This window comes from Companilactobacillus sp. FL22-1 (assembly GCF_043951805.1).
GTDB lineage: Bacteria > Bacillota > Bacilli > Lactobacillales > Lactobacillaceae > Companilactobacillus.
Map to the genome: position 1 here is coordinate 57672 of NZ_JBINJY010000004.1, position 57671 is coordinate 115342.

Here is a 57671-nt window from a genome sequence, read left to right on the forward strand (position 1 = left end):
GAAAATTAATGATTCAAAAATTTTTCGTTTCATATGGTATTTATTATACTTATCTTCATTTTCTTTAAATAAAGATTTGCTAGCTTAAGTGTTGATTAATTAACGGAATATCATATCTCAAAAAATCGATAAGTCTTACAACTCCACCCTTCGTGATGTCATTGGAATTAAAAATAAAAGAACCATACCAATTAAGGTATGACTCTTAGAAGTAGGTATCACCAACACGATTTGACTTAGAACCTTAAGTAATTGTAAAGCCCAAGGCTATTTATAAATTATTCAAATTCATGCTATATTTGTGATGTAACCATCGGTATTTAAACATTAAATATTTTTAATTGGAAAGCAAAAATTAAGTCTTAAAAAAACTGAATTCTTAAATCTCCCACACCAGTAGAGATCCACTTATAACTACCGGCCCGAGACAATTTGATTAGTTGAGTGTAATCAGCATTAAATTCAGCACTCAAATTCATCTTTTTATTACTTAAAACAAATAGGTTTATGCCATTAACCGTCTTAGCTGCTACTATTTGAGGAGCCATACCTTTATTAAGAGCTAAAGTGGCTTTCATTAGTACATCCAATATATCAGGATCATTGCTTCCCACTTTAACATTGTTATACATTGAATCTATTAGCCGAAACACTTCGTCTTTTGTATTATCTGTCATATAACCGCTCCCTCGGTTTTGATAGGATAGTCCTACTTTAAATTCGTTTATAGGTATTTGAGTTTACTAAACAAATTGTACATTGTATAAATAATTGTTAAAAGTCACTTTAAAAATAAATCATAACATTTAAAAGCATAAATAAAATAATTAATTTATTTTATAAATAAACTATAATAAAGTTAGAATTAATGATCTGAAGTGCACCCTCTGTATTGGAGACAATACCGAGGGTGTTTTTCTGTGGCTAAATATTCAAAAGAATTAAACCTTCAGGCAATTGAAATGTATAAATCTTGCATGGGCAGTACTACAATCTTCGCTCAACTCAAAATAGAGGTAATAACTTGGTTAGTAAAAAATAATACTTCGTTACCATAGACTGATAAGCACTTTAAAATTTCAAATGATGGAACAATTTGACAATGGAAGCTTAAATTTGATGTCAATGGTTCATCTAGTCCAGCTGACCGGAGAAGGCGAGCCCTAACGATGACTGACAATAAAAAGAAACCAACCAAAGACGCCAAGCTCAAACATGTCAGTTACGGTTTTAAAAATCTTGACCATTTTCTTAAGAGAATAAGACTTATTTGTACATAAAAAAGCATCCTGCGAGAGGATGCCTTTCATACAAAAACTATTCAATACGATTTGACAAGGAGCCGGTTTAACTTGAAACCGAAAAACGGAGTCCTTAGACGGCCGTTATCTGATGACGACCATTTTCTTTTGAATGATACAGATTTTTATCAACTCGTTTATAAAATTCATCGGTGCTTTTATCCTTATTATGCAAACTTGAAACACCGATAGAAACGGTAATTCTAATCTTTTTATCGTCATTTTCAATACTCATATTATTTAAAGTATCAAAAATTTCAGTCACAAGTGGTTTTGTCGAATTCAAATCATAACCCGGAAAAACAACGTTAAATTCCTCACCACCGGTTCGATACAATTTCACATTTGAATCATTCTCGTTTATGACTGTTTGAACGGCGGCAGCGGTTTTTTTCAGCACTTGATCACCTGCCAAGTGACCGTAAGAATCATTGACTTGTTTAAAATGATCGATATCAAACATCATCATCGATAAGTCTAAATTATTTTCTAAACTATGGTTAAATAGAATCTTTATATCAGAATTATATGCTGCATAGTTCTTTGACTTAGTTAAAGCATCGTGATTGGCAAAGTCCAACAAGTGACCCTTCAGCTTACTTTCACGGACTAACATGCGCACATAGCTATATAACAAGACTTCAAAGATAATTAAATAGCCCCACTCTTGTATGTAAACTATCGGTGAAAGGTGGAATTTTACGGCAACAAAGAACCACATTATGGCTCCACTAACGATACCAATTCCCATATAACTAATAAAAGAATCTGCATGAGCTGGCAAACGCTTGATAAAATTAAAAGCCCAATATGTCAAGATGAGACTGATCGCGTGACACCAAGATTCCCAATAACCAAAAGAACCATTAAAAAGCATATACACTAAGACAATCGGCAAAAATAAATAGATTGGAATTCTAATATTCAAAAAATAAGCACAGAATATTAAAGCAATAATGATGAAATTCATAAATTCCCAAGAGAACTTTTCTCCTACCAACGTCGATTGCATACTGAAGATAAAGATCAGCATATAAATAACTCCGAACCACGATCGCAAGGTTTCATCTTTGAAGTCAACTTGTTTTTCACGCAAGATGGTTTTCAGCCAATCAAAAACAACTTGATAAAGTGTAAAGACTCCTAGGATAAAAAAGATACTTGTAATTATTGGTGCTACTCGCCAAACACTCCAGGTCATCGACTTTGCCCCTTTCACTGTGAAGTATTCAAGATAATTACTCGTAGGCAAAGCTTACTCTTTTTATTATTATATACAATTAAAATAATAAATTACTTTTTTATAAAATTGTGAGTAAATAAATTATCATTGGAAACGAGAAATATTCCTTCTCATTTATTTTAACAAAATATTTTCTATTATATTAGAAGTAATCTATTAATTGTGGCTTATTTTTCACAAATATTTCATTCAGTTCAGCAAGCTTTTTCTGATCACCTGACACTGCCCCAGACTCAAACAGTGAATTCAGACTCCGATAGCCAAACATTGCCTTAGTCAAATTCTGAATCGTTAGCTCTAGTTGAGGGGTATGGTCGTCAGCAATTTTCAATTTAACAATGCCATCTTCAATCGCCAAACACCAAGTGTGGTTATTCCAAGCCAAAGTATCGTTGACCTTAAGATAAGTTTTAGCTAAGGTTGTTTTTTGAACAGGATAGCGTTGCAAGAAATCTGACAAATCAACTATTCGAGCCATCATATATGGTTGCACTTCTACTTTAGCTAAACCTGGTTCTTCTAATAAGTCAGCTTTTAAGTTGGGATCGGCGGATTCATAAACAAACTTTCGAAAAATAGATTGATGGCTAACGATAAAGCGACTCAATAACTTTCGGCTCAAATCAGTTAAGTTCTTCCATTCATGAATATAGAAAGTTTCCCCTTCGCTATAGTAGATCAAATAGCCAATTATCTCATCGTGATCATCAAAAGCTGTAGCAATTTGATAATCTTGATGTTTATCCAGCATGTGATCCCACCACCATTGCGGACGGATTACTCCCCCGAGTTCATTATCGCTCTGATAAATCGCCCTGATTTTTGGATTCATGTCCTTAATCTTGTCACGCATTACATAGCCGGCAGTTGAGTTCTTGATGCGAGGTAAATTGTAATTGTCCAGTGAAATAACTGTATGATCAAAAACTTGTTCGTAACCAAAGCGACGATAATAACGATAAGAAAATGGGGCCAGATATGACAATGTCACCTGATTCTCATGCATATCATTTAACGCCGCATTCAACAACGAACTAGCACCTCCGTGACCACCAAATTCTGGCGCACTCATCACATCCCCAATGCCATTCATCTTGTAATCGACGCCATGAAAGTTAACTTCAAATGGAATACTGAATAGTCCACTGCCAAGTTTTTGACGATTCATCAGGCCATACACTAAAGAGTGGTCAAAGCGTTCTTTGAAGACCTGCTTACGGTGGAGTGAATCTTCACGGTTAAAGGAATACAAGTACAGATTATAAAAAACATCGAATTTATCTTCGGAAAGTAAATATTTATTCATATTTTGCTCCTTATAAAAAAATACTATTCAATTGAGAATAGTATTTCTTTATTTTATTCTGCTAATTTGAAACTACTCCATGGTTCCAGATAATTCAACAAGAATGCCTCTTTCTCATCCAAATGTCCGACCACGTTACGACGTCCATCATTCTTGATATCACGAAGTGCAATTTGCGTTTCGCCTTTATATTGACCGTAATTCTCATTCACAATAATGATATCGCCACGTTTGATATCGTTGGTATCATGAGCTGGGAAATCGCCATCTTTATAAACGACTCGTGTCATCGTACTACGAAGCAAGTAATCAGAAGCATCGCCACGATAAATATGAGTAGTTTTTAAAATAACTTCTTTTTCTAGATCAGTTGTATCAGCCGAGAAATTAACTTTCAAGGTTGGATAAGGAGCAAAGAAAGCTTCTGCAGCTTCTTTTAACTCTTCATCGGAAGCGTAAGTATTGCCAATCAAAATATCATCAACGGCATCGCTCATCAACAAGTGTTTTACTTGAGTAGCAATTGGAAGATCACGATCATCTTCTAGTGTTGGTAGTCCATCTTGAACTGGCCAAGGACCAAAAGTTGCTTGATGTGAACTGACAAAAGCGGCTGAATGAATATTGCGTTGCTTGAAGAAGTTCGACCACTTGATAAAGAAGTCTTCACCGAGACCAGTGAAACGTTGTGGATAAAAGTTATGACAACCGAGTAAATTATCGGTATTGGGATGATAAGAAATAATATTGTCCAAGTAATGAGTACCTGAACTCATATTGATCTCAATTTTCAAACCATAAGGATTATGAGTCATTTTAGCTTCTTCCATACCAGAAAAGCCCTCATCTAATCTGATACCATAAGCTCCCAGTTCGTGGAAAAATGATAAATCATCATAACTAATATCCAATTCTTTAAATAAACGAGGATTCATATCAACAATTGTCACGAAACCTAATTGGTTTCCATAAGCAATTGTTTCTTTGAAACGACGAATCGTTTTGTCTTGATCTTCACCCAATTCCAGCAATGAAGCAAAGATCCGCGAATAACCTAGTTTATGTGCTGTCTCAAGATACTTCTTATCCTCAGCAAAAGTTGAATGTTCTGGATATAATGACAATCCCAGTCTTCTCAAAACACGACCTCCAAAAAGTTTTATTTAGCAGTTTCTGTTTGACCTAATTCTTCAGCCAACTTGTCTTTATCCATTGACTTGAAGAAGTAGAAGTAAATTAATGTATCAAGAACAATGTTGATAATTTGCAATACCGCACCTGAAATATGACCAGTTGCAATAAATCCTGACAAGATTGGTGGAGTTGTCCAAGGAATATAAACACCCATTGGTCTTGCCACTAAATTAGTAGCCATAGCGATATATGTTGTTAGTACGTTTACAAGTGGTGTCAAAATAAATGGAACTGCCATCTTGTAGTTCATAACAATAGGTAATCCAAAGACGATTGGTTCATTGATGTTGAACAGTGCAGGACCGGCAACCAATTTACCTAAAGTCTTAAGTTCCTTACTCTTTGCGGCAAAGGCTAGAAGCATTGCCAAACCGATTGTAGCACCGGAACCACCCATGTGGACGAAGTTATCGAAGAATGAAGTTGTAACGATGTTTGGTAAAGCTTTACCAGCTGTAAAGGCAGCGTGGTTTTGGTTCAAAGCTGTTAACCAGATAGGCATCATAACACCTGAAACAACGTTGGCTCCGTGAATACCGAATAACCATAGGAATGAAACCAGGAATTCAGCAACTAAGGCACCTGGTAAGGTATTGCTCAAGTGACCTAATGGATCAGCCAAGAAGAAGGAAATGATATTTGGAATACTTTGCATTGGTGTTGCTTCAACACCTAAACGAATTACCCAAACAAGAAGTAAAATAATTAAACCTGGGAACAAAGCAGCAAATGAGTTACTTACTGCTGGTGGAACTGTGTCTGGCATCTTAATAGTCCAATTCTTGTGAACCATCCAAACATAGAAGTCAGTAATAAATAGACCGACAATAATAGCTGTAAATAGGCCAGCTGAATCAAATTGTGTCAATGGAATCCACAAAGCTCCAGCTTTATCTGTCTTCAATGGAATCGTTAGGACAAAAGCACCTAATGAAACAATTGCAGCAGAGATAGGATCAACCTTATAACTCTTTGCCAAGTTATAAGAAATACCGATAACCGCGATCAGACCCATAATATGGAATGAGGCGTTAGTTGGATATTGTAATACCGTAGCCCAATTCTTACCAAAGATACTAGCCATAAAATCTAGATAGGCTTGAATTGGGAATTGTGCGATGATCATGAAGATTGAACCAATGATAATCATTGGAACAGCTAAAGTCATACCATCACGTAATGCAATCAAATGACGTGAAGAAGCAAGTTTGCCCGCAATAGGAATAAGTTTATCTTGGACGAAACTGCCGGATTTCTTTTCAGCCATATGCAAAACCCCCTCAAATAAAATTTGTTACATAGCAGAAACACCAATCTGCTTACAAATTCAATTGTAACCCTTTTCATTATTTTGTATATGCTTTTAAAAGTAAAATAATAAGTTTTAAACTAAAAAACATGTTACTAATCCGTAACATGTTCCGTGAAGTGATTTTCGCTATGGTCTACCATCTTATGGTAAGCACAATTTGAGATTTGTTCCAGCGTGTAAACAATTGGAACTTGAGTTGTCACATTGATATGCCCTTTACGATTCTGTGGTGTGTCATAAGAGATTGAAAAGTCAGTGATCTGATTTAAAACTGAATATGAATTAGCTGTTAAGGCAATCGTCTGCGCCCCATTCTTCCGATAATACCGGGCTTGAGCTAAGACTTCATCGGTTTCACCAGAGACAGAAACGAGGATCAATAAAGTCTTAGAGAAGTCACGATTGGAAAATGGTTCCGGTTGAAATGGATCAATGATGGGCAAGGAGTACACACCATAGCTGGATAAAATACTGGCGCCATATTGAGCGATCCGACCGCTGTTACCTACTCCAAAAAACAACACTAAGTCAGAGGCATTGATCATATCGGCTGCTTGATTGATTTTATTATCAAACGGTTCTTCATCTGCCACCAGCTGAAAAAAGTTCTTAATCGGTTCCATACTAGGATCTTGTTGTGATTTAGTAGGTTGCTTCAGGCTTTGTTTCAAGGCAAACTTGAATTCAGAAAAGCCGCTATAATCCATCTTTTTAAGAAACCTCAAAATTGTCGTAGTCGAAACATGAGCGGCATCTGCCATCTCACGAATCGTCATATTTTGAACTTCTTTAGTATGCCCGATGATATATTTATAGACGATCAACTCTAAACGATTCAATTCATGAACCTTCTGATAGGGAAACATAATCTCTTTCCTCCTTTCAAATTGGTCTATGTCATTTTTAGTAAAGATAATTATATTATACATGTAACAAATTACATTTGCATTGAAACAAAGAAGCTGAGACAAACAATTTGGTTTTGTCTCAGCTTCTTTTAGTTGATTCAGTCTAGTTGTGATCCATTGGAACGGATTACCTTCTGATACCAGTAGAATGAATCCTTCTTTGAGCGCGCTAACGTACCATTGCCGTCATCATCTTTATCAACATAAATGAAGCCGTAACGTTTGGACATTTGACCAGTTCCAGCTGAAACTAGGTCAATACAACCCCAAGGCGTGTAGCCTAACAGATCAACACCATCTTCGTTAACAGCTTTTATCATCTGTTCAATATGAGCTCTGAGATAGTCGATCCGATAGTCATCATGAATACTACCATCAGCTTCAACTTTATCATAAGCTCCGAACCCATTTTCAACAATCATTACTGGCTTGTGATAGTGTTCTGTCAACCAATTCATCGAATAACGTAAGCCAATTGGGTCAACTGGCCAACCCCAGTCGTTATATTTCAGATTAGGATTTTTGACTGTTTCACGATCACCAATGAATTTGAAATCAGGATTATCATCGCTATATTTAACCGTCATCGAATTATAGTAACTAAAACCGATATAATCAACGGTTCCTTCACGCAAAACTACTCGATCTTCTGCGGTAATATCTGGTCTGAAATTATGTGCTTTGAAATAAGCTTCCATTCCAACTGGATATTCGCCTAATGCTTGGACATCAGCCCACCAGTAACGTCTCTGCATGGCCTTTTCAGCCAAAAGGATATCTTTTGGATCTGAAGATGCTGGATAAACTGGAGTAAAGTTAACCATATTGCCAATTTCAAAATTAGGATTGATTTTATGACCAATCTTAACAGCCAAGGCACTAGCAACGACTTCATAATGTGAAGCTTGATACATCAATGCTTCACGTTCTTCTTCAGTCTCATTGCCATCAAATAATAAACCAGAATCAGTTGCGACCATAAAGTCATTGGTAAAAGTAGTTTGATTATTGATTTCGTTAAAAGTCATCCAATACTTAACTTTATCCTTGTAACGTTTAAAGCAAACTGTGGCAAATTTAACAAAGAAGTCGATCACTTTTCGATTTCTCCAGCCACCATAAGCTTCTGCCAAATGATATGGCATTTCAAAATGCGACAAGGTTATTACTGGTTCGATACCATACTTCAAACACTCGTCAAACAAATCATCATAAAACTTTAAACCAGCTTCATTTGGCTGTTCTTCATCCCCATTAGGGAAAATTCTCGTCCAAGCAATAGAAGTTCTAAAACACTTGAAGCCCATTTCCGCAAACAATTTAATATCGCCTTTATATTGGTGATAAAAGTCAATTGCTGTATGGTTGGGATAATTTTTCCCTGGAATAATACCTTTTGTTATCTCACGTGGTTTTTGGTATGCACCCGCAGTCATAATATCTGAGACGCTGACTCCTTTTCCATCAACGTCAAAAGCTCCCTCAAGCTGATTAGCCGCTACGGCACCTCCCCACAAGAAATCTTTTCTTAAACCACTTTTTGTCGTTTCAGTCATATAAAAATTCCTCTCCTTTTATATGTCTTATTCGTCGATATCCTCTCCATTTGAGGCGATTACTTTTTGATACCAATTGAAAGAATCTTTCTTATAACGTTTGAGACTACCGTGACCCTCATCATCTTGGTCAACGTAAATCATCCCATAACGTTTCTTCATTTCACCGGTACTTGCTGAAATCAAATCAATATGACCCCAAGGCGTGTAACCGATCAAATCAACGCCATCTTCTTTGACAGCTTTTTCCATTTGTAAAATATGATCGTGGAAATATGAAATCCGATATGAATCGTGGATCGTACCGTCATCTTCCAGCTTGTCATAGGCACCAAAACCATTCTCAACAATAAAGAGTGGCTTGTGCCAACGAGTTGTCATCCAATTCATGGCGTAACGTAGACCAACGGGATCAATTTGCCAACCCCAGTCAGATTTTTCAACATGCGGATTGGAAACTAAATCTTCGGCTTCATCATAGTCAAAGTGAGTCTCACCTGCATGTGCTTTAGTCGTAAATGACATGTAATAACTAAAGCCAACATAGTCAACAGTTCCCGCCTTAATTGCTGCCAAATCAGCGGCAGTAATATCGAGATCATACCCTTTCCGAGCCCAATACTTCTCGATCCATTCTGGATAAAAGCCTAAGGCTTGAACGTCGCCAAAGTAATAGCGATATTGCATGGCCCGTTCTGCTTTCATAATATCTTCTGGCTTAGAAGTCAAAGGATAAACGGGACACATCGCAATCATTGAGCCAACTTGGAGCTTAGGATTGATCTTATGAGCCATTTGAACTGCATGCGCACTGGCAACAAACTCGTAATGAGCAGCTTGGAACATTTCTTTTTCCCAGTTGTCATCAGGCCCTAACTCTAATCCTGAATCTTGGAGCAAGGGATGTGGATCTTTCCAATTTGTTTGATTGTTGATCTCATTAAAAGTCATCCAATACTTAACTTTATGTTGATAACGCTTGAAAACAACTTCCGCAAACCGATCGAAGAATTCAATCATCTTACGATTCTTCCAACCGCCATACTCCTTTACAAGATGATATGGAATCTCGAAATGTGACAATGTGATGACCGGCTGAATCCCATATTTGAGACATTCATCGAACAAATCATCATAGAATTTCAATCCCGCTTCATTAGGTTGTTCTTCATCACCATTGGGAAAAATTCTCGTCCAAGCGATGGAAGTTCTAAAACACTTCAATCCCAATTCAGCAAATAATTTAATATCTTCTGGATACTTGTGATAGAAATCATTTCCCCAATGATTAGGATAAATTTCTCCCGGTTTAACGCCATCAGTCACTCGACGAGCAACTCCATGAGCGCCAGCTGTCATGACATCGGCAATGGAAACTCCTTTGCCATCTTCATTCCAAGCACCTTCTAATTGATGAGCTGCAACAGCACCACCCCAAAGAAAACCTTCAGGCATTTGAATTCCTTCACTCATTGAAATTATTTCCCTTCTTTATCTAGTCTCTTGTACAAATCTACAATTTCTCCAGCCAAGTCTCTAAAGGTAATGGCATTCATAATATGATCTTGAGAGTGAACCATCAATAGAGTTACTTTGGCATGATCGCCGTTAGCCTCTTTGGTCAACATATCAGTTTGTGAGTTGTGGGCATCGACTAAGAATTTGTCAGCTTCTTTTAATTTTTGATCAGCAACAGTAAAGTGTCCTTTTTTAGCTTCATTGATTGCTTCAAAGGATGAACTCTTAGCGTTACCACCGTTAATAATCAATCCCATTACTGTTTCTAGTTGTTCATCATGTTGTTCTTCAGCCATTTTTAAAACTCCTCATTTTTTAATTAAGCGCTTACTTTTATTTAAAACAATTAAAGGGGCGCATTTGCACCCCTTTTGTGTGTATTATCTTGATTAATCGATCAGCTTAACAGCTTCTCTTAGCACCTTTTCACCATTCATCATACCGTAATCTTGCATATTGATTACTTCAACAGGAATGCTCAACTTTTGTTTGAATTGACCTTCAAGATATCTAACTTGAGGTCCAAGCATTAGAACATCAGGATGTTTTTCATCTAATTTTGCATCTGCATCTGCAGCAGCAGTAGCAAAGATTTCTGCATCGATTCCGTCGCTTTCAGCAGCTTTTTGCATTTTTGAAACAAGTAGACTTGTTGACATACCAGCAGCACATACTAGCATAATTGTTTTTTCAGCCATAATTTAGTACCCCTTCTATAGTAAAATATGTATTTGTTTTTTTCTTAAAACGTTTACTAAAAACGCTTTCATAGAACACTTTGATTGTATAACTTCTTTTAATTTTTATCAAGATGTTTTTATCGAAAAACAAAATACACGATAAAAAAATAGCCCCAATCTAATTTCGACTGGAACTACTCTTAATCAAATTCATTTTTCAAAGCACGATTGATGATCTTGGCCACTCCGTTTTGATTGTTGCTATCAGTGACTTTCCAAGCAACATCTTTAACACTTTCAACAGCATTTCCCATGGCTACACCATAGCCAACTTCTTTGATCATATCCAAATCATTCCCATAATCGCCAAAACACATGAAATTCGTCATCGGAATGCCGATCAATTCTGAAACATGTTGCAAGGCTGACAATTTTGTTACATCCTGTCCGTTGATCTCAAAATAATACTTACCAGAACGGCTGATCGTTATAGGCAGTGAAGTGAATGATTCTAGTCGTTTTTGCAATTCAGCAAGCCTGTTGGGAGGACAACTAAAAGAGACTTTGTAAATATCAAAGTCACTTCGTGCGTTCAACTTTTCTAAATCGTTGATCGAATGCGCTTTAAAATGGTGGCGATTCATCCCCTCGAAATACGTCGTCCAACTGTGTTTAGAATCATAAATGTAAATGTCGTTGAGTCCATCTAAAACAACCTTGAAATCGGTAAATTCGGACCGTTTTAAAATTTCAGCAATAACCTTTTGCTCGAGCGGCCGATTCAATAATACTTGTCCTTCTGGATCAACTACCACTGCTCCATTTAAGACTACTTTAAAGCCTGCGACCTTTAGATCTTTTTCAAAAAATTTATTGACTGAATGCAATGTTCGACCAGAGCAAATGGCAAACTTTTTCCCCGCTTGGACTGCTTCCCTGATTGCCGCAACATTCTGGGATGATATTTTGCTGTAACTATTTAAGAGTGTTCCATCTAAATCTGTCCCGATAAAATCAATTATTAATTCAGTAACCCCTTACATTGAAACGATTTACAACAATCATACGACACTACTCCAAAAAAAAGAAGTCCTTTGTTACGATTACTTCGCAACAAGAACTTTATTTAAGTCGGAAATGAATCCAGGATACGATATATCGATTGCTTCAATATTTTTAATTTTGAAGGGGCTGTCCGTCAAAATTGAGGCAATGCACAACATCATCGCTATTCGGTGATCATTATGACTGTCGACATCATCCTTGACCTTGATCTCTTGATTACCCGCTATGACGATTGAATCTTGATGAACTTCCATGACAATACCTAATTTTGCTAACTCCGTCCGCATATTACGAAGCCGATCATCAATTTGTAAATAAACATCGTGAATTCCTTCAATTACGGTTTTCCCATCTGCTTGCGAAGCAATCAGTGCAATTAAAGGAATTTCGTCGATAATGAATGGCACCTCTTCAGCAGTGACTGTGGTACCGTGTAGTTTCTGCGACTTTACAACTAAATCTCCAAAGGGCTCGACTGCATCGATCGATTGATTCTTAACTCCGATTTGAGCACCCATCTGCTTAACGACCCGTAAAAGTCCAATTCTGGTCGAGTTGAGGCTGACCTTTGGTAAGACCATTTGACTACCTTCAGACAATAAGGTGCCTGCAACATACAGAGCGGCAGAAGAAAAATCTCCCGGAATCGTGATACTCTGACCCAATAGATTTGTCTCAAGTGGATTTATTTTGATGATATCCGGTGTCACCTCGATGTTGGCACCAAAATAGTTGGCCATGACTTCGGTGTGATTTCTTGTTGGCAACTTGCGAATAATTTCCGTAGGACTTTGAGCGTATAGACCAGCCATAATCAAACTGCTCTTAATTTGTGCATTTGAAATATCCTGTTGATAAGTAATGCCCTCTAGACTTTGACTACCAGTTATTTGAAGCGGTAACGCATTTTCAGAGCTTTGTTGAAGGTTAACTCCCATCTTCGCCAAAAGCTCTAGTAAGTGATCCATCGGACTCTGACTCAAATATTTGCCACCGATAATTTTGTACTGATTAGGCACACTTGCCAAGACTCCGAGTAATAAACTTCGCATTGTGCCCACATTCTCAACATTAAGTGGTTCTGAAACGGGCTGAAATTGATGCTTCATTCCTTTGATGATCATATCTTTATTACTGATCTCGGAATGAATCTTAGCACCCAATTGTTTAAAGATCCTAGTGGTTACCGTTAAATCATCAGCGTACATGAAGTTGCTGATTTGGGTCACGCCGTCAGCTAAAGAGCCAAACATAATGGCTCGATGAGCGATACTTTTGTCACCTGGGACCGTAATTTCTCCTTGAAACTTAAATTTTTGCGCTTGCGTATTAAAATCAAACATAATCTTACACCTCAATATTTAACAAGCTTTTTCATAAAGAATTAAATATACTCTCATTATTTTCCTACTGTTACGCTACCTAATTTTTGAATATAAAACAAACTTTTAGTCTTAGAAAGGCAAAAAAAATAAGGCTTCTGCCTTATCTTTCAAAAATTATTCAACGCATAATCTATAAATTGCTTCGGCAAAGATTTCCATTGCTTTTCTCATGTCCGCTTTGCTCCATCTTTCATTAGCTTGATGCATATAATTCGGAGTAGTTGGGAACATGGCACCAAAGGCCACGCAATTATTCATGGTTCTAGCAAAGGTTGCTCCACCAGAAATGGCAGGTTGCGACTTTGTATCACCAGTGAGGTCTTGATAAGTTGACATCAAGGTCTTAACTAATTTGCTATCAGTTGGCACGTATAATGGTGCAACGTAGTCGAAGTTTTCATACTTCAAATCAAATTTAGCTACAGCATCTGAAACTTGTTGAATCAACTGGTCATGATCGATTTTAACTGGAATCCGTAGATCAATTTGCATCTTAGATTCTGTTGGTGTGATTTTCAGACTGGAAATATTAAAGGTCAATTGTCCTGAAACATCATCAGAAACGTCGCCTAATAAGTTTTTAGCATGTGCCTCTTCACCAAAAGCCTTCAAAAATTGCAAGACTTTAACATCAGGGAAAACGTCAGCCAAAGCAATACCTAATCTAACCACAGCATTAACTCCGTTTGGAGCTTCCATTGCGTGAACTGATTTACCATGAACTTCGATTCCATCAGCTGTTTTGTCTGCGGCAAAATTATGTTTCTCTAAGGCAGCCATTACTTCATCTTGTTTAGGACCATTGTAAACTGCTTTACCAGGAACAGCATTGAAGGCATTCTCCAAATCCAATTGCAATTCATCTGAACCAGGTCCAACTAGATATGATTGCTGTAAACCTTTTTCGGCATAAATTAATGGGAAGTCAGCATCTGGGGCAATACCTAGATCAATTGGATCTTCAATCTTGTTATATTCAGCCAAACATCTCCAAAGGATCTCTTCATCAGTCCCGAAGATCAAACGGATCTTTTTATTGAACTTATAGCCTTTATCTAAAATGGACTTGATCGCATAAATAGCACTGAGAGTTGGTCCTTTGTCATCTTGAACGCCACGACCATAAAGCACGTCATCTTTGATTGTTAACTTATAAGGTTCAACATCCCATGCTTCCAAATTACCAGCTGGTACTTCATCCAAATGGCAAACGACACCAAAAGTCTCATCGCCTTCACCGATATCAGCATAGCCGTAATAACCATCTGGATTCTCGTGAGTCTTGAAACCAAGGTTATCCAATAAACTCATCATTTCATCGAGTGCTTTCTTTGGCCCCTTACCAAAAGGTGCCTTTTCTTCAGCTGGTTCGTTGAAAGAGGCGATTCCAACCATTTTACCCAAATCTTTGATTGCTGCTTCCTGAATCTGATCTGTAATAAATTGTTCCATCATTAAACCCCCAGAATTATTTTTTTATAACTATTTGAACATCGAACAAATAACTAAGAACACCGCAATGACCACGAACAAAATTGCCACAAGTTTCCACATGTACTTCCACCATTTAACGATATCAACATGTCCAATGGCTAAGGCACCCATAACGATACCAGAAGTTGGTGTGATCAAGTTAACTAGTCCTGAAGCTGATTGATAAGCGGTAATAACTAATGAACCATCAACCCCTGAGAACTTACCTAATGGACCCATGATTCCCATCGTAGCAGCGGCAAGGCCGGATGTTGAAGGAATCAAGAATGACATTGGAATATAGAAGATGTATGTCAAAACAATGAAGACACCAGCGGAAAGATTTTGCAATCCAGTTTCACCAGCATGCAAGACTGTAGCAGTGATGTAACCATTGTTCATAACCACTTGGATACCACGAGCAACGGCAACGATGATCGCAACGCTTAAGAATTCGGTCATACCATTCAAGAATGCATTGATATATTCGGATTCTTTCATTCCAAAGACAAACATGATAATTACTGACATCATAAAGAACAAAGTTGTGATTTCTGTAAAGTACCAAGTACCTAATGGCGCAATGTCTTGACCAACCAAGGCACCCAAGAATGGAATATGTGTTAACCACTTTGTAAAACTTTCAAAGAATGTCCACTTAGGATTTAAACTTGTCCAAGGAATCAAACTGATGATCATAATGACAAAAGTTAAAGCAAATAACCACAAGACGCTCTTTTGCTTCTTAGTTAATTTTTCACCAATTGAGCGTTCTTCCATATTAAATTCTTCCAGATCCTTTTGACGACGCTCAAAAACATATGATTGTGATGGATCCTTCTTAATTTTTTCAGCATAGTGCATTACATAAACGATACTAATCACAGTTACGATAATTAACAAAATAAACCGTGGAATCAATCCATCACCAGGTGAGATATTCATCGTTTGTGATGCAACACCTGTCGCAAATGGATTTACTGTTGAAGCTAGACATCCAACTTGTGAACCGATCAAGGCTAACGAAATAGCGGTAATCGAGTCATAACCAACACTGATCATAACTGGAATCAAAATTGGATAGAAAGCAATCGTTTCTTCACCCATACCATAAGTTGAACCACCGATTGCGAATAAGGTCATTAAAATGGGAATAAGAGCTTTTTCCTTACCTTCGTACTTACGAACTGTGGCGCTGATCCCGTCATCCAAAGCTTTAGTCTTATTGACGACCCCTAAGAAACCACCAATAACTAAAATGAATAGGGAAACTGAAATTGAACCTTCAGTCGTATCAGTACCAACCATACCATTGATTGGAGCTAAGAAAACATCCCAAATACCCTGAGGACTGCTTGTTCGGGCTTTGTACGTTCCTGCAATAATATTTCCCGCTTTAGAAGTGGCATACTCGCCCGCGGGTATAATCCATGTCAAAACTGCTACCAGGATTATCAAGAAGAACAAAATTGTATAAGCTGATGGCATTTGCCACTTTTTTACCTTTTTTTCCATAATCAACCCTCCTACTTTATAATATAGTTTCAGGATATACGATAAAATAAACTATTACAATGCTTTCCAAAGAAATATTGATAAATAAATTCCTTTGTATAGCGGTTGTGTAACCGCTTACGGAATATTACAATGGAGTTAGCATTAAGAAGGAGCCTTGAATATGACCACTACAATTGAATTTGGCAAAAGAATCAATAAACGTCCAATTATTGTAAGTTTTTTAGTCAGTTTTTTGGCTGGAGCACTTGGTTTATTGGTAAATCTCAACTTGGGAATTAGCTTATTTTTACTATGTCTATTTCTATTACTTTTCGTTTACTACCCCATTAATCTACCTAAATTATTCTCGCATTGGCAACTTGAAAAACACGGTATTTCATACTACAAAATGGATAATTACCTCGATAAATTAAAGATGATTTTTCTTCCCCAGCAAGCGGATTTTCAATTCATTAGTTATTCACAAATAAAGGCTTTTTCAATACAAGAGGAAGCTCAAAACTACACTTTAAAAAATATCTTGACGATCAAACCAGCTAAGCAATCACCTTTTCCTTGGTTAAGAAAGCCATTCTTCTTGGAATTAGAATTAAATCATGCTACAACCAAGCTGGATCTCTCATATGACCAATTACACGATCCTAAAAACACGATGTTCAAAGTCAGCAATGCTTTAGACTTTTTATCAAAACATATCGATTAAAAAAAGAGTGACAACTCACAATTGAGTTCACTCTTATTTTAATCAAGTTCTAAATGACCTAAAAATTGATCTTTTTGCGTTAAATATGCTTGTCTCGACTGCAAACGTTCTTCAAAACCGGCACAGAGATACTTTTCTTCTTCGGTTTCCGGAACTAAAGTGGGCAATTCAATTTGAGTAGCGGAACGCAAGACTACCATTGTACAAAATCCGGTAAAAGCAATTTCTTTGATATTTGTTTTCAGATCATGACTGATGACCTTGGTAAAGACTTCGACTTGTCGACCCTTTATTCCGGTAACCACTGACTCGATTCGCATATACTTGTCAGTGGTGATTGGGCGCCAAAAATTAAGATGGTCATATCCTGCTGTAGCCACTTTGCCACGGACAACTTTGAAACTGGCTAGGCCAGCATTTTCATCTAGAAGACAGAGCGTCTTACCGCCAAATAATGTCTGTTTATCGTTTAAATCACCATCAAAGACTACTCGTTCACTGATAGTTTTAGTTTGTTGACATGTAATTTGTTTCATAATCTACCTCGCTTTTTTTATTGTAACGTGAGAATAAGCGATTGAAAACTTTTTTTATAAACGACTTTCAGACTAAAAAGTATTATATGATTAAGTTAGAAAAACTCTGGAGGAAAATTATGGCTTTTCAACTGTGGTATACCAACTACTTTATTGATTTCAAATCTGATCAAACGACTGATCCAAAAAATATTTCCGGAATTGAAACTATCGGCGACGTTTCTGCTAATGGCGATTTTTCAGCGTGGCACGTTAAATCACAATTAGCTGAAAATGACTTCAAAAGACATCTGAAAGATCTCTTAGCTGATCAAACGACGATCGACCCGGACACGATCACTATTACTAAAGGAATTAACGGTGGTCCACTTTCGATGCTCTAACATTTAGGCAGTTTTCTGAAAATATTTTATAGCTTTTTGTTCCCAACCATTAGTCAAAAATTATATAATGTATAAAATTGGTTTAGGGGGAAATACAATATGATCTTAATTGCACTATCAGCGGTCATTTTGCCACTCGTTCTCTTGGGCATCCTTAACATGCCAGCAACTAAGGGTATGTCGATCAGTGCATTGATCGTTTTATTAGAAGGCTTTTTCTTTTGGAAAATGCCCGCAAAAGTTTTATTAGCTTCAATTTTTCAATCCGTCCACAAAGCACTACCGATTCTGTGGATCTTATTTGGGGCTTTGATGATGCTCAATATCCTCCAACACACTGGAGCCATTGAGCGTATTAATGCCGGCTTTCACACGATTTCTGCTGACATGCGGCTTCAAGTTATTCTAGTAGCCTTCCTTTTTGGAGGACTCATCGAAGGAGTCTCTGGCTTTGGTACACCAGCGATGGTTACAGCACCATTGTTGATCGCATTAGGCTTCACGCCTATGGCAGCGGTGACGATTGCTTTAGTTGCCGATTCGACTCCGGCAGCCTTTGGAGCTGTTGGTACCCCCTTAACTGTTGGTTTAAGCAACGTAACGGAAAACACGAATCTTCTCAATACTGTCGGGCAAAGAGTTACGCAGATTGACCTCTTTGCTGGGACTTTCATGCCTTTGATGATCGTTTTAATGCTGACTTTCATGTTTGGAAAAAAAGATGGTAACGCAAGACATGACTTTCTAACCGTTGCCCCTTGGACGATTTTTATCGGTTTGGTCTATAGTATCTTTGCCATCGCCGTTTCAACTTTTGTTGGCTATGAATTCGTTTCGATTTTGGCACCATTTTTGACGATCATCGTGGCTATCGGTACGATCAAGTACCGCTTTTTATTGCCACAATCAGTCTTTGACGACCCTTGGACGATTTCAAAACAGAGCGTAACTTCCGACAATAAGATGTCGCTTTTAACCGCTTGGTCACCTTATATCGTGGTAATTTTATTGTTACTAGCAACTAGAACGATCATGCCTTTAAAACAGTTTTTAACTAGCAATGTTAATCTTTCCTGGAAAAACATTTTAGGATTTCAACAAGTCAATTCTGATTGGGAATTTCTCTATTCACCCGGAACTCTGTTAACGCTTGCCGTGGTCATTGGCCTGTTGATTCAAGTCCGTTCACTCAAGAGCTTCTTGCCAATTGCTAAAGACGTAGTCATCTCCATGCGATCAACTGCTTTAGCCTTGGTTGTAACCTTGATCATGGTGCAGATCTTTACTAACTCAGCACTGAATAATTCAAGTTTACCAAGTATGCCGATGTATATTGCGAAAATAATTTCCAAATACTTATCTTCAATTTGGATCGTCATCGCTCCATTCTTAGGCCAGTTAGGTGCTTTTGTGACTGGAAGCACTACCGTATCGACATTGACATTTGGACAAATTCAAGCCGATATCGCCTCAAAAGCAGGAGTCGGTCAAAGCTTAGTCCTCGCTTCCCAATTAATCGGAGCAGCGGCTGGTAATATGATTTGTGTACACAACATCGTTTCGGTCAGTTCCGTCGTTGGTTTGTCAGGACAGGAAGGCAATATCTTGCGGAAGACAGTTATTCCCGCTTTATCTTATGGCATATTAGTGGGTATCGTTGGATTTGTCTTTACCTTGTTTATCTAACAGCTTTAATCACAATATTTGTTCGAACAAAAAAATCATATACTATCAATTATTGAAGTAAATTACGTTTAGTAATTTGCTTCTTTTTTAATTAATCATTTTTGATGAAATTAATTATCATATAATTTATCATCTGATAAGACCTATAGTATGATTATTGCGTACTAGTAATTCGATTATTTTTTCAATTAAACTATAGGAGATTACCAATGCCAAAAAAATTAACGACAGAATCTGGCCAACCATGGGCTGATAATCAACACTCATTAACTGCCGGCAGTCGAGGCCCGGTCTTGATTCAGGACTATGACTTGCTAGAAAAACTGGCCCATTTCGATCGTGAACGTATTCCAGAGCGAGTTGTGCATGCTAAAGGTGCCGGCGCCAAAGGTGAATTCGTTCTGGAAAGTGACATGAGTAAATACACCAAAGCTGATGTTTTTAATGGTCTCAACAAAAAAACGTCAATTATGATGCGCTTCTCACAAGTTGCTGGCGAAAAGGGCTATCCAGACACCGTTCGAGACGTCCGGGGTTTTGCCTTACGATTTTATACAAAAGCAGGTAATTACGATATCGTTGGTAACAACACTCCCGTCTTCTTTGTGAACGATCCCTTAAAATTTCCTGACTTTATTCATTCACAAAAAAGAGATCCTAGAACTAACAGGACGAGTCAAACCATGCAATGGGACTTTTGGTCGCAATCACCTGAATCGATTCATCAAGTGACCTATTTAATGGGTGACCGTGGACTTCCTGCTTCCTATCGGATGATGAATGGATATGGGTCACATACTTTCAAGTGGGTCAATGCAAAAGGTGAGGCCTTTTGGGTTAAATATCATATGAAGACTAATCAAGGAGTTAAAAATATCACTAGCGAATTGGCTAATAAATTAGCTGGCACTAACCCCGATTATCTTCAGGATGACTTATTCAATGCAATAGAACAAAACAATGAACCTTCATGGAATTTATACGTTCAGATCATCCCTTTTAAGGACGGCTTAAATTACAAATGGGACATTTTTGACGTGACAAAGGTTGTCTCCCACAAAGATTACCCCTTGATCAAAGTTGGTACATTAACATTCAAGCAAAATCCGACGAATAATTTTACCGAGATTGAAGAAGCTGCTTTGTCGCCTGCCAATTTAGTCCCCGGAATTGAAGTTTCACCAGATAAATTATTGCAGGGACGACTGTTTTCATATAAAGATACTCAACGTTATCGCTTAGGTGTTAACTTCGAAGATCTTCCCGTCAATCGACCATTAACCGAAGTACATAATTATGAACGAGACGGAACCATGCAATCCAACTATCAAGGTTTGACTGTAAATTACGAACCGAATTCTTTTGATGGACCCAAAGAAGTTAAAAAAGCTTCGATTGATCCATATGAAGTTTCTGGTCAGGTCCAAAATCAAGCTTACAGTTATCAAGTCGACTATTCGACTCAAGCTGGTGATCTTTATCGGCTGATGTCATCGGGAGAACAAGAAAGATTGATCAAAACTATTGCTCAAACATTAGGCACGGTGACCAAAGATACTATCAAAATTCTAGAAATCAAACAAATGTATCAAGCTGACAAAGATTACGGTACCCGAGTGGCTCAAGCTTTAGGTTTTAAGATCGACGAAATCATTACGACCGGTGTTCAAGAATAATTTGTTCCCAAAAAATCCTCAGTAGCAATTAGCTGACTGAGGATTTTTGCTGAAAAATTTATCGCTAGATGGTCTTATTCTTCGTGAAAAGAAGCGCCGGAATTAGCATCCAATTCGACTTTTTTAGCTGCAGAAATATCGGACACGACGATATCGGTATTATCTTGTATTGGTGCTTGGGCAAGCGATTCTGAACGCTCCAAATTGGCTAGAACGTCATTGACTGAAAGGTATTGATTGATTTCATTCAACAAGGTTGGTCCATTGTAAATAATTCCTGTATAAACTTGCACTAAACTGGCACCTGCCATTAAGGCTGCCTGTGCATCTTCTGGAGTAAAAACGCCACCGGAGAACATGATTGGTAGATCGGGAAATTGCTGGTGGATTGCCCTGGTTAAACTCAATGACTTCTTAAAAATTGGTTTACCACTGAGGCCGCCACCTTGATTTTTATCAGCTGACTTTAAGTTGGTATAAATCGACCTAGGATTAGAGGCAGTATTAGTTAGAATAATTCCGTCCATTAAACCTTTGGTTTGTTCAAGCAGTTCCAACAAATGTTCTTCGGTAATATCATTCCCAAATTTGCAGAAAATTGGTTCTTTGATATGTAAATTATGAATTTTTTGAAGAAGATTCTTGGCTACAGCCGTTTCTTGTAAAGTAGTCACACCTTTTTGATTGGGGCAACTTTGATTCAAGGCGATATAATCTCCGAATGAATGAATTTGTTCGATATCTTCAACCATTTCGTTGACCATGCTGTCAGTGTCTAAACCGTGACCTGGTGCCACACTGATACCAACTTTTACGTGTTTAGGCGTATTGGCTAAATGCTGTCGAGTCTTTTCAACCCCCAAATTATTCAATCCCATCCGATTGATGATGGCTTTATCTGCAGGCAAACGGAAAATACGTTTTTTCGGATTACCTGGTTGGTCATTCTTTGTTATGCTGCCAATTTCAACAAAACTAGCACCTAAAGCACCAAGACTATTATAAAACTCGGCCTTTTTATCAAAACCCGCGGCAATTCCAATTGGTGAATCAAAAGTAACGCCTTTAACGGTTACTTTCAAATTAGGATATTGCTTAGTTCTAAATATCGTTTTCAACACTTCAGGTGTCCGGTTGAACATTTTCAACCCGTTTGCCACCAGGTGGTGATCAACTTCGGGGTCTAATTTAAAAATTGCGGGACGGATTAGTTTATATGGACTCATTATTTACCCCAGCTTTCTGGATCTTGATACCATTGTTGTAACAATTCCATATCTTCAGCTTCAACATAGTTTTGTTCTGAAGCGACTTTAATCATCGTTGGATAATCAGTCAGAGTGAACAATTTAGTTTCAGCATTAGCAAAATTCTGGGTACTTTCGGGCAAATCATAAGAGAAAATGGCAACTGTTCCAATGACTTCTCCGCCTTCTTCACGTACAGCTTGAACAGCTTTTAAAATACTGCCGCCAGTCGAAATCAAATCATCGATCAAAACAACTTTATCGCCCTTTTGACAACGTCCTTCAATTTGACTCTTCTTACCATGATCCTTTTTTTGAGGACGAACATAGTTCAATGGTAAATTTAAGATATTAGCTACCCCACTAGCATGTGGAATTCCTGCTGTAGCTACTCCACCGATAACTTCAACATCAGGATAATTTTCTTTGATCAGATCAGCTAAATCATGAGCAATTGTTTGGCGGAAATCTGGATAAGCAATTGTTAATCGATTATCAGTATAAATTGGCGATTTGATACCGCTTGCCCAAGTATATGGCTGTTTAGGACTTAGTGTCACCGCCTTGATCTTTAATAATTGTTCAGCAATATTCTTAGCAACCGCTAATTTATCCATTATTTATTCCACTCCTTACAAATATTCATATATGCTTGATAACCATTTTCCGCTTGGGTGATTGGACGACCGACGACGATCGCATCACTACCTAAACTTCTGGCTTGAGCTGGTGTTGCCACACGTTTTTGATCTCCCACTTGGGCTGTTTTAGGACGAATACCAGGGGTAACACAGAGAAACTCTGTACTTGTAGCAGCTTTGATCATGGGCACTTCTAAGGCTGAAGAAATAACGCCATCAGCCCCATTTTGATGTGCCAAACTAGCCAGATGAGTGACGTAGTCTTGTGATTTTAATGGTACTTGCAATTCATTTGCCAATTCTGTTTGACCTAAAGAAGTCAGTTGCGTCACCGCTAACAACTTAGTCTCTGATCCTGCTAAGCCGGCTTTTGCTGCTGCAATCATTTCTGCACCACCAGTTGCATGCACCGTCAACATCTGGACATCCCACTGGGCAATCATCTCACAAGTTCGTTTAACGGTATTAGGAATATCGTGCAACTTCAAATCGAGAAAAATATTATAACCTCGTTGTCGTAAATTTCTGACAAAAGGATAACCAAATTGGCAAAACATTTCTAAACCAATCTTCAAAAATAACTTTTCATCTTTCGGAAACTGATTTAAAAAATTAATACAATCAAAATCATCTGCAAAATCTAATGCTACAATTACTGGTTTGTTCATCTTTACCCCTCTTTATTTCGAATAAATACATTCTCCGTTAACGTAAGTTTGTTCAACCTCACCAAAAACTCTTTGACCGATAAAGGGACTGTTGGTTCCTTTAGATAAGAAGTCCACTTTTCTGATTTCAAATTCATCATCCAAATTAATGATCGTAAAGTCGGCTCTTTGACCAACTTTAATCGACCCTGCCGGTGCTAAGTTAAATATTTTGGCTGGATTATCAGACATTAATGATAACAGCTTTTCTAAACTGATCAGGCCAGTTTTTACCAAGTGTGTATACATTAGTGGGAAGGATGTTTCAATCCCGGTGATTCCAAAGGCACTCTTAGCAAAGCCCTGATTTTTCTCAGCTTCAGCGTGAGGTGCATGGTCAGTCGCAATCATGTCGATCGTTCCATCGATCAAACCTGCTACTAAAGCTTCACGATCTGTTTCTGTTCTCAAAGGTGGATTCATTTTAAAATTAGCATCGTCTAAGACAATATCTTGGTCACTCAACAATAAATGGTGTGGCGATACTTCACAAGTGACATTGATACCGGCATCCTTAGCCATACGGACCATTTGGACGCTGTCTTTAGTTGAAATGTGGCAGACATGGTAGTGCACGCCAGTTTCCTTTGCCAAAACTAAATCTCGAGCTAACTGAGAGGTCTCGGCAACTTGTTGAATCCCTGGTAAGCCTAAGCATTGTGAAGCCTGACCAAAGTTGATCACGCCGTGATTGAAGAGATTTTTATCTTCTACATGAGCTGCTAAATGACTATTGACTGCGGCGATCCTTTCCATAGCTGAAAACATCGCCTGGGCATTCATAATCCCATGACCGTCGTTTGAAAAAGCGAAAGCTCCTAGTTTACTCAAAGCTTCGATATCAACCAATTGATCACTCGTTTCATCTTTAGTGACCGGTGCATACTGCAAAGTGTTGATCAAAGAATTCTCTTGATTCAAACTAAGCTGCTGTTGAAATTTCTCGGTATCATCAGGTACAGGAATCACGTTGGGCATCGCTCCAACAGTTGTAAAACCACCGTGAGCTGATGCTGCAGTACCAGTTTTAATTGTCTCTTTATGCACTTGACCAGGTTCTCTAAAATGAACGTGGACATCAACTAGTCCTGGAGAAACCAACTGATATTTAGCGTCAACAATTTTTTCGTCAGCTGATGCAACTATTTCGGTGGCAATTTGTTTGAATTTGCCATCCTCGATCAATAAGTCACAGTTAATTAATTTATTAGTGTAAAATAGCTTGGCGTTTTTGATCAGCAGTTTCATTACTTGATTTTTCCCCTTCCAATACAGCTTCAATCATGGCCATGCGCATGAAAACTCCGTTAGTCATCTGTGGGAAGATATATGACTTATCACATTCAACTACATCATCGGCAATTTCGGCACCACGATTGACAGGAGCGGGATGCATGATCATTGCGTCAGCTTTCATCAGATTGACCCGATCCATATTCAAGCCATACTTAGCAAAGTAATCGGCCTTTGAGAAATTCTCATTTTCTTCAGCTGACAAACGTTCATGTTGGACCCGAAGCAGCATGACGACATCCATTTCGCGGCAAAGATCATCAACTGCCATATGTTCTCCCATTGCGGCAAACTCTGGTGTGTACCAAGCATCTAAACCGCCGAAACTAACACTTGCACCCAGGCGAGTCAGGATTTCAGCATTGGAATGAGCAACTCGTGAATGACTCAAATCACCGATAATTCCAACTTTTAGACCATCAAATTTGCCGAAGTGCTCGTAAATCGTCATCAGATCCAAGAGTGATTGTGAAGGATGTTGACCCGTACCATCACCACCGTTGATTAGGTGAATCTTCAAATCATGATTGTTAACTAGATCTTCATAATAATTATCTTGGCTGTGGCGAATGATTGCGACTGATGCCCCGATACTCTCTTCCGTCTTAACGGTATCGTAAAGACTTTCACCTTTTGAAGTTGAAGAAGTACTTGCCTCAAATTCAATTTCTTTCATACCTAATTTCATTTCAGCAACTTGGAAACTGGACTTCGTTCTCGTACTATTTTCAAAGAATAAGTTAATGGCAAATTTATCTTGGCCGATCTTTGACTTTTTGCCAGCTTTAAATTCCATTGCAGAATCAATTAAGCTGTAGACCTCTTGATTTGATAATTGTGACATAGAAAGTATGTTTTTCATTGTTTTCCTCCAAATTAAAAAGGGTTAGCTTTTATCCAGCTAGCCCCTAAAAGTTTGGTTTTATCCTGACCTTTTAGACCTCACTGGATCTATTTAAAAGTTCCCTGATTTTCTTTAAGTAAACAAAAAACTTCCTATCCCACAAGGAAAGGAAGTTTACACTTTTTTTGTCTATACGTGTAAGTAACCTTCCAAGCCTCACAGGACTCGATTAAAAGTTTTCGTTGCAAATAATATAAACGATTTCACACCGACAGTCAATAGTTTTATTTAATTGTAGCTAAGAAATACTTCTTCTTACCACGGCGAATAACAATATATTTACCGTCAAAAGAATCTTTGGGATCGATTTCGATCGTTGTATCAGTCAAACGTTCACCGTTGATTCTAATAGCACCATTTTGAATGTCTTCACGAGCTTGACGTTTTGATTTATCGACATTTGTGGCAATCAATAAATCAACCAAATTGATTGGGTCAGAAGTAATTTCAGCACTTGGTACACCGTGGAAAGCTTCTGCAACTTCTTCAGTTGTCAATTCTTGGATTTCGCCAGAGAACAAGACATCAGTAATCTTCTCCGCTGTCTTCAAAGCTGCTTCGCCGTGAACGAACTTAGTTACTTCTTGAGCCAAAGTTCTTTGAGCCAAACGTTTTTCTGGTGCAGTCTTAACAGAATCAGCCAAGTCTTCAATTTGTTCCTTGGTTAGGAAAGTGAATTTCTTCAATAAATTAATGACATCTTTATCATCTTGGTTGAACCAGAATTGATAAAATTCGTATGGTGAAGTCTTCTTAGGGTCTAACCATACCGCACCACCAGCAGTCTTACCAAACTTAGTTCCATCAGACTTGAGCAACAAAGGAATAGTTAAAGCATAGACTTTAGCGTCTTGACCTTCAGCTTTATGGATCAAATCAAGACCAGCAGTTAAGTTACCCCATTGGTCACCACCACCGACTTGCAATTGCACGTTATGTTTCCGGTAGAGTGTCAAGAAATCAAGTGATTGTAAAATTTGATAGGTGAACTCAGTAAAGGAAATACCAACTTCCAGACGGCTGGAGATAATTTCCTTATTCAACATCGTATTAACATTGAATAATTTTCCATAATCTCGTAAGAAATCTAAGATACCAATTGGTTCTGTCCAGTCATAGTTGTTGACCATGGTAAAACCACTGAAAATCTTCTTAGCTTGAGCACTCAAAGCCTCAACGTTGTGATTGACTTGGTCCATCGTTTGCATAGGACGTTCAGCCTTTTTACCACTAGGATCACCGATCGAACCAGTGGCACCACCGATAACGATATATGGATGATGACCAAACTTGCCAAATCTCTCTAAAGTCATAAAAGGCAACAAGTGACCGATATGCATGGAATCACCTGTAGGATCCATCCCACAGTACAATGAAATATCCTTGCTATCAACTAACTCACGCAAACCTTCTTCATCAGATTGTTGATTGATCAACCCTCGCCATGACAACTCATCAATAATATTCATAAAAATGCCTCCTATTTTTGACCCACGAATCTTAGGAATAAAAAAAACGCCTCTGCAACAATGCAGGGACGCTCTTGGCGCGGTACCACCCAAATTCAAGTTAAAAAAACTTGCTCTTTACTCCTGTAACGTAGGACACGATTTTTAGTCTAGTAATTCACAATTTACCCTGCTTGACTCGCACCAACCGTCAATTCGCTGAACTCTGAAGTAAATTCCTACTGCGCTTTTAAACTAAAACAAAACTTATAGTTATGATGATACACAGAGATTCAAGAATTTTCAAGGTATTTTTAGGACTTATTGTATAATATAAGTGCTTTTTGTGAGGGGGAAAATTATGACAAAAACACTCTATATCATGCGTCATGGACAGACACTATTCAACGTTCAAAAAAAGATTCAAGGCTGGTGCGACTCGCCATTAACTGAACTTGGAATCAAACAAGCCAAAATTGCCGGTCAATATTTTCGTGACCATCAGATCACTTTTGATGCCGCTTATTGTTCTACTTCCGAACGAGCCAGCGATACGTTAGAACTAGTCACCAAAATGCCTTACACCCGTTTAAAGGGACTGCGGGAACTTTCCTTTGGAAAATTTGAAGGCGAACCTGAATATTTGCACCCTCAGGATGATCCTAAGAAACACTTTGGCGACTACTACGTCCAATTCGGTGGCGAAGACAATCAGCAAGCTCAAAAACGGGTCAATAATACCCTAACGAAGATCATGCAACAAGATAATCAGACTGTCTTGGTCGTCAGTCATGCTGGTGCCATCATGATGTTCTCTGATCTGTGGACTGATATGCAAAAACTCCGACGCAGTGGCTTCACGAACTGTAGTATTTTAAAATTTACCTTTGAAAATGATCAATTCACATTCCAAGAAATCATTAATTTTTAAACGATCAAACTAAATACCCTCCGATTCATTGTTTTTGAATCAGAGGGTATTTTAAATAGCTTTAATAATTTTTATTGCATGTGGTCTTCGATCCAAGCCCAAACTTCATCCTTGCCTTTTTTGGTTTCAGAACTGAACAATTGTAAAGCGTCAGTTTGATTGATCTCCATTGTCTTTTTAACTTGACTGATAGTCTTATTCCACTGGTTTCCTTTAACCTTATCCATCTTCGTGGCTACGACTAAAGTTGGGATATGATAATAACTGACAAATTGATACATTGAAATATCATCATCACTTGGAGCGTGACGTCCATCAACCAAAATGACCACCCCTTTGAGTGGTTTGCGAGTTGTTAAATACTCTTCAATCATGACCCCAAAGGCTTCTCTTTGCTTTTTCGAGACTTTAGCAAAACCATAGCCTGGGACATCGACTAGATATAGTTGGTCTTCGATATTATAAAAATTCAATGTTTGGGTCTTACCGGGAGTACTAGACGTTCTCGCAAAGCTTTTCCGATTGATAAGCGTATTTATCAAAGAAGACTTTCCCACGTTAGAACGGCCTAAAAGCGCAATCTCAGGGTATCCTTCATCGGGATACTGTTTGGAACTGACTGCACTTAAATTCATAGATACATTATTTACCTGCATAATTCACCTCAATGGAGTAATTTTACCATAAGAAAAAAAAGCTGCCAATTAGGCAACTTCTCCATTCTTCAAAATCAATTCTGGGGCTTTGAGTTTGCGAACTGCGTCTTTTGTAACTTTAACGCCTTCCACATCATCACGACCAGGAATATCAAACATCGTATCGAGCATTGTCTCCTCAACGATTGATCTCAATCCACGAGCACCAGTATCTCTTTCAATTGACATCTTAGCAATCTCTCTTAAAGCACCATCAGTAAAGTCTAATTTGACCCCGTCAAGCTCCATAAGTTCCTTATATTGCTTGATAAGAGCATTCTTAGGCTTAGTTAGGATATTAACTAAGTCATCTTCAGTTAACTTTTCAAGTGCATTCACGATCGGAATACGACCGATGAATTCAGGAATGATCCCAAACTTCATTAAATCTTCAGGAATAATTTGTTGCATCAGACTCTTCTCTTCAGCAACACTAGCCTTTTGTTCAGCACCAAAACCAATCGTCTTGTCACCCAGACGGTTCTTAACGATTGTCTCGATTCCATCGAAGGCACCACCAACGATAAAGAGGATGTTAGTCGTGTCGATTTGAATCAATTCTTGTTGTGGATGCTTTCTTCCACCTTGTGGTGGCACACTAGCGATCGTTCCTTCCAAAATCTTCAAAAGTGCTTGTTGAACACCTTCACCGGAAACATCACGCGTAATTGAGACATTTTCACTCTTTTTAGCAATCTTATCAATTTCATCGATATAGACAATTCCGTGTTCAGCCTTATCTACATCAAAATCAGCATTTTGCAATAACTTCAGCAAAATGTTTTCAACATCTTCACCGACATAACCTGCTTCGGTCAAAGTGGTTGCGTCAGCAATGGCAAATGGTACTTGTAAAATTCGAGCCAAAGTTTGGGCAAGGAAAGTCTTACCTGAACCAGTTGGTCCGATCAAAGCGATATTACTCTTTTGTAATTCCGTTTCGCCATCTTTAAGATGCTCCATCTTATTAATTCTTTTATAGTGATTATAAACGGCAACTGACAATGCCCTCTTCGCATCAACTTGCCCAATCACATAATCGTCAAGAATCTTTTTAATTTCGATAGGAGTAGGAATATTATCTAAATCTAGTGGTGCCGCCTCATTTAATTCTTCGTCTATAATTTCTTTGCACAAATCAATACATTCATTACAAATATAGACGCCAGGTCCAGCAACGATTTTCTTAACTTGATCTTGTGTTTTGCCACAAAATGAACAGCTAATCGTGCCAGTATTCTCTGTACTATCAAACATATGCAATTTCTCCTTCAATAGTTCCAATACTTTAGAAAGTCTAGCATTGTCCCAATTAAGAGTAAAGTATTTAGTTTCTAAAGATAACTATAAAAAAAGGAAGCCTTCTGGCCTCCTAAGTTTTGCAATAGTTAAATTACTTTTCAACAGCTGAATCAACGATCAATTCAATTGCTTTCTTAGCAGCGATGTCGTGAGCCAACATTTCATCAGAAAGTGCATTTCTAACAGCTGATTCTTCCATCTTATATTCGTCAGCAAGTGACTTGATTTCTGCTTTGATTTCATCTTCTGTAGGTTTGATATCTTCTTTAGCAACAATTGCTTCAACAACTAAGTCAGTCTTAACACGTTCTTCAGCGTCTTTAGCAAATTGTTTCTTCAAGTCTTCTTCGTTTGTACCTGTCATTTGATAGTACAACTTAGGATCGATACCTTGACGACGTAAGTTAGCTAAGTATTGGTTCAATTGATTTTCAACTTCTGTGTCGATCATTGCTTGAGGAATTGAATCGATCTTAGCATTCTTAACTGCACCAGAAATTGCTTCTTCTTGAATGTTTTCTTCAGCAGTTTCTTTCTTTTGATCCTTGATTTCATCATGAAGCTTTGTCTTTAATTCTTCAAGAGTATCAACGTTTTCGTCAACATCCTTAGCAAAGTCATCATCTAATTCAGGCAATTCCTTTGTCTTAACTTCGTGAAGTTTTGTCTTGAAGATAGCCTTCTTACCAGCTAAGTCCTTTGATTGGTAATCTTCTGGGAATGTAACGTTAACGTCAACATCTTCACCAGCTGAATGACCGATCAATTCGTCTTCAAATCCAGGAATGAATGTACCTGAACCAAGTTCAAGTGAGTAGTTTTGAGCGCTGCCGCCATCGAATTCTTTACCATCAACACTACCTACGTAGTCAATAACAACTGTATCGCCTTTTTCAGCCTTGCCATCTTTTAGGACAAGTTCAGCTTGTTGTTGTTGTAATTCTTTTAGACGGTCATCAACGTCTGCCTTCATAACATTACGTTTTTGTTTCTTAACTTCGATACCCTTGTAATCGCCTAATTCAACATCAGGTTTAACAGTAATAGTAGCTGTGATAGCCCATGGCTTGTCTTTTTCCATTGATTCAACAGAAATTTGTGGTTGGTCAACAGGTTCTACCTTAGTATCGTCAACAGCTTTTTGGTAAGCGTTTGGTAAAACAGCATTAAGTGCATCTTCGTACAATGCTTCTTCACCGTACATACGATTGAAGATTTGACGAGGTACTCTACCTTTTCTGAAACCAGGTACGTTCAAGTTCTTCTTAACACGGTTGAAAGCTGTGTCCAAACCTTGTTTGATTGTGTCTTGGTCAATTTCAAATTTCAATTCACCAGTATTGTTTTCTTTTTTTGTAAATTTAGCCTTAGCAGACATTTATATTATCCCTCCGGTATTTCAACGATCTCATACTTTGTAATATTACCTTAAAATGGTGATATTGTAAACATTTGACGTGATTTATAGGTATTTTAAGACATCATGCTTTCTATTATAAAATACTTTGCACCATTTTTGAAGATTTCTGCAAAAAAAAAGAGTTAGCTTTCGCCAACTCTTTTTAATTAATCATCACTACTTAGGATTAGTCTAAGATTTCTGTAACGACACCGGCACCAACAGTACGGCCACCTTCACGAACAGTAAATCTTGTACCATTTTCGATAGCAACTGGAGCAATCAAGTCAACTTCAAAAGTAACTTGGTCACCAGGCATAACCATTTCTACACCTTCTGGCAATTCAATAACACCAGTAACATCAGTTGTATGGAAGTAGAATTGTGGACGATAGTTTGAGAAGAATGGAGTATGACGTCCACCTTCTTCTTTACTCATAACATAAACTTCACCCTTGAACTTGTTGTGAGTCTTGATTGAACCTGGCTTAGCAAGAACTTGTCCACGTTCGATTTGGTCACGGTTAATACCACGAAGAAGAACACCAACGTTATCTCCGGCTTCACCAAGATCAAGAGTCTTACGGAACATTTCTAGACCAGTAACAGTTGATTTTTCAACTTCTGGCTTAAGACCAACGATTTCAACTTCGTCACCGATCTTAACTTCACCACGATCGATACGACCAGATGCAACAGTACCACGACCAGTGATAGTGAAGACATCTTCAACAGGCATCATGAATGGCTTTGTGTTATCACGTTCTGGTGTTGGGATGTATTCATCAACAACATCAAGTAATTCTTCAACGTGTTTGATTTCTTCTGGGTCACCTTCAAGAGCTTTCAAAGCTGAACCACGGATAACAGGAATGTCATCCCCTGGGAAATCGTATTCTGATAGAAGTTCACGAACTTCCATCTCAACTAGGTCAACTAGTTCTGGGTCATCAACAAGGTCAGTCTTGTTCAAGAAGACAACGATGTATTCAACACCAACTTGGCGAGCAAGCAAGATGTGTTCACGAGTTTGTGGCATAGGACCATCAGTAGCAGCAACAACAAGGATGGCACCATCCATTTGTGCAGCACCAGTGATCATATTCTTAACGTAGTCAGCGTGTCCTGGAGCATCGATATGTGCATAGTGACGCTTTTCAGTTTCGTATTCAACGTGAGCAGTGTTGATTGTGATCCCACGTTCCTTTTCTTCTGGGGCTTTATCGATATCAGCGTAATCTTCAGCCTTAGCTAAACCTTTGTCAGCCAAAACTTTAGTGATTGCTGCTGTTAAAGTAGTCTTACCGTGGTCAACGTGACCAATTGTCCCAATATTTACATGGGGCTTTGTTCTCTCATAATGTTCTTTTTCTGCCATTACAAAGAATCCTCCTAAAATTTCATTTCATAAGATTGATCCAAAGAAAATGTTCTTTAGACGACTCTTTACTGAAAAATTATACTACTTTCAGAGGTGAAAGCAAAGTAATTCAACGCAAATCACCGACTAAAAATATACTCTTTGGAGTATACAGGCCGTAATTGAAATTGTAAATACTCAAAGTGAAAAAAGTTTAAAAATTTCACTCCTGGAAGGTATTTATTAGTTCATCGAACCTTTTTAGCCAAGATTGTACTTCGTCTAAACCCGAATTATCACTTACTTGTGAATCATCTACTAAACCATACCTTAAAAGCATAGCTTTTGTCCAGAGTTCAGGGGTTTTTATTATTTCATCTCCGAACGGATAGACAAATGCGGCGTAAAGCGATAATTCACCCTTGAAGTTTTCCATTTGGGTTTCGTTTTCATCCGTCAGCAATTTTTCTAATTCGTCACACATTTTCAAATAGACACTAGTTGACATGATAGGCATTAAGGTACTTGGATTGCAAGTTTTATTTTCACCGTAAAACGAGATATCAACCTCTTCATCAACCCCAAGTTTCAACAAATTCTCCAAAGCTTCGCTCTTCAAAAGCGGATGTAACAAGGGATTGCCCAATAATATCTTCGAATTTTTGATGTAATCTTCCTTGTTGAATTCCCTTAATTTTCTTAACAATTGAATTTGTTCGGAAGTCGGTTCAGTCACGATCGATAACAAACGCCGGATGATATTTTCCTTTTCAGGCTTAAAGGAACGTTCATGTCGGTCTTCAGCGATAGCAATTCTTTTCTTAAAATCATCGACGAATTCAGGTTTGATCTGAGGCGGTTGATTGGTGTCATAAAAATTCAACATTTGATTAGCTAACAAAAAATCATTGTTTTCTAAAATAATATCAAGCGCCAATTCCGCCGTTTCGGGTTCACTGAGGTAGTAATTAAAATAATCTAAAATTACCGCTTCCGCATCGCCAGGTCTTTTTTGATTCAACAAAGAAGCAGCAAGCCCTCTGTTGATATTAAAGGATTGCTGCATCGAATATGCTTGCGTATATAAATCTGTGGCTTGATCCCAATCACCTTGGTCAAAAGCTTCTTCTGCCTGTTCAATAATTTTCTTTAAATTATCTGAATCGTCCATACAATACCTCAATATATTCGAATTGATGAAACTCTTTTACTTCTTTGCTTTGCGATGTCTATTTTGATTAACTTCCATAATGACTGGCAAAATAACTGGATGTCTATTCGTTTGTTCATACAAGAAGTGGTTCAAGTTATCACGAACGCCTTGTTTCAAGTCTGACCAATCGAAATCTTTACTATTTTGCATATAATCAACAATTGTATTGACGATAATATCTGAGCTTTCACTCAAAAGGTCACGGCTAGCACGCATGTAAACAAAGCCTCTAGCTGTTATTTTGGGCTTAGCAACGACTTTTTTCTTCTTGCGGTCAATTGTAGCTACTGCAATGAAAACTCCGTCTTCGGCCAATAATTCACGATCACGCAAAACGATACTGCCAATATCACCAACGCCGATACCATCGATCATCGTATCGCCAGCATCAACACCTTTAGCTTGGTAGAATTGACCATTTTCATAGTTTAAAACATCACCCTTTTTAGTTAGGAAAATGTTTTGGTATGGTACGCCGGTTTCGTGGGCAATTCGAGCGTGAGCATCAAGTAAACGATATTCCCCTTGAATTGGAATAACATTTTCAGGATTCAATAAATTGATCATCAATTGCAAGTCAGATTTATTAGCATGGCCTGAAGAATGTTTGTCATCACTCAAAGCTTTCACTTCAGCACCGGTACGATAAATTGCATCACGTGCTTTAGCAACAGTTGTATCCATTGCATGTGAAGGAGTTGTGGCAATAAATACTAAATCACCATCCTTGATCTGGAACTTGGTCTTAGCAGCTGGATTAGCCATCTTCTGCAATAATTTGACAGGTTCGCCCATTTTACCAGTTTCGATGACAACTAACTTATCGTCTTCAACTTTTTTCAATTCTTTAGGTTTAACTAGTAACTCTTCATCACTGATCTTTAAATAACCTAATTTCAAAGCTGTCTTGAGGATCTTTTCTGCATCAGTACCGGATAGGAAGACACGACGACCAGTTTTAGCTGCAGCGTCCAGCACTTGTTGCATTCTTTGAATATTTGAAGCCACTTGGGCTACAATAATTCGTCCCGTATGATAACTGAATGTATCTAAAATATATTCATAGATATCTTTTTCGCTTGAATTTTCATATGGAGATTCGGCATTTGCTGAGTCGCTTAAAAGAGCTAAGACACGCTCACTACCTATCTTAGCGATTCGACCGTAGTCAGTCTTGTAAGTTGGTGCAGCGGCTTGATCAAATTTGAAATCACCAGTATAAACGATCTGACCTTCGCTAGTCTTGATTACAATACCTAAAGAGCCAGGGATCGAATGTGTAGTTTTGAAGAAGGAAACCGAAGCTTCCTCAAAATCAATCGCTGTATTTTCGTCAATAATATGAAAATCATTGAACTTTTTACTACGACGATCATTTGAGCAAACAATTTTAGCCAATTCAATCGTCATTTCTGAACCAAAGACAGGAATATCATATTCACTGATCAAATATGGCAAAGCACCGATAGCATCAGCATGTCCGTGCGATAAGAAGATTCCCACTACCTTATTGATATTCTGTTTGATATATGTCATATCGGGTACGACCATATCAATTCCATACAAGTCATTATCAGGATATTGTAAACCAACATCCAAAATATAGATCTCGTCATTTACTTCAACGGCATACATATTTTTTCCGTTTTCACGTACGCCACTTAACAAAATTATTCTAATTTTTTTGTCCATTTTCATCTCTCATTTCATTAATGAATAGCATAGATCATAATATTCTATTGTGATTTTTAAGTCTTGTAAGACTATTTAAGCTATACCTGATTTTTATTCTAACATATGAAAGTGGATTTAGAGAAAATAAAGGCAAAAAACTAGTTTTGGAAGATCTTTGGCAGTTGGAATATTTTCTGAATTTGGTTTATGGTCGATTTTAAGTTTAACAGCTTCTTAATGATATATGTTCATCTTTGGTGACCCCATAACATACTCTAGACAGCGCAGCTGTCAAGAGTATGTAAAAAAAAAGAGCCCTCCCGAATTGGGAGAACTCTTAAATCGTATTAACGACGTAGTCCTAATGACTTGATCAATTCACGGTAACGTTGAACGTCCTTGTCACGTAGGTAAGCAAGTAGGTTACGACGGTGACCAATCTTCTTAAGTAGACCAACATATGAATGGTGATCTTTCTTGTTAACTTTCAAGTGATCGTTAAGTGCATTAATATCATAAGTTAAAACAGCAATTTGTACTTCTGGAGAACCTGTGTCTCCGTCTTTGCGTGCATATTGCTTGATAATTTCGTTTTTCTTTTCTTTTGAAATAGCCATTTCATTCACCTTTTCCTTATATATTTAGCCAGACTATGTCTGCGTTGGTGATTCGTCAGACAGAGCATGGTTAACACAACTAAATAATTTACTACAAAATCAATAATATTGCAATACTGAAAAAAAATCGACATTTCATTGCATTGTGAAAATTAATTATGTATAATTCTATGTATTGAGTTTTAAACCTATCAAGGTAATCGGAGGTGAAATTAATGCCACAAATTAAATCAGCTATGAAACGTGTAAAGACTGCCGAAAGCGCAAACCTTCGCAACACTGCACAAAGAAGTTCAATGCGTTCAGCAATTAAGAACTTCGAACAATCAGCTGCTAAAAACGCTGACAACAAAGAAGATTTGTTCAGAACAGCTGTTCGTGCAATTGATATGGCTAAGTCAAAAGGCCTAATTAAGGCTAACAAGGCTGCTCGCGATAAGTCAAGACTAGCAAAATTGAATTAATGATAAGCAGCCGTTAGGTTGCTTTTTTTATTTGTCAATTTTTTGTTAGTCATATCTGGCTTAAACAATTGTAAAAACATTTTTAGTCCACAAAACCTCTGATTCTAATTGAGTCAGAGGTTATTTTTTGCGCTGATATTTAAGAATACTTGTATCTTAGGCGTACTTAGCAATAAAGAGATCGAATAATAATTCTTTATCGCCCTGCCCTGATTTAATTTGATAGTCCAATTGCACGATATCACTGTACATCTCTTGCAGTCTTTGTTGATTCAAATTTCGAGCATCCCGATAGGCATATTTAACTCGATAAGGATTCAAACGGAGATTCTTGGCGATTGAGGCTTCCGATAACCCTTTTTGTGACAATACTTTCACTTGCAACAATAATCTCAATTGAGAAATGATGATGGCAACTAACAAGATTGGGTCAATTTTTTGCAATAAGAATTGACGATATAATTCTTCGGCTTTATAAACATTTTTCTTCAATATCTCGGTCATCAAATCAAAAACATTGTCTTCTAATGATTGTGGAACTAATGCACTCACTGCTGCTTGATCGATAGTTTTAGTTTGAAGTGCATAAAGTTTTAACTTTTCCAGCTGATTTACGATCAAAGAATAGTTACTCTTGGTTTTGTTGATCAGCATTTCTAAAGCCGCTGGCTCGATCTGGTATCCGGCTTTCTTCAAGTCATCATTGATCAAACTCTTTAAGACCGGTCCTTCCATTTGTCCGGCATCAATTGGTGTAGCTGATTTTTTCAGTTCCTTAACAATTTTCTTACGTGAATCCAACTTATCATAAGCGGCAAAGATCACTAAGATAGTTGAGGGAGTGGGATTTTGAAGATATCTTAATAGTAATTCCGGATTCTGGTCGATTGCATTTTTGGCTTTTTCACCAGTGAGAAAAAATGGGTGTTGAGCAAAAACCAATCGTCTTTCACCAAAAAAAGGTGCTGAGATAGCTTCATTGATCATATCGGCAAGTAGATCATCTTCCAGATCAAAGCTTGAAAAGTTCATCTCACGTTCTTGTTCGCTCATGATTGACTTAAACGCTTCTTGTATCTCTTTTAGAAAAACTTCTTCTTTTCCTGTCACTAGATAAACATTTTGAAGTTTACCTTGTTGTAAATCTTTTTTTAATTCCGTTATTTTCAAGCAAGTCACCCTTTAAAAAAGTCGTTATTTTCTCTTCATTATTATAGGAAAAATAATACCAAGTAATCATACCATAATCTGCCGTATTAAAATATTGTACATGGTACTTTTGTAAGCGTTGGAGAGTTTCGATATTAGGATGTCCATAACGATTATTTATCCCAGCTGAAATAAAACCAAACTTTGGTTTAGTTTGTTCTAATAGTTCCTCACTTGTCGAGGTCCTAGAACCGTGATGACCCACTTTTAAATAGTCGACTTTAAAATGATGATCTTTTAAAATAGCTTGTTCGCCTTGATCGTCCAAATCGCCAGGAAAGAGCCAATTTTTCTGGTTGATCTTAGCTAGTAAAGTGAGAGAATCGCCATTTTCACCGATACTTTTCAGATGAGGCCACAAGACGTGCCATTTAATTGACCCTGTATCAACGACATTTCCTTGCTGTAATGGTTGGAATTTAATTCGCGGATGAAGTTTTTGGGCTTGTTTGATTCGGGTATTATTCTCTAAACCAGTTCCAAAGTCGACTTCCTTGACCGTAAATTTATTCAAAATCGTTTCTAAATTACCGATATGATCGACATCCTTGTGTGAAAGAAAGATTCTATCGATTTGACTAATTCCACGAGACTTCAAAAATGGAATCGTACTAGTATCGACTTGGTCACTACTGACTCGTTTAGCCCACTCTGGCGTCGGAAAATGCAGCTTACCACCGACATCGATTAAAAAAGTTTTTCTTCTAAAAGGTGTCGTCACGATAATACTATCCCCTTGACCGACGTCGATTAAATTTACTGAACCAAACAGAGGCACTTTGTTTAACAAGATACAGCAGCTAAAAATTAGCAGATAGCTTACTAAATAACGATTCCACACCGACTTACTCTCCACTAAAAACAAAACCAAAACGACTAATAAAACGACGATCAAAATGGGTAGACTGCCGGTCACAAAGGTAAAATTGGAGTCATGCGCAACTGTATCTAGGCAGCTATAAAATTGCTCAAAAAACTGATTTACCATCTTCCAGATCGACCAGTTGACCGTTAGAGCTGAAAACAAAGTTACCGGTAAGATGAAATACGTGAAAAAGGGAATAAAGATGACATTGGCCAAAAGAGTCAATAAATTGAATTGATAAGTATAAAAACAAATTAATGGCAGACTGACCAAATTCATTTTAAAAACCGTTGTTAAAAATTTGGTCCCTCGATATAGATAAAGAATTGCAAAGGACAACAGGAAGCTCAGTTGACCACCCATTTCCGTTATTCCGAATGGGTAAATCAGTAAACAAATCATGATTGTTATACTAAAAACATCCAAACGGCTATATGAGAGTTTCAATTTGTGCAAAGAAATCTCAACCATCGCTAAGACAATGGCCCGCCAAATACCACTCTTAGAACCGACTAGCATCCCATAACACGGCAATAATACTAATATTGCCGTATCGACCCATTCTAAAGGAAGTTTGATTGTGGAAGTCAATTTTCGCAACAATGTTAGTAAAATCAGCACGTGCAGTCCAGAGAGACTAAATAAATGAATCACTCCTAAAACACTGAGTAGTTTCAAAAAATTCTTATCTGAATTTTCTGTATAACCGATAATCAAACTTTGTGCATGAATCCGGAGCCATTTTGGTAATTTACGGAGATATTGAATGATATGTATTCGTAAAACATTTATCTTATCTAAAATCGTCTGTGGTTGAAAGACCGATTCTGAACCAATCTGTTTTAATTCAACTGTGTAATGGATATTTTTATGAGCTGTATAGCGTTGAAAGTTGAATTCACCAGGATTTCGCGGTCCATCAATTCTTGTGATCTTTTGGACCACTACAGGAGCAACAACAATCTCTGCTTGATTTTGCCATTTTAACTGGGCCTTTTTTGAAGGTATTCGATAAATAAGGCGCACTGTCTGCGACTTAGTTTTATTTCACCACTGAGCAGATCACCATTAACATTCACAACATCTGGAGCAAAAATTCCCGAATTGATCTGAGATGGCTTTGGCGGTGAACTATTTAACCACTGACAGCGAATCAAAAAAGTCGTTGCAACTAGCAAGATCAAGAGTAACAAACGGAGATTTTTCAATTGAATGATCCTAATTAATAAGACTGCTAAAATGATGACAAATAATTTTGATTCAAAATAAATGGCAATTACACAACCAGCTACTAAGGCTGGAAAAATCAAATGATCTTTCATAGTTAGACCGTCAATTGATCCTTTAGGCGCTCAATCGTTTTTTCACCGAATCCCGAAACCTTGGTCAAATCATGCAGGTCCTTAAAGTCACCATTTTGTTCACGAAAGGCGATAATCTTTTCGGCCTTCTTGGGACCGATTCCACTGACATCTTTAAAATCATCGACCGTAGCTGTATTGATATTAACGACCTTTTTTTCACTATTCGTATTCCCACCAGTCGTCACTGAGGGAGTTTTTTCACCCTTGATTGGAACATAAAGTTGCATCTGATCAGTCAATTTCTTAGCTCGATTTATTTGAGTCATATCAGCTTGAGCATTCACGCCACCCGCCTGGGCTAATGCATCTTGTACAATCGAATCTTTTTTCAAACGATAGACACCTGGTTTTTGAACCGCCCCTTCAATATCGACTACTAAAAGTTGCTTAGAATTGTTGGTTTTAGGCTTGGTGGGAAGTGACTTAGTTTTCTTGACTGGAGCCGTGTTCTCCACTTTTTCTTGAGCTGTAACGGTTTTGGACTGATGAGTCAAAAAATAACCGCTTCCTAACAAAATAACCACGACGCTGATTAAAATAGTAATTTTTTCTCGTTTACAATAATCCAAGATTTTATCCATCTCTATCACCTCAAACTAAAGTACGAAAAAAAACAGCCCTTATTTGGACTGTTTTGTCTTTTCAAGATAATTAATCGCATCATTTAAATTCTTAACTGGTACGATCTTCATCTTAGTATGAAGTTTCTTAGCTGCTCGAAGTGCTAAATGATAATTATTGACGTAACTTGGATCGTATTTCTTGATCTCTTTAGTAATGGGATCATTTGGTGCAAAGAAGATCGTTGCCCCTTCTTGAGATGCTGCATAAACCTTCTTTTCGATTCCACCGATTGGTCCAACTGTTCCATCAGGAGCGATCGTACCAGTACCAGCAATCGTTCGACCAGCTTTCAGGTCTTTATTAGCTACCTGTGAGTAAACTTGCAAGGTAAACATTAGACCTGCTGAAGGTCCTCCAATATCGCCAGCATTGATTTTTGTTGGTGGATTACCTTTGGCTTCAGTATTATCGGTTAAGGTAATACCGAGTCCAAAACGCTTCGTATCAGTCAATTTTACTAAACCGCCACTTGCAGTTTCTTTCTTACCGTTATGTAAGAAACTAATTTTCACGGTCGAAGTCTTTTTTTGTTTTCTAACATAATTAATAAACTGAGTCGAATTATTGAAATGATAGCCATTAATAGAGGTAATAGTATCACCGATCGACAATTTCTTTTTAAAAGCAGAATTGTCCATGATATCCATTACATAAACTCCTAAATACTTCTTAGTAAATGGTTTGCCAGCTTTAGAATAAGCCGCCTGGATAGCATTATTTTGAGCAGATTTCATATAGTACTTCTGAACTTGAAAATACTGCTGACTGTTCTCGTCGCCCATTAAATCTTGTTGCGAATAAATTGTTTCAAAATTATTTCCTAATGACTTGATCAAGGTGTATGGCGTTCCACTGACGATTCCAACCGTAGTCAGCAATAGATTACCTTTGGCCTTATCATGCTTGCCATCGACTTGAACAAATTGAGAAGTATCTTCTGCACTACCTGGGACTTCCAAATAGTAGCCCGTAGGCATCAAGAAAAAGGCTACAACAACGATGAAAATAAAAATTCCACCGAAAACTTTGTTTCTAGTTTTATTGAATTTCAAAATTAATTAGTCCTTCCTGTACTTCTCTATCAATGCATGTGCCACTGCCGAAGGAACATAACCTGAGATATCCCCGCCGAAACTAGCAACTTCTTTCATCATTGATGATGATATCGTAGCATACTTAGGGTCAGCAAGCAGAAATATTGTTTCAATTTTTTTATCTAAAATGCGATTGATTGCGGAAATTCCAGATTCGTATTTAAAATCATCGGCTGTTCTCATGGAACGTACCAAAAAATTAGCATTAAGTTCTTTGGCTAACTTAACGGTTAATTGCCCCTTAGCGTCTACGACTTGGACATTTTGCAAATCCTCAATCTCGTTTTCAATGAAACGCTTTTTTTCTTCATAAGTAAATAAATAATTCTTCGACGTATTAGTCATCGGTGCCACGTATAACCGATCAAACAAACTGGCTGCCCGACGTATGATATCCAAGTGACCAAAAGTCACCGGATCAAAACTTCCGACAAAGAGTCCAATTTTTTTTGGCATATTATCCTCCAAATCGATACAAGGCTACTTTGGTATCTTTATAACTTTTTTCTTTCAACAATTCGATCTGATCAAAATCATTCAGGTCAATTTGATAATCAGTTTCATCAACGATAATGGCGCCATCATTCAACAGATTATTGATTACCATATCTTTAATGATCTGCTCGGTTATTTTCATACGATAAGGTGGGTCAAGAAAGACTAAATCAAATTTGACTTGGTCTTCCGTAAATTTAGCTAACGCATCTGTGGCGGATGTTTTCATCACGATGAAGTTATCGCTTGACCGTGTCTTTTCAACGTTTTCCTTGATGGTATTGATTGCTTTGTAGGCCTTATCCACTAAATAAGCTTTTTGATAACCACGAGAGACTGCTTCAATACCTAAACTACCAGTTCCGGCAAACAAGTCCAAAGCCACGCCGTCAACCAAATAAGGCGACAACATACTAAAAACAGCTTCTTTAACTTTGGCTGAAGTTGGACGAGTATTGTTAGTCGGTACTGCCTTTAAATTTAAACCGCGAAACTTTCCTGAAACAACCTTCATTGATCTTCCTCATTTGACTTATTAAAATTTAAAACAAAATGTTCATCGAGTTCCTTACGATGTGCTAAAACAACCCGTTTGACATAATTTTTTGAAGTTAATTCCTTCTTAACTTCAGCCACTTTATTTGAATTCACATAAAGCATGACATATTTCATCTTGGGAGAAGTGTAATAAATCGTTCCATAACGTTGTAACTTTTTTCTCCACTTTAATGAGTAGACCCAGACATAAAGTGCCTGACGCTCTACTTTTTTATACATAGGATCACCCTTTTTTAACTTTTTCAAATTTTGCTGTCGCTTCCAGATTCAAAACTACCCCTAACGCAACAGACAAAACTAACATACTAGAACCACCATAACTAATAAATGGCAAAGTTACACCAGTCAATGGTACTAAACCTAACAATCCTCCGACATTAAGGACCGTTTGCGCCAAGATCATCGTCGCCACCCCGTAATAAATCAAAGAATTATAAGTCTTCTTAGAACGAAATCCTAAGGAAATCATTCGTAAAATAATTATCATCAAAAGTCCTAAAATAACTAATACACCAACGAATCCCAATTCTTCACTGATGATTGCCATAATAAAATCTGTATGTGGTTCTGGTAAATAGCCCCGCTTTTGGATACTATTGCCAAGTCCGACGCCGAAGATCCCCCCATTACTGATGGCGTAAAAGGAGTTGACCAATTGTGCTCCAGCATGCTGTTCCAATTGGAAAGGATGCTCCATGGCTAAAAATCTTTGATAGGCATAATTATGTCTGACAAAAGCTGGCGGAAATTTTGTAATAACGACTAGCGCTGCGACAAAAAGTGTTATCAAAATGGCCACAAGCTGCGAAATCAACTTACCTGGAATGGTTGAAGAAGTGATTAAAACTAGCGTAATCAGCGATAAAATTAAAGCCCCACCAATATCGGGCTGAAAAAAGACCATCGTAATGATTAAGCCCACTACAACCAGGGGCTGAACCACTTCTTTGATAACCTCTCGCCAGCCATTCTTAGTGAGCAAACGAGACTCTTTGTTCGTTAGCACTAAAGCCAAAAACATAATTAGAAATAATTTTGACAATTCCAAAGGTTGAAAGTTGATCAGGCCCAAATTAATCCAGGCCGATGCACCATTGACTCGACTACTGGGCACTAAAACAGCTCTAACTAACAAGTAAAATAGCGAGCCTAAAGTCACGACCATGACGAAACTCAGTATTCGCTGATTTCTAAGAACCCGCTCTTTCAACATGAAAGTTATATAGCATAAAAAGAGTCCCACAACCGCATATGAAGCTTGTTTGATCAAATATTGGTCAGTCTTACCGCCAGCAATCAATGCATTGTAAAAACTAGCTGAATAAACCATTACTATCCCAATGCCGAGTAATAACACAAAGGGAATAACTATCCATAAGTCTATTTTCCTGATTTTTTTCACAATCGAACTCCTAAAAATCTGATAATAAGATTATACCACCAAACAATTCGATAAAAAAACGTCCCTTGGCAAGAAATCCACTTCAAAAAAAAGAGGTTAAGACTAATCGTCTAAACCCCTCATCTATTAATTAATTATTTTGTATTTTTCTTTTGTTTGTCAAACTTCTTACGTTCGTTTGTGTTCAAGATCTTCTTACGTAATCTAACGTTTTTAGGTGTTACTTCACAAAGTTCGTCTTCATTTAGGAATTCGATTGATTGTTCAAGTGACATATCCTTAGGAGTCTTGATAGCAGCAGCGTGATCTTTACCAGCAGCACGAGTATTTGTAAGGTTCTTACCCTTAGTAACAGTAACAGCGATATCTTGATCACGGCTACTTTCACCAACGATCATACCTTCATAAACTTCAACACCGGCACCAATGAACAATGTACCACGGTCTTCAACTGATTGAAGTGAATATGTTGTTGATGGACCTTGGTTGATTGAAACCAAAGCACCAGTTCTTCTACCTGGGTTCCAGTTCTTAACAACTGGTTTGTATTCTGAGAATGTGTGGTTCAAAATACCATAACCACCAGTCATTGATAGGAATTCAGTTGAGTAACCGATCAAACCACGAGATGGTGCTGAGAAAATAAGTCTTGTTTGACCATTTCCAGTACTTTCCATGTTGACCATGTCACCCTTTCTTTGTGACATTGAGTCAATAACGGAACCAACATATTCATCAGGTGTATCGATGGTTACCTCTTCAAATGGTTCACACTTTTGATTGTCAACTGTCTTGTAGATAACTTCTGGACGTGATAGTTGCAATTCGAAACCTTCACGACGCATTTCTTCAACAAGGATTGACAAGTGAAGTTCACCACGACCTGAAACTAACCAAGCACCAGCTTGATCTGTGTCTTCAACTTTAAGTGAAACATCAGTGTGCAATTGTCTCTTTAGACGATCTTCAATCTTTCTGGCAGTAACTTCTGTACCTTCACGACCAGCGAATGGTGAATTATTTTGTAAGAATGTCATTTGTAGTGTTGGTTCATCAATACGTAGCAATGGAAGTGCTTCTTGATGATCGACTGGTGTAACAGTTTCACCAACATAGATATCTTCCATACCAGAAACTGCAATCAAGTCTCCAGCTTTAGCTTCGTTGATTTCAACTCGATTCAAACCTAAGAAACCAAATAACTTAGTTACCCGGAAGTTCTTAGTCGAACCGTCAAGTTTCATAACGGTAACATTATCACCAACTGCGATCTTACCACGGAACACACGACCGATACCGATACGACCAACGTAATCATTATAATCAAGCAAAGCAACTTGGAATTGTAATGGTTCGTCAGAATTATCAACTGGTGCTGGGATAGTCTTCAAAATTGTATCGAAAATTGGGTTCATTGTGTGTTCTTGATCAGCAGGATCTGATGAGTAACTTGATGTTCCGTTGATAGCTGAAGCATAAACAACTGGGAAATCAAGTTGTGAGTCGTCGGCACCTAATTCAATGAACAATTCAAGAACTTCATCCACAACTTCTTCTGGACGAGCACCTGGACGGTCGATCTTATTGATAACAACGATAGGTGTTAAGTGTTGTTCCAAAGCTTTCTTCAAAACAAAACGTGTTTGTGGCATTGTACCTTCATAGGCATCAACAACCAACAATACACCATCAACCATCTTCATGATACGTTCAACTTCACCACCGAAGTCCGCGTGTCCTGGTGTATCCAAAATATTGATCTTCTTGCCATCGTAATCAACAGCTGTATTCTTAGAAAGGATTGTGATACCACGTTCTCTTTCAATAGCATTTGAATCAAGGGCACGATCTTGAATTTCATAATGTGAACCCAATGTATCTGATTGTTTTAGCATTTCGTTAACTAATGTAGTCTTACCGTGGTCAACGTGAGCGATAATCGCAATATTTCTAATATCTTCTCTTCTCTTAGTCAAGTTAGTTCTTCCTTCCGTAAATACGTGTTTAAATTACTAGCAATAAAAAAACTGTGAATGATTGTCACAGTTCACTAACGCGTTTTAAGTGTCTTTAGCGCTTCAGAAACAACTTTCTGAGTACCAACTATTACGACTTGTGATTCTAACATATTTATTGGGGCACCGTCAATACTAACAACGCTCATCCCTGCAGCCTCACACATAACGCGTCCAGCGGCTAAATCCCAAGGAGCTAAGTATGACATATACATGACCTCTTTTCCAGTCAAAAGATGGCCAAAAATAATTCCAGCACTCCCATAAACTCGAAAACCGCTACTCTTCTTAATGACATCTTGCACCGAAAATCGATTGCTCAAAGCCATTGGAGCGGATACGTCAACTAGCCCTTCTATCAGGGGCAGATTCTTTGGTTCTTCAATTCTTTGATCATTGATAAATAAACCAATTTCTTTGCCGCCGTGATAAATTTCATTATCCATGACATCTATAATAGCACCAATTAACGGTTCACCGTCAATGTAAACGCCAATCATTGATGCAAAATTATCGCCACGTTTAACAAAATTCATCGTTCCATCGATTGGATCGACAAAAAAGACCAAACCTGACATGTCCTTAACTAAATCGCCATAGCCTTCTTCACTAACGATTGTTGCTTGTGGATAGGCCTTTTTGATTGCATCATTGATAAATCGTTCGGTTTTTTTATCGAAATTTGTTACTAAGTCGTTGCGATTCTTCTTCGTGTCCACAGACATTTTTTTGACTGAGTCCTCACGTAAATTAGCACCGACTTGATTAAGCAGTTCAACTAAAAATTTATCGATTTCTCTACTTTTTATTTCCATTTGAAATCCTGACTTTCTCGCTAGCCTTAGCTTGCTGACAGCGTTTGAAGACTTGATAGATCGAATAACCCGATTCCAGTTCAAACTCCTTGTCTAAACGTTTTTGTTCCATCTTCATCGGAACCACTTGTTGAAAAGCTCGATACTTTTGCAAAAACTCATCGCGCTTAATACCACCTTCATAGGCTTTCTCAACCGCATTATACAATGCAATCACCGTAACAATATCACTTTGACTCCAGGCAGCATCGAGCGGATAACTATAATTCTCTTGCATAAGGCAATCTCCCTTGGCTTTTACTCTACTATACAAAAAAAGCGGTGCAATTGCATCGCTTTTTTCCTCTTAAAATTCATTTAGTATACGAAATAAACATATTACGGTTTCTAAATAAAAGTCGTGCTAAATATGAGTAGGGTAACCGATCAAAATATCGGCAGCTTCTTGAATTGGTTCACCCAGTGTTGGATGTGGATGAATTGTTAGAGCAATATCTTCCGCATTCAATTGACAGTTAACAGCTACACTCAATTCAGAGATCAAATCACTAGCACCAGGACCAACGATTTGACCACCTAACAAAGTACCAGTATCTTTTTCAGCAATTAATTTAACAAATCCTTCAGCGGCATCTAGTGAAACAGCACGGGCATTCCCTGCAAATGGGAACTTAGCCACTTTGACCTCAATGTTCTTATCTTTAGCATCTTGTTCAGTCAATCCCACACTAGCTAACTCAGGATCGGTGAAACAAACGGCTGGAACACCAATATAGTCATTGGCAGTGTTCTTACCTGAAATTGCCCCAGCAACTGTCTTAGCTTCAAAGAAAGCCTTGTGAGCCAAAGCTGGTCCCGGAGTAATATCACCGATTGCGTAGATATGATCGACGGATGTTTTACCTTGTTGATCGACTTCAACTAAACCACGGTCGGTTGTCTTAACATTTGTCATTTCCAAGCCAAAATTGTCAGTATTTGGACGACGTCCGACAGTAACCATGCAATAGTCTGCCGTTAATGTTGTTGGTTGACCATCGACTTCATAAGTTACTTCAACACTATCGCCTTTATTTTCACTCTTCTTAGCCATGGCATTGGTAATAATTGTGACACCTTTCTTTTCAAGGTTCTTTTTCACAATTGAAACCATGTCTTTTTCAAAGTTAGGAATGATATTTGGAGAACCTTCAAGAATGGTTACGTGTGAACCAAGGTTAGCATATGCACCGGCTAATTCTGTTCCGACATAGCCACCACCAATGATGATGAATTCCTTAGGAACTTCTTTCAAGTTTAAACCACCAGTTGAATCGATCACACGGTCATCAAACTTGAAACCTCTAATTTCAATTGGACGACTACCAGTTGCTAAAATTAAATTCTTAAACTTGATTGTTTGGCCACCGCCATTGTCCATAAATTGTCTAGGACCACTTGGCATGACCCGCAATTGTGTATCACTGTCTAAATATGCTTCACCATTGATCAATTCAACGTGATGTTTCTTCAACAGCATCTGTACACCGCCAGTCATTCTGGCTACAACTTTTTCATCTTTCCAAGCTTGTGTCTTAGTAAAGTCAATTGTGGCATCACTTGTAGTAATTCCATAAGTCGAAGAATCTTTAGCTTGTTGAAGTCTGTGTCCAGCTGTGATCAAAGCCTTTGAAGGCACACAACCAACGTTTAAACAAACTCCCCCAACTGTATCAGATTTTTCAATTACGGTAACATCTTGTCCTAATTCAGAAGCTCTGATTGCGGCAACATAGCCACCAGGGCCTGAACCAATAATAACGGTATCTTTTTCTATTACGTTTTCTGCCATTTTAAACTAGCCCTCCATTAATAGCATATCTGGATCATGCAATAACTTCTTCAAGAGGTTCAAAGCATTTTGGGCTAAGGCACCATCGATCAATCTGTGGTCATAACTCAATGATAGCTTCAACATATTTCCTACTTGAATATTGCCATCTTCATCAACATAAGGTTCCTTGGCAATCTTACCAACACCAAGAATTGCAACTTCAGGATAATTGATAACTGGTGTGAACCAGCCGCCGCCGATTGAACCGACATTACTGATTGTGATTGAACCACCGGACATCTTATCCATACTCAACTTGTTGTCATAGGCAGCTTGTGAGTTTTCAGTGATTTCTTTAGCAATTTCAAACATACCTTTAGAATCAACATTCTTAACGTTTGGTACGTAAAGTCCGTGTTCAGTATTTGTAGCAATTCCGACATTGTAATAGTGCTTGTAGACGATTTCTTCAGTTGAATCGTCGATTGAAGCATTCAATTCTGGATATTCCTTCATTACGGCTACAAGAGCTTTCACGATGTATGGCAAGAATGTCAAATGAATACCTTTGTCAGCAGCAATTGCCTTATATTTCTTACGGTTAGCCATCAAAGCAGAAACTTCAACGTCATCAAAACTTGTAACGTGTGGAGCAGTGTGCTTGCTAGTTAACATTGCTTTAGCAATAGCTTTTCTAGTTAGTGACATCTTTTCACGAGTTTCAAGTTCAGGTGTAGCTGACTTGTATGGCGTGATTGGTTGTGCAGGAGCAGCAGCTGTTGGAGTTGCAGCAGTCGAAGCAGCAGGTTGTGCTGCAGCAGCTGGATTGCCACTCTTGTATGCATCAATATCACTCTTGGTAATTTGACCATGTTTACCACTAGGAGTTACTGTTGAAAGATCAACACCTTGATCACGTGCATACTGACGAACAGATGGCATTGCTAAATAATTAGCATTCGCAGAACCTGTTGGAGCTGCAGCAGGTTGTGCTGAGGCAGTTTGTGCAGGAGCTGCATTGTTTGCCGGAGCGGCTTCTTTCTTTTCATCAGCTTTTGGTGCAGGTGCTTCATCGTCGCCAGAATCTGGAGAACCATCGTCGATCACGATCAAAGTATCACCGATCTCTACTGTGTCCCCTTCTTGAGCAACAATTTGTTTAACAGTACCAGAAACAGGTGATGGTAATTCTTCGACTGACTTATCATTTTGAATTTCAACTAAAGAGTCATCTTCTTTAACGGTGTCTCCTTCTTTTACAAGCCAGCTGGCGATTTCACCTTCAGCCATACCTTCACCAAGTTCTGGTAATTTAAATTTGTATGCCATAGTTCTTTTCCCTTCCTTCGATTATTAGTAGTTGAGAATTTCGTTTACTTTTTCTTCAATTTCTTTAGCACGTGGAATCCAAATGTCTTCACCAAGAGCAAATGGATAGACACTGTTTGGAGCAGCGACTCTACCAATAGGTGCATCGAGTGAAAGGATAGCATCTTCGGCGATTGCTGATGCAACTTGAGCACCAACACCGGCCATCTTTTGTGCTTCTTGAACGATTACTACTTTGTGAGTCTTTTCAATTGATTTGAAAATTGTTTCAGTGTCAATAGGTGAAACTGTTCTCAAGTCAATAACTTCAGCGGAAATATTCTTTTCTGCCAATGTATCGGCAACTTTAAGAGCTTCACTTACTTCGGCTCCATAAGCGACGATTGTAATATCATTACCTTCACGAGCCACATTGGCCTTATCCAAAGGTACAGTATATTTACCATCAGGAATATCGTCTTTCATTGAACGATACAACTTCAAGTTTTCCATGAACAATACAGGGTCATTATTTTCAACTGATGAGATCAACAAACCTTTAGCATCGTAAGGATTACTTGGCATTACGACACGTAGTCCTGGGATTCCAGTGAAGAAGTTCTCGAGGTTATCAGCGTGCATTTCAGCAGTGTGAGTACCACCACCATATGGAGTTCTGATAGTTACCGGAGCATTCTTTAAACCATCGAATCTAAAACGCATTCTTGCCAATTGACCAGCAATTTGATCAACAGCTTCGAATGAAAAGCCCATGAATTGGATTTCTGGTAGTGGACGCCAGCCAGTCAAACCAAGACCAGTTGCCAATCCTAAAATTCCTGATTCAGCAAGTGGAGTATCGAAAACTCGGTCTTCACCATATTTCTCTTGAAGTCCTTGAGTAGTTCTGAAAACACCACCATTTTTACCAACATCTTCACCGAAGATCAATGTTTTTGGATCGTCTTCAAGAACAATGTCTAAGGCGTCTGTAATTGCTTGAATATAAGTTTTCTTAGCCATTTTTACTTCGACTCCTTTGCTTCGAATTTTTCAATTTCTTGTTTCATTTCTGGAGTTGGAATTTCAAATGTACGTTTCAACATATCGGAAACTTTATCAGCTGGAACATCATCTGCTTCCTTGATAGCTTCCTTGAAGCTTGCTTTGTACTCTTCAACTAATTTGTCTTCTTGATCTTCTGACCAAAGTCCCTTGTCTTCCAAGATCTTTCTCAAACGAATCAATGGATCTTTATCGAACCAAGGTTGTTCTTGTTCCTTAGTTCTGTAACGTTTAGGATCATCACCAGCACTTGAGTGGGCACCGAAACGATATGTCAAAGTTTCAATCAAGACAGGTCCATTTCCAGCAACCATGTAATCACGAGCAGCCTTAGCAACTGCATAGCAAGCCAAGATATCCATACCGTCTACTTGAACACTAGGAATACCCGCTGCAACAGCTTTTTGAGCCAAGGTTGGAGCAGCTGTTTGCTTTACACGAGGAGTTGAAATAGCGAAGCCATTATTTTGCACGATAAATAAGACAGGTGCTTGATATGCTCCGGCAAAGTTCATCCCTTCATAACTATCACCTTGAGAAGTACCACCATCACCGGTATAAGTGAATGCAATCGTATCTTCTTCTTTATTCTTCTTGATACCTAAACCAACACCAGCAGCTTCAACATAAGCAGCACCGATAATGATTTGTGGCATCATTGAACGAGCCTTGAACTTATTACCAACAACGTGTCCTCTTGACCAAAGATAAGCTTCAGTCACGGTTGCACCGTGTTGAATCAATTGTGGAACATCACGATAGGCAGGAAGCAGATAGTCTTGCTTTTTCATTGCTAAGACAGTCCCCATTTCAGATGCTTCCTCACCTTCAGTAGGTGCGTAAAATCCCATCCGTCCTTGACGAGAGAAGTTCATAGTTTGTTCGTGCAATGCACGTTCCCAAACCATCTTTTTCATAAATTCAACTAAGTCGTCATCAGAAAAAGTATCAAAAATTTCTTGATTAGTTATTTCAGCATTTTCATTCAAAACCTGAATAGGCTTTGGATTATCTGCTAAATTATTTTTAATTGATTCAAAATCAACAATAGGTTTATTTGCCATTCTCCACAGTCCTTTCAAAAAACTCATCCCTTGTGAATACTGTAAGGGCTTTCATATAATTTTAGTCTACCATTGATCCCCTAAAAAACAAGGGGTTTAGGCTTTCTTTCACGAAAAAAAATTTCATTAACATTGTGAAATATCTAACTATTTGCTGAAATCAACCTCATTTTTTGATGTACCAGTGTTTAATTCTTCGACCATCGAATTGAGTGAAACAGTGGCCATATTCTTGACAGCCTTGGTTGTATAGAAAGCAATGTGAGGTGTCAAAATGAATCTTGGGCTCTTGATCACTTTTTCTAAAAGTTCATCTGTCAAGCCTTGATCGCTTAAATCAGAATTAAAAATACCGACTTCATTTTCATAAACATCGAGCACAGCACCATAAAGTTTTCCACCCGCAACGGCATCGTAAAGATCACTCGTATTTACTAAATCGCCTCTGGCAGTATTGATTACGATAGCGTCGTCTTTCATTTCGGAAATGGTCTTGCTGTTGATCAAAGTATTGCCTTTACCTAAACTTGGAATGTGTAAAGTTACAACGTCGCTTTCTTTAAGTAAAGTGTCGAGATCATCAACATAGAGACCTTCTTTTTCGATCTCAGGGTTGTGAAACTTATCATAAGCAATAACTTTAGCGCCAAAACCTTGATAAATTTTTATAGCAGCGCGACCAATACGACCCGTTCCAGCAACTCCCACAGTCAATTGGTTCAATTCACGTCCAATATCAGGAGCCCAACGGAAGTCATTTTGGTCAACTTTACGGATCATGTGTTTCATGTTCCGCAATAGAGCCATCAAGCCAATCACTGAATATTCAGCGATAGCTTCTGGAGAATAGCTTGGTACGTTGGTTAAACGAATCTGGTTTCGTTTCAAGGCCTCAACTGGAACATTGTCCACCCCGACGTTTCTCAACGAAATTACGTGAATCCCATACTCATTCATTTGATCGAAAACTTTTTCATCATAAGGAAGTTGTTGATATGCAACGACCCCATCATAACCTTCAGCCATTTTGACAGTTTCAGGAGTTAACAGATCTGTGACGATCTTTACTTCGATCCCATTTGCTTGAGACCATTCCTGAATATACTTCTTCTCATCATGTCTGACACCGTAATCAATTAACTTCATTTCTCAAACCTCCAGTATTTTTTATGTGACCCTGTAATCGGTAACATATACAATAATAGTTTAGCATTTTACTTTTCATTATCACAAAATTAGCACTCAGAAATGGTTGCTAAAAAAAGCTAGATAGTTTTCAATGAAACTTATCTAACTTTTTTTTCAAATATTTCTATTTTTGATGAAAATTAATCTATAATAATATTACTAAGGTAAATTTTGTACTATTAAACATTTGGAGGAAAATATGTATTTTATGAAAGATATCGTCCGTGATGGCGATCCAGTTTTAAGAAAAGTTGCAGCTAAGGTTGAATTTCCACTAAGTGATGACGACAAAAAACTAGCTGCAAACATGATGGAATATCTTATCAAGAGTCAAGATGAAGAATACGCCGAAAAGCATCAACTAAGAGCTGGCGTTGGTTTAGCCGCTCCTCAAGTGGGCGTTTCAAAAATGATGGCTGCGGTATTGGTACCAAACGACGATGATCCCGACAAGCCCCTATTAAAGATCACTTTGATCAACCCAGTTATCGTGAGAAACTCGGTTCAAAAAGCTGCTCTCTCTGAGGGTGAAGGTTGTCTATCAGTCGATAACGACGTTCAAGGCTTTGTTCCACGGGCTGATCGCGTTACGATCAAGTACGATGACTTCGATGGCAATCAACAAACTCTACGTGTCAGAGATTACCCTGCTATCGTTTGCCAACACGAAATCGATCATTTAAACGGTCACTTGTACTACGACAAGATCAACAAGACTGCTCCATTTGATCTTGACCCAAGTACGATCGTAATTTCTTAGTCTGGTGTAAGTATACTTACTTTCTTATATATGGTAGAATTGTGCTATCTATTGATTACTGCACAAATGGACTGGAAAAAAAGTCAAATGAAACTGACCTGTTTCATTTAATTCAACTAAAGGAGAAACAAATATTGATTTATAAAGTTTTATATCAAACAAGTGAACTAGATAACCCCCGTCGTGAATTTACACATTCACTTTATATGGATGCCGCTTCAAGCATTGAAGTACGTGCAGCCGTTGAAAAAAATACTGACTACGAAATTGAATTTATTCAGGAACTCGATGAAAAACACCTTGAGTACGAAAAGAAGAGCCCTGATTTTAAATTGACGGAGTTTTAGTTAATGTCGTTTAAAGTTAAAAATAACGAAGTTGCCGTTTTTGCCATCGGGGGCCTTGGCGAAATTGGTAAAAATATGTATGGAGTTCAATATCAAGACGAATTGATCGTGATTGATGCCGGAATCAAGTTTCCTGAAGACGAACTCCTTGGAATTGACTATGTCATTTCAGACTACAGTTACTTAGTAGAAAACAAGGACAAGATCAAAGGTCTATTCATTACTCATGGTCACGAAGACCATATTGGTGGTATTCCTTTCCTTCTCCAAAAGCTTCCCAATATTCCTATTTATGCCGGTCCACTAGCATGTGCATTGATTAAGGGTAAATTGGAGGAACACGGTTTACTACGTACCACAGAAATGCACGTCTTACACGAAGATGATGTCATCAAATTCCCTAAGACAAGCGTTTCATTCTTTAGAACAACTCACTCAATTCCTGATACTTTAGGAATTGCCGTTCATACGCCACAAGGTATTATCGTTGAAACTGGTGATTTTAAGTTTGACTTAACACCTGTAGCTGGACTACCTTCACCTAACTTACAGAAGATGGCTGCCTTAGGAGCTAAAGGTGTTCTATGTTTACTATCTGATAGTACTAACGCTGAAATACCTACTTTCTCTAAGTCTGAGCGTTCAGTTGGTCTAACGATTCATCAAATATTTGAAACTATTCAAGGACGAATTATCTTCGCTACCTTTGCTTCAAATATTTATCGTATTTCCCAAGCGGTTGACGCTGCTTTACAACAAGGTCGAAAGATTGCTGTCTTCGGTCGCAGTATGGAACAAGCGATTGAAAATGGTCGTGAATTAGGATATTTGAATATCCCTGACAACATGCTGATCGATCCGCACGCATTGAATCAAACACCTGCCAGTGAAACCTTGATCCTCTGTACCGGTTCTCAAGGTGAACCATTGGCTGCCTTGAGTCGTATCGCAAATGGAACTCACAGACAGATTACAATTCAACCAGGAGATACCGTTATTTTCTCAAGTAACCCAATTCCTGGTAATACGATCAGTGTTAACCATTTGATCAACCAACTTTCTGAAGCTGGTGCTGAAGTCATCCATGGTAAAGTCAACAATATCCATGCCTCTGGTCACGGTGGCCAAGAGGAACAAGAATTAATGCTTCGTTTAATGAAGCCTAAGTTCTTCATGCCTATTCACGGTGAGTATCGGATGTTGAAGATTCACACTGAATTGGCTGAATTATGTGATGTACCACAAGATCACTCTTTCTTATTGGAAAACGGTGATGTCTTAGCTCTAACTAAAGATACTGCCCGTGTTGCTGGACACTTCCCTGCTGGCGATGTTTATGTCGACGGTAAAGGTGTCGGTGATATTGGAAATGTTGTGATCCATGACCGTCAAGTTCTTTCAGAAGAAGGAATGGTTGTAGTCGTGGCAACAATTGACTATCAAAAACATATCGTTCTTGCTGGACCAGATATTCTTTCACGTGGTTTCGTCTATATGCGTGAATCTGGTGAATTGATCAATCAAGCACAAAAGCGTGTCTTCCATTTGATCAAGAATGCCTTTGAGAATGAAGATGAAAAAGTTACTGAGGCTGCTTTAAAACGTATTATTATTGAGGGATTACAAGACTTCTTATACAAACGTACTGCTAGAAATCCAGTAATCTTACCAATGTTAATAGGAACTTCAATCTAAGTAGATCATTTTGATCTACTTTTTTTATTTAAAGGGTATAAAAATGAGGGATACAAATAAAATTGAAATTATTCTCAACCAACTTGCCGGAAATGGTCATGCCAAGAGTGCTTGCAAAAAAGTAACTAACTTTCTTGATAGCATTCAACTCGAATACGAAATTCACTTGACTAAAAAAGATGGCGACGGAGTTAGAATTGCTAACATGTTGGCAAATCAGCATCAAGACAACACTAAAATCGTTGTCATCGGAGGCGATGGCACTTTAAATCAATCCGTTAACGGCGTGAAAACTTCGGCTTATCCAAACACGCCGCTGGGTTATATTCCCGGTGGCTCTGGCAATGATTTCTGCCGTGGTATCAAATTGAAGAATCAGAACCCTGTCATCTTAATGCAAGCTATTTTATCAATGAAGACACCTCAAACTATCGATATCGGTAAAGCTGTCGGGCCCCACTTTTCCCATTACTTTATTAATAATATCGGTATTGGGTTCGATGCCAGTACGGTGTATTACACCAATCATTCGACTCGTAAGGAATTGTTGAACAAATTACACTTGGGAACATTTTCTTATTTCACTAATCTGTTGAAAGTAATTAAATTACAACCAGCTTTTGGGTTGGACGTCGATTATGATCATCAAGCC

General features: G+C 38.0%; 56 protein-coding genes (2 of these 56 cut by a window edge). 11 read left to right on the top strand and 45 right to left on the bottom strand.

Features of this window, described 5'->3' with window-relative positions; genetic code table 11:
- Positions 1-9, top strand: the 3' end of a protein-coding gene (locus ACG72T_RS04225; RefSeq protein WP_395265034.1) for an MFS transporter. It extends 1077 nt beyond the left edge of the window; the window shows 9 of its 1086 coding nt (coding positions 1078-1086); its start codon lies off the left edge, out of view; its stop codon occupies positions 7-9.
- 353 nt (positions 10-362) lie between these two features.
- Here the strand turns inward: ACG72T_RS04225 and ACG72T_RS04230 are convergent, their stop codons facing one another.
- The 14 genes from ACG72T_RS04230 to ACG72T_RS04295 all read right to left on the bottom strand — a co-directional run bounded on the left by ACG72T_RS04230 (position 363) and on the right by ACG72T_RS04295 (position 16456).
- The gene (locus tag ACG72T_RS04230) at positions 363-677 is read right to left on the bottom strand and encodes a bacteriocin immunity protein (RefSeq protein ID WP_395264827.1); all 315 of its coding nucleotides are present in this window, start codon (positions 675-677) and stop codon (positions 363-365) included.
- 697 nt (positions 678-1374) lie between these two features.
- Positions 1375-2502: a GGDEF domain-containing protein gene (locus ACG72T_RS04235; protein ID WP_395264828.1), complete on the bottom strand. Its 1128-nt coding sequence runs from the start codon at positions 2500-2502 to the stop codon at positions 1375-1377.
- Between the two features lie 184 nt (positions 2503-2686).
- Positions 2687-3850, bottom strand: coding sequence for an enhanced intracellular survival protein Eis (gene eis / locus ACG72T_RS04240; RefSeq protein ID WP_395264829.1), 1164 nt, complete (start codon positions 3848-3850; stop codon positions 2687-2689).
- A gap of 53 nt (positions 3851-3903) precedes the next feature.
- Positions 3904-4989, bottom strand: a complete 1086-nt coding sequence (locus ACG72T_RS04245) for a DUF871 domain-containing protein (RefSeq protein ID WP_395264830.1) — start codon at positions 4987-4989, stop codon at positions 3904-3906.
- Between the two features lie 20 nt (positions 4990-5009).
- The gene (gene celB / locus ACG72T_RS04250; RefSeq protein ID WP_395264831.1) at positions 5010-6311 is read right to left on the bottom strand and encodes a PTS cellobiose transporter subunit IIC; all 1302 of its coding nucleotides are present in this window, start codon (positions 6309-6311) and stop codon (positions 5010-5012) included.
- A gap of 137 nt (positions 6312-6448) precedes the next feature.
- Positions 6449-7222, bottom strand: coding sequence for a MurR/RpiR family transcriptional regulator (locus tag ACG72T_RS04255; RefSeq protein WP_395264832.1), 774 nt, complete (start codon positions 7220-7222; stop codon positions 6449-6451).
- Positions 7223-7362: 140 nt separating this feature from the next.
- Complete coding sequence (locus ACG72T_RS04260) at positions 7363-8820, bottom strand: 6-phospho-beta-glucosidase (RefSeq protein ID WP_395264833.1); 1458 nt, start codon at positions 8818-8820, stop codon at positions 7363-7365.
- A 27-nt stretch (positions 8821-8847) separates the two neighbouring features.
- Positions 8848-10293 (bottom strand): 6-phospho-beta-glucosidase, encoded by a 1446-nt coding sequence (locus ACG72T_RS04265; RefSeq protein ID WP_395264834.1) that lies wholly within the window; start codon positions 10291-10293, stop codon positions 8848-8850.
- 5 nt (positions 10294-10298) lie between these two features.
- Entirely contained in the window at positions 10299-10634 is a 336-nt protein-coding gene (locus ACG72T_RS04270) for a PTS lactose/cellobiose transporter subunit IIA (protein WP_395264835.1), read from the bottom strand.
- Positions 10635-10727: 93 nt separating this feature from the next.
- A complete protein-coding gene (locus tag ACG72T_RS04275; RefSeq protein ID WP_395264836.1) occupies positions 10728-11036 on the bottom strand; it encodes a PTS sugar transporter subunit IIB in 309 nt (102 codons plus the stop codon).
- Between the two features lie 182 nt (positions 11037-11218).
- A complete protein-coding gene (locus ACG72T_RS04280; RefSeq protein ID WP_395265035.1) occupies positions 11219-12040 on the bottom strand; it encodes a Cof-type HAD-IIB family hydrolase in 822 nt (273 codons plus the stop codon).
- Positions 12041-12121: 81 nt separating this feature from the next.
- Complete coding sequence (gene aroA, locus ACG72T_RS04285) at positions 12122-13426, bottom strand: 3-phosphoshikimate 1-carboxyvinyltransferase (protein WP_395264837.1); 1305 nt, start codon at positions 13424-13426, stop codon at positions 12122-12124.
- A gap of 156 nt (positions 13427-13582) precedes the next feature.
- Complete coding sequence (locus ACG72T_RS04290) at positions 13583-14920, bottom strand: M20 family metallopeptidase (protein ID WP_395265037.1); 1338 nt, start codon at positions 14918-14920, stop codon at positions 13583-13585.
- A 30-nt stretch (positions 14921-14950) separates the two neighbouring features.
- Positions 14951-16456, bottom strand: coding sequence for a YfcC family protein (locus ACG72T_RS04295; RefSeq protein ID WP_395264838.1), 1506 nt, complete (start codon positions 16454-16456; stop codon positions 14951-14953).
- A gap of 163 nt (positions 16457-16619) precedes the next feature.
- Between ACG72T_RS04295 and ACG72T_RS04300 the strand changes: the two genes are divergently transcribed.
- Positions 16620-17162 carry a hypothetical protein gene (locus tag ACG72T_RS04300; RefSeq protein WP_395264839.1) on the top strand — a complete coding sequence of 181 codons (543 nt, stop codon included), beginning with the start codon at positions 16620-16622 and terminating at the stop codon, positions 17160-17162.
- Positions 17163-17200: 38 nt separating this feature from the next.
- Here the strand turns inward: ACG72T_RS04300 and ACG72T_RS04305 are convergent, their stop codons facing one another.
- Positions 17201-17698: an acyl-CoA thioesterase gene (locus ACG72T_RS04305; RefSeq protein ID WP_395264841.1), complete on the bottom strand. Its 498-nt coding sequence runs from the start codon at positions 17696-17698 to the stop codon at positions 17201-17203.
- 119 nt (positions 17699-17817) lie between these two features.
- Here ACG72T_RS04305 and ACG72T_RS04310 point away from each other — a divergent pair, with 119 nt between their 5' ends.
- The 3 genes from ACG72T_RS04310 (at position 17818) to ACG72T_RS04320 (ending at position 21443) form a co-directional block, all read left to right on the top strand.
- Positions 17818-18081 (top strand): hypothetical protein, encoded by a 264-nt coding sequence (locus ACG72T_RS04310; RefSeq protein ID WP_395264842.1) that lies wholly within the window; start codon positions 17818-17820, stop codon positions 18079-18081.
- A 99-nt stretch (positions 18082-18180) separates the two neighbouring features.
- A complete protein-coding gene (locus ACG72T_RS04315; RefSeq protein ID WP_395264843.1) occupies positions 18181-19767 on the top strand; it encodes an L-lactate permease in 1587 nt (528 codons plus the stop codon).
- Between the two features lie 209 nt (positions 19768-19976).
- A complete protein-coding gene (locus ACG72T_RS04320) occupies positions 19977-21443 on the top strand; it encodes a catalase (protein ID WP_395264844.1) in 1467 nt (488 codons plus the stop codon).
- 74 nt (positions 21444-21517) lie between these two features.
- Here ACG72T_RS04320 and ACG72T_RS04325 read toward each other — a convergent pair whose 3' ends face one another.
- From ACG72T_RS04325 to tyrS, 6 genes are all read right to left on the bottom strand, one after another.
- Positions 21518-22669: a quinone-dependent dihydroorotate dehydrogenase gene (locus tag ACG72T_RS04325; protein WP_395264845.1), complete on the bottom strand. Its 1152-nt coding sequence runs from the start codon at positions 22667-22669 to the stop codon at positions 21518-21520.
- Positions 22669-23307 (bottom strand): orotate phosphoribosyltransferase, encoded by a 639-nt coding sequence (gene pyrE, locus ACG72T_RS04330; RefSeq protein ID WP_395264846.1) that lies wholly within the window; start codon positions 23305-23307, stop codon positions 22669-22671. The genes ACG72T_RS04325 and pyrE overlap by 1 nt, the downstream gene beginning before the upstream one ends.
- Positions 23307-23999: an orotidine-5'-phosphate decarboxylase gene (gene pyrF, locus ACG72T_RS04335; protein ID WP_395264847.1), complete on the bottom strand. Its 693-nt coding sequence runs from the start codon at positions 23997-23999 to the stop codon at positions 23307-23309. Before pyrF ends, pyrE begins: the two co-directional genes overlap by 1 nt.
- Before the next feature lie 12 nt (positions 24000-24011).
- A complete protein-coding gene (locus ACG72T_RS04340) occupies positions 24012-25286 on the bottom strand; it encodes a dihydroorotase (RefSeq protein ID WP_395264848.1) in 1275 nt (424 codons plus the stop codon).
- Positions 25246-26193, bottom strand: coding sequence for an aspartate carbamoyltransferase catalytic subunit (locus ACG72T_RS04345; RefSeq protein WP_395264849.1), 948 nt, complete (start codon positions 26191-26193; stop codon positions 25246-25248). Before ACG72T_RS04345 ends, ACG72T_RS04340 begins: the two co-directional genes overlap by 41 nt.
- Before the next feature lie 266 nt (positions 26194-26459).
- On the bottom strand, positions 26460-27704 hold the full coding sequence (tyrS, locus tag ACG72T_RS04350) for a tyrosine--tRNA ligase (protein WP_395264850.1): 1245 nt from the start codon (positions 27702-27704) through the stop codon (positions 26460-26462).
- 337 nt (positions 27705-28041) lie between these two features.
- Here tyrS and ACG72T_RS04355 point away from each other — a divergent pair, with 337 nt between their 5' ends.
- Positions 28042-28614, top strand: a complete 573-nt coding sequence (locus ACG72T_RS04355; RefSeq protein ID WP_395265039.1) for a histidine phosphatase family protein — start codon at positions 28042-28044, stop codon at positions 28612-28614.
- A gap of 71 nt (positions 28615-28685) precedes the next feature.
- Here ACG72T_RS04355 and yihA read toward each other — a convergent pair whose 3' ends face one another.
- The 7 genes from yihA to rpsO form a co-directional block, all read right to left on the bottom strand.
- On the bottom strand, positions 28686-29270 hold the full coding sequence (yihA, locus tag ACG72T_RS04360; RefSeq protein ID WP_395264851.1) for a ribosome biogenesis GTP-binding protein YihA/YsxC: 585 nt from the start codon (positions 29268-29270) through the stop codon (positions 28686-28688).
- Positions 29271-29318: 48 nt separating this feature from the next.
- Entirely contained in the window at positions 29319-30566 is a 1248-nt protein-coding gene (clpX, locus tag ACG72T_RS04365) for an ATP-dependent Clp protease ATP-binding subunit ClpX (RefSeq protein ID WP_395264852.1), read from the bottom strand.
- A 136-nt stretch (positions 30567-30702) separates the two neighbouring features.
- Positions 30703-31989, bottom strand: a complete 1287-nt coding sequence (gene tig, locus ACG72T_RS04370) for a trigger factor (protein ID WP_395264853.1) — start codon at positions 31987-31989, stop codon at positions 30703-30705.
- A gap of 208 nt (positions 31990-32197) precedes the next feature.
- On the bottom strand, positions 32198-33388 hold the full coding sequence (tuf, locus tag ACG72T_RS04375; protein WP_395264854.1) for an elongation factor Tu: 1191 nt from the start codon (positions 33386-33388) through the stop codon (positions 32198-32200).
- 205 nt (positions 33389-33593) lie between these two features.
- Entirely contained in the window at positions 33594-34541 is a 948-nt protein-coding gene (locus ACG72T_RS04380; protein WP_395264856.1) for a tetratricopeptide repeat protein, read from the bottom strand.
- A gap of 36 nt (positions 34542-34577) precedes the next feature.
- A complete protein-coding gene (locus ACG72T_RS04385; RefSeq protein ID WP_395264857.1) occupies positions 34578-36275 on the bottom strand; it encodes a ribonuclease J in 1698 nt (565 codons plus the stop codon).
- Positions 36276-36604: 329 nt separating this feature from the next.
- Complete coding sequence (gene rpsO / locus ACG72T_RS04390) at positions 36605-36874, bottom strand: 30S ribosomal protein S15 (RefSeq protein ID WP_395264858.1); 270 nt, start codon at positions 36872-36874, stop codon at positions 36605-36607.
- 215 nt (positions 36875-37089) lie between these two features.
- On the opposite strand from rpsO, the gene rpsT reads away from it, so the two are divergent.
- Positions 37090-37338 carry a 30S ribosomal protein S20 gene (rpsT, locus tag ACG72T_RS04395; RefSeq protein ID WP_395264859.1) on the top strand — a complete coding sequence of 83 codons (249 nt, stop codon included), beginning with the start codon at positions 37090-37092 and terminating at the stop codon, positions 37336-37338.
- Positions 37339-37494: 156 nt separating this feature from the next.
- On the opposite strand, the gene holA is transcribed toward rpsT, so the two are convergent.
- From holA to ACG72T_RS04480, 17 genes are all read right to left on the bottom strand, one after another.
- On the bottom strand, positions 37495-38508 hold the full coding sequence (gene holA / locus ACG72T_RS04400) for a DNA polymerase III subunit delta (RefSeq protein WP_395264861.1): 1014 nt from the start codon (positions 38506-38508) through the stop codon (positions 37495-37497).
- Positions 38468-40438, bottom strand: coding sequence for a DNA internalization-related competence protein ComEC/Rec2 (locus ACG72T_RS04405; RefSeq protein ID WP_395264862.1), 1971 nt, complete (start codon positions 40436-40438; stop codon positions 38468-38470). The genes holA and ACG72T_RS04405 overlap by 41 nt, the downstream gene beginning before the upstream one ends.
- Entirely contained in the window at positions 40396-40734 is a 339-nt protein-coding gene (locus tag ACG72T_RS04410; RefSeq protein WP_395264863.1) for a hypothetical protein, read from the bottom strand. The genes ACG72T_RS04405 and ACG72T_RS04410 overlap by 43 nt, the downstream gene beginning before the upstream one ends.
- 2 nt (positions 40735-40736) lie before the next feature.
- On the bottom strand, positions 40737-41357 hold the full coding sequence (locus ACG72T_RS04415; RefSeq protein WP_395264864.1) for a helix-hairpin-helix domain-containing protein: 621 nt from the start codon (positions 41355-41357) through the stop codon (positions 40737-40739).
- 39 nt (positions 41358-41396) lie between these two features.
- A complete protein-coding gene (locus tag ACG72T_RS04420) occupies positions 41397-42452 on the bottom strand; it encodes a SepM family pheromone-processing serine protease (protein ID WP_395264865.1) in 1056 nt (351 codons plus the stop codon).
- A 6-nt stretch (positions 42453-42458) separates the two neighbouring features.
- Complete coding sequence (gene coaD, locus ACG72T_RS04425; RefSeq protein ID WP_395264866.1) at positions 42459-42950, bottom strand: pantetheine-phosphate adenylyltransferase; 492 nt, start codon at positions 42948-42950, stop codon at positions 42459-42461.
- Between the two features lies 1 nt (position 42951).
- Positions 42952-43503, bottom strand: a complete 552-nt coding sequence (gene rsmD, locus ACG72T_RS04430; protein WP_395264867.1) for a 16S rRNA (guanine(966)-N(2))-methyltransferase RsmD — start codon at positions 43501-43503, stop codon at positions 42952-42954.
- Positions 43500-43766, bottom strand: coding sequence for a YlbG family protein (locus tag ACG72T_RS04435; protein ID WP_395264868.1), 267 nt, complete (start codon positions 43764-43766; stop codon positions 43500-43502). The genes rsmD and ACG72T_RS04435 overlap by 4 nt, the downstream gene beginning before the upstream one ends.
- A gap of 4 nt (positions 43767-43770) precedes the next feature.
- Complete coding sequence (locus ACG72T_RS04440) at positions 43771-44949, bottom strand: FtsW/RodA/SpoVE family cell cycle protein (protein WP_395264869.1); 1179 nt, start codon at positions 44947-44949, stop codon at positions 43771-43773.
- Between the two features lie 134 nt (positions 44950-45083).
- Positions 45084-46925 (bottom strand): translational GTPase TypA, encoded by a 1842-nt coding sequence (typA, locus tag ACG72T_RS04445; protein WP_395264870.1) that lies wholly within the window; start codon positions 46923-46925, stop codon positions 45084-45086.
- A gap of 74 nt (positions 46926-46999) precedes the next feature.
- Entirely contained in the window at positions 47000-47779 is a 780-nt protein-coding gene (locus ACG72T_RS04450; protein WP_395264871.1) for an inositol monophosphatase family protein, read from the bottom strand.
- Positions 47763-48056 (bottom strand): UPF0223 family protein, encoded by a 294-nt coding sequence (locus ACG72T_RS04455; RefSeq protein WP_395264872.1) that lies wholly within the window; start codon positions 48054-48056, stop codon positions 47763-47765. The genes ACG72T_RS04450 and ACG72T_RS04455 overlap by 17 nt, the downstream gene beginning before the upstream one ends.
- A 126-nt stretch (positions 48057-48182) precedes the next feature.
- On the bottom strand, positions 48183-49610 hold the full coding sequence (gene lpdA / locus ACG72T_RS04460; protein WP_395264873.1) for a dihydrolipoyl dehydrogenase: 1428 nt from the start codon (positions 49608-49610) through the stop codon (positions 48183-48185).
- A 6-nt stretch (positions 49611-49616) separates the two neighbouring features.
- The gene (locus ACG72T_RS04465; protein ID WP_395264874.1) at positions 49617-50921 is read right to left on the bottom strand and encodes a 2-oxo acid dehydrogenase subunit E2; all 1305 of its coding nucleotides are present in this window, start codon (positions 50919-50921) and stop codon (positions 49617-49619) included.
- Between the two features lie 24 nt (positions 50922-50945).
- Positions 50946-51923 (bottom strand): alpha-ketoacid dehydrogenase subunit beta, encoded by a 978-nt coding sequence (locus tag ACG72T_RS04470; RefSeq protein WP_395264875.1) that lies wholly within the window; start codon positions 51921-51923, stop codon positions 50946-50948.
- A gap of 2 nt (positions 51924-51925) precedes the next feature.
- On the bottom strand, positions 51926-53029 hold the full coding sequence (gene pdhA, locus ACG72T_RS04475; protein WP_395264876.1) for a pyruvate dehydrogenase (acetyl-transferring) E1 component subunit alpha: 1104 nt from the start codon (positions 53027-53029) through the stop codon (positions 51926-51928).
- Between the two features lie 147 nt (positions 53030-53176).
- Positions 53177-54175: a D-2-hydroxyacid dehydrogenase gene (locus ACG72T_RS04480; RefSeq protein ID WP_395264877.1), complete on the bottom strand. Its 999-nt coding sequence runs from the start codon at positions 54173-54175 to the stop codon at positions 53177-53179.
- A gap of 241 nt (positions 54176-54416) precedes the next feature.
- On the opposite strand from ACG72T_RS04480, the gene def reads away from it, so the two are divergent.
- The 4 genes from def to ACG72T_RS04500 all read left to right on the top strand — a co-directional run.
- Positions 54417-54977, top strand: a complete 561-nt coding sequence (def, locus tag ACG72T_RS04485; protein WP_395264878.1) for a peptide deformylase — start codon at positions 54417-54419, stop codon at positions 54975-54977.
- A gap of 134 nt (positions 54978-55111) precedes the next feature.
- A complete protein-coding gene (locus tag ACG72T_RS04490; RefSeq protein WP_395264880.1) occupies positions 55112-55324 on the top strand; it encodes a DNA-directed RNA polymerase subunit epsilon in 213 nt (70 codons plus the stop codon).
- A gap of 3 nt (positions 55325-55327) precedes the next feature.
- A complete protein-coding gene (gene rnjA, locus ACG72T_RS04495; RefSeq protein WP_395264882.1) occupies positions 55328-57019 on the top strand; it encodes a ribonuclease J1 in 1692 nt (563 codons plus the stop codon).
- Positions 57020-57062: 43 nt separating this feature from the next.
- Positions 57063-57671, top strand: the 5' portion of a protein-coding gene (locus ACG72T_RS04500; RefSeq protein WP_395264884.1) for a diacylglycerol/lipid kinase family protein. 342 nt of this gene lie beyond the right edge of the window; the window shows 609 of its 951 coding nt (coding positions 1-609); its start codon is at positions 57063-57065; the stop codon falls past the right edge of the window.

Bases quoted from the DNA above. Each gene is read 5' to 3' on its own strand.
- ACG72T_RS04230 (WP_395264827.1), bottom strand. From the start codon at position 677: ATGACAGATAATACAAAAGACGAAGTGTTTCGGCTAATAGATTCAATG.
- ACG72T_RS04235 (WP_395264828.1), bottom strand. From the start codon at position 2,502: ATGACCTGGAGTGTTTGGCGAGTAGCACCAATAATTACAAGTATCTTT.
- eis (WP_395264829.1), bottom strand. From the start codon at position 3,850: ATGAATAAATATTTACTTTCCGAAGATAAATTCGATGTTTTTTATAAT.
- celB (WP_395264831.1), bottom strand. From the start codon at position 6,311: ATGGCTGAAAAGAAATCCGGCAGTTTCGTCCAAGATAAACTTATTCCT.
- ACG72T_RS04255 (WP_395264832.1), bottom strand. From the start codon at position 7,222: ATGTTTCCCTATCAGAAGGTTCATGAATTGAATCGTTTAGAGTTGATC.
- ACG72T_RS04260 (WP_395264833.1), bottom strand. From the start codon at position 8,820: ATGACTGAAACGACAAAAAGTGGTTTAAGAAAAGATTTCTTGTGGGGA.
- ACG72T_RS04265 (WP_395264834.1), bottom strand. From the start codon at position 10,293: ATGAGTGAAGGAATTCAAATGCCTGAAGGTTTTCTTTGGGGTGGTGCT.
- ACG72T_RS04270 (WP_395264835.1), bottom strand. From the start codon at position 10,634: ATGGCTGAAGAACAACATGATGAACAACTAGAAACAGTAATGGGATTG.
- ACG72T_RS04275 (WP_395264836.1), bottom strand. From the start codon at position 11,036: ATGGCTGAAAAAACAATTATGCTAGTATGTGCTGCTGGTATGTCAACA.
- aroA (WP_395264837.1), bottom strand. From the start codon at position 13,426: ATGTTTGATTTTAATACGCAAGCGCAAAAATTTAAGTTTCAAGGAGAA.
- ACG72T_RS04290 (WP_395265037.1), bottom strand. From the start codon at position 14,920: ATGGAACAATTTATTACAGATCAGATTCAGGAAGCAGCAATCAAAGAT.
- ACG72T_RS04295 (WP_395264838.1), bottom strand. From the start codon at position 16,456: ATGGAAAAAAAGGTAAAAAAGTGGCAAATGCCATCAGCTTATACAATT.
- ACG72T_RS04300 (WP_395264839.1), top strand. From the start codon at position 16,620: ATGACCACTACAATTGAATTTGGCAAAAGAATCAATAAACGTCCAATT.
- ACG72T_RS04305 (WP_395264841.1), bottom strand. From the start codon at position 17,698: ATGAAACAAATTACATGTCAACAAACTAAAACTATCAGTGAACGAGTA.
- ACG72T_RS04310 (WP_395264842.1), top strand. From the start codon at position 17,818: ATGGCTTTTCAACTGTGGTATACCAACTACTTTATTGATTTCAAATCT.
- ACG72T_RS04315 (WP_395264843.1), top strand. From the start codon at position 18,181: ATGATCTTAATTGCACTATCAGCGGTCATTTTGCCACTCGTTCTCTTG.
- ACG72T_RS04320 (WP_395264844.1), top strand. From the start codon at position 19,977: ATGCCAAAAAAATTAACGACAGAATCTGGCCAACCATGGGCTGATAAT.
- ACG72T_RS04325 (WP_395264845.1), bottom strand. From the start codon at position 22,669: ATGAGTCCATATAAACTAATCCGTCCCGCAATTTTTAAATTAGACCCC.
- pyrE (WP_395264846.1), bottom strand. From the start codon at position 23,307: ATGGATAAATTAGCGGTTGCTAAGAATATTGCTGAACAATTATTAAAG.
- pyrF (WP_395264847.1), bottom strand. From the start codon at position 23,999: ATGAACAAACCAGTAATTGTAGCATTAGATTTTGCAGATGATTTTGAT.
- ACG72T_RS04340 (WP_395264848.1), bottom strand. From the start codon at position 25,286: ATGAAACTGCTGATCAAAAACGCCAAGCTATTTTACACTAATAAATTA.
- ACG72T_RS04345 (WP_395264849.1), bottom strand. From the start codon at position 26,193: ATGAAAAACATACTTTCTATGTCACAATTATCAAATCAAGAGGTCTAC.
- tyrS (WP_395264850.1), bottom strand. From the start codon at position 27,704: ATGAATATTATTGATGAGTTGTCATGGCGAGGGTTGATCAATCAACAA.
- yihA (WP_395264851.1), bottom strand. From the start codon at position 29,270: ATGCAGGTAAATAATGTATCTATGAATTTAAGTGCAGTCAGTTCCAAA.
- clpX (WP_395264852.1), bottom strand. From the start codon at position 30,566: ATGTTTGATAGTACAGAGAATACTGGCACGATTAGCTGTTCATTTTGT.
- tig (WP_395264853.1), bottom strand. From the start codon at position 31,989: ATGTCTGCTAAGGCTAAATTTACAAAAAAAGAAAACAATACTGGTGAA.
- tuf (WP_395264854.1), bottom strand. From the start codon at position 33,388: ATGGCAGAAAAAGAACATTATGAGAGAACAAAGCCCCATGTAAATATT.
- ACG72T_RS04380 (WP_395264856.1), bottom strand. From the start codon at position 34,541: ATGGACGATTCAGATAATTTAAAGAAAATTATTGAACAGGCAGAAGAA.
- ACG72T_RS04385 (WP_395264857.1), bottom strand. From the start codon at position 36,275: ATGGACAAAAAAATTAGAATAATTTTGTTAAGTGGCGTACGTGAAAAC.
- rpsO (WP_395264858.1), bottom strand. From the start codon at position 36,874: ATGGCTATTTCAAAAGAAAAGAAAAACGAAATTATCAAGCAATATGCA.
- rpsT (WP_395264859.1), top strand. From the start codon at position 37,090: ATGCCACAAATTAAATCAGCTATGAAACGTGTAAAGACTGCCGAAAGC.
- ACG72T_RS04410 (WP_395264863.1), bottom strand. From the start codon at position 40,734: ATGAAAGATCATTTGATTTTTCCAGCCTTAGTAGCTGGTTGTGTAATT.
- ACG72T_RS04415 (WP_395264864.1), bottom strand. From the start codon at position 41,357: ATGGATAAAATCTTGGATTATTGTAAACGAGAAAAAATTACTATTTTA.
- coaD (WP_395264866.1), bottom strand. From the start codon at position 42,950: ATGCCAAAAAAAATTGGACTCTTTGTCGGAAGTTTTGATCCGGTGACT.
- rsmD (WP_395264867.1), bottom strand. From the start codon at position 43,503: ATGAAGGTTGTTTCAGGAAAGTTTCGCGGTTTAAATTTAAAGGCAGTA.
- ACG72T_RS04435 (WP_395264868.1), bottom strand. From the start codon at position 43,766: ATGTATAAAAAAGTAGAGCGTCAGGCACTTTATGTCTGGGTCTACTCA.
- ACG72T_RS04450 (WP_395264871.1), bottom strand. From the start codon at position 47,779: ATGGAAATAAAAAGTAGAGAAATCGATAAATTTTTAGTTGAACTGCTT.
- ACG72T_RS04455 (WP_395264872.1), bottom strand. From the start codon at position 48,056: ATGCAAGAGAATTATAGTTATCCGCTCGATGCTGCCTGGAGTCAAAGT.
- lpdA (WP_395264873.1), bottom strand. From the start codon at position 49,610: ATGGCAGAAAACGTAATAGAAAAAGATACCGTTATTATTGGTTCAGGC.
- ACG72T_RS04465 (WP_395264874.1), bottom strand. From the start codon at position 50,921: ATGGCATACAAATTTAAATTACCAGAACTTGGTGAAGGTATGGCTGAA.
- ACG72T_RS04470 (WP_395264875.1), bottom strand. From the start codon at position 51,923: ATGGCTAAGAAAACTTATATTCAAGCAATTACAGACGCCTTAGACATT.
- pdhA (WP_395264876.1), bottom strand. From the start codon at position 53,029: ATGGCAAATAAACCTATTGTTGATTTTGAATCAATTAAAAATAATTTA.
- ACG72T_RS04480 (WP_395264877.1), bottom strand. From the start codon at position 54,175: ATGAAGTTAATTGATTACGGTGTCAGACATGATGAGAAGAAGTATATT.
- def (WP_395264878.1), top strand. From the start codon at position 54,417: ATGTATTTTATGAAAGATATCGTCCGTGATGGCGATCCAGTTTTAAGA.
- rnjA (WP_395264882.1), top strand. From the start codon at position 55,328: ATGTCGTTTAAAGTTAAAAATAACGAAGTTGCCGTTTTTGCCATCGGG.